We start from the raw sequence: 50196 nt of genomic DNA, 5'->3' as shown, positions 1-50196 counted from the left end.
ACGCCGTGACCACGTGGTGTGTGGAAGGGGCGGCGTACGTCGGCGCCGCGGCCCGTACGGGCTCGTGGCGCCTGGCGACGTCCCCAAGACAAACAAAATCCGAACCCGTCCGCAATGACCCCATTTACTAGTTGTGGTCGCATCCACGGGGAAAGTCCGTCATGTGACGTGGCTCTCGAACCCCTGGTCAGAGGGTGTGGCGACGCGACCATGCCCTGGGATTCGGTCTACGAAGCCGCTTCGTATGTGACCTGGGTCCTGTGGGCCGGTTCACCCCGCACCTGACGGACGGTGCGGGGGCGCCCACGCAGTGCCGCCGGACGGTGTGACGCGGGCCGCAGGTCACCTGGGGTCGAACGCGACCGGGCTCTCGAAAGCGGCCCGGCGCGTGGCCCGGCGCAGCGCCTTGAGGAGGGTCGTGCCGATCGTCAGGGTCAGCACGACGGTGACGACGGCCCGGCCCAGGTCCCAGCCGAGGGAGGTGGCCAGGCAGTACGCGAGGAAGCGGGCGAGGTTGGCGGGGACGGCGGCGTGCGGGTCGAACGCGATGTTCGAGGCGAGCGCGTCCATGAACGGCCAGCCGGCCAGATTCATGACGGTGCCGTACGCGAAGGCGGCGAGGAAGCCGTATCCGGCGAGCATGAGCAGTTCCGCGCGGCCGCGCAGCCGGTCCGGGCCCGGCAGCAGTCCGGCGCCCATCGTGAACCAGCCCATGGCCAGCATCTGGAAGGGCATCCAGGGCCCCACCCCGCCGGTCAGCAGCGCCGACGCGAACATGGTCACGGACCCGAGCACGTACCCGAAGCCGGGGCCGAGCACCCGTCCGCTCAGCACCATCAGGAAGAACATCGGCTCGATGCCCGCGGTCCCGGCCCCGATCGGGCGCAATGCGGCGCCGGTCGCCGCCAGGACGCCGAGCATGGCGACCGCCTTCGGGCCGAGCCCCGACTCGGAGATCGTCGCCGCGACGACCGCGACCAGCAGGACGAGGAGCCCCGCGAACAGCCACGGAGCGTCCTGGGCGTGTGCGCTGACCTGTGAGCCGGTCCCCGCGAAGAGCGGCCAGCCGAATCCGGCGGCCCCGGTGGCGCTGACCAGGGCCAGGGCGGCGACGGAACGCGGGCCGAGACGGACGGCCCTGGCCTGCGCCTGCGGCCGCGGTCGTGACGGCTGTGACGGGGAGCGGCGGACGGAGGTGTCGGCGGCGCTCATGCGAGGGCCTTCCTGACCTGGGCGACGGTGAGCCACGGCTCGGGGGCCAGGATCTTGGCGACCTGCGGGGCGAAGGACGGTGACGCGACGACCACCTCGGCGGTGGGGCCGTCGGCGACGACCTCACCGTCCGCGAGGATCACCACACGGTGGGCGAGCTCGGCGGCGAGTTCCACGTCGTGCGTGGCCAGCACGATGGCGTGGCCCTCGGCGGCCAGACCGCGCAACACGCCGACCAGCCGGGCCTTGGCCGCGTAGTCGAGGCCACGGGTCGGCTCGTCGAGGAGCAGCAGCGGGGGGCGGGCCGTAAGGACGACGGCCAGCGCCAGCGCCAGCCGCTGCCCCTCCGACAGGTCACGGGGGTGCGTGTCGTCCGCGATGTCCGGCAGCAGTTCGGACACCAGCGCCCGGCAGGTCCCGGCGGCGGCCCCGGCGTCCTCGTCGGCCGCCGCGCACTCGGCGGCCACCGTGTCCGCGTACAGCAGATCCCGGGGCTCCTGCGGTACGAGTCCCACCCGGCGTACGAGGTCACGCGGCGCCGTGCGGTGCGGTACCGCCCCGCCGACCCGTACGGACCCGGAGGTCGGCTCGACCAGCCCGACCAGCGCCCCGAGCAGCGTCGACTTCCCGGCGCCGTTGCGGCCCATCAGCGCGATGGTCTCGCCGGGCCGTGCGGTGAGGTCGACCCGGCGGAGCGCCTCGACGCGCCCGCGTCGGACGGCCAGCGACTCGACCACGGCCACTTCGGCCGGGGAAGGGGCGGTGGCCGAGGTGCGCCCGCCGGGGAGTCGGAAGAAGCGGGAAGGGAACGAAGAGAAGGAAGAGAAGGGGGAGGGCAGGGGGGAGGCGGGGCGCGCTGGTGCCGAAGGGAGGGGGAGGGCGGCGGTGGGCCGTGTGCCTCCGGTGCTTTCGGTGCCGCTGGCCCGTCCCAGGCCTTCACCGTGTTCGGCCGGTCCCGTGCTTTCACCGTGTTCGGCCGGTCCCGTGCCTTCAGGTTGTTCGGCCGGTCCGCTGCCGTCGCTGAGTCCGGTCGGCCCGGAGCCCTTGGCGGGTGCCGCGGGTCCGGGGTCTCCAACGGCCCCGGCGGACTTCGCCGACGTCGCGGAGAGCCGCTCGCGCAGTGTCCCCGCCCGGCGTCGCGCGTCGCGCACGGTCAGCGGGAGCGGGGACCAGCCGGCCAGGCGGCCCAGTTCCACCACCGGTGGGCAGACCGGGGAGACGGCCATGATCTCGGACGGGGTGCCGAGCGTCAGCGGCGCTCCCGGAGCGGGAAGCAGGGCGATCCGGTCGGCGTACTGGACGACACGTTCCAGGCGGTGCTCGGCCATCAGGACCGTGGTGCCCAGGTCGTGGACCAAGCGTTGCAGGACGGCGAGGACCTCCTCCGCCGCGGCGGGGTCCAGGGCCGAGGTGGGTTCGTCGAGGACCAGGACCCGGGGATGCGGGGTGAGCACCGAGCCGATCGCGACCCGCTGCTGCTGGCCGCCGGACAGCGTGGCGATCGGGCGGTCGCGGAGATCGGCCAGCGAGAGGAGGTCGAGGGTCTCCTCCACGCGGCGGCGCATCACCGCCGGTGCCAGTCCCAACGACTCCATGCCGTAGGCGAGTTCGTCCTCCACTGTGTCCGTCACGAAATGGGACAGCGGGTCCTGGCCGACCGTGCCGACCACGTCGGCGAGTTCGCGCGGCTTGTGCGTACGGGTGTCCCGTCCCGCGACGGTGACCCGGCCGCGCAGCGTTCCGCCCGTGAAGTGCGGGACCAGTCCGCTCACCGCGCCCAGCATCGTCGACTTGCCGACCCCGGACGGGCCGACCAGCAGCACCAGTTCGCCTTCCGGGACCTCGAAGTCGACGCCCCGGACGGTGGGTTCGGCCGCCCCGGCGTATGTCACGGAGACATCCTCGAAGCGGATCATGACGACTCCTCGGGGGCCGGGGTTCGTTGGGAGGCGGGGGCCACGAAGGCGGGGAGCAGTCCCAGCAGGATCGCCGCCGCCGGTACGAGGGGGAGGGCGGGGGCGACCAGGGGGACGACGCCGGGGCTCAGCGCGGCGGGATCGTAGGACGCGGCGACGATCATCAGGGCCGCGACCGCCACGCCCGACCCGGTGACCAGCCAGGCACGGACGCCCCAGGTGTCCGGCCGGTACCGGGTCCGCGGTGAGCGGCGGCCACCCAGCCACAGTCCGCCGAGCGCCGCGCCGAGCCCGGCCAGCAGGACCGGCAGGCCGTAGGTGTCGCCCGCCGCGGTCAGCAGCCCGTACGTGCCCGCGCAGACGCCGAGCAGACCGCCCAGGGTGAGAACTCCGGTGGTCCGGCGGACGGCGGCCGGGACCTCCGCCGTCCGCCCGTACCCGCGTGCGTCCATCGCCGCCGCCAGCGCGACCGAACGCTCCAACGCGCCCTCCAGGACCGGGAGTCCGACGTGCAGCAGGCCACGCAGCCCCCGGTCCGGGCGGCCACGGAGCCGGCGCGCGGCCCGCAGTCGCTGGACGTCGGCGATCAGATGCGGGGCGAAGGTGAGGGCGACGACCACGGCGACGCCCGCCTCGTACAGCGCTCCCGGCAGGGACTTGAGCAGCCGTGCCGGGTTCGCGAGGGCGTTCGCCGCGCCGACGCAGACGAGGAGCGCGGCCAGTTTCAGGCCGTCGTACAGCGCGAAGAGCAGGCCCTCGGCGGTGACCCGGCCGCCGATGCGGACCCCCTGTGCCCAGTGCGGGAGAGGGATCTCGGGGAGCGTGACGATCACGTGGGTGCCGGGGACGGGGGAGCCGAGGAAGACGGCGAAGGCCAGACGGATGGCGAGGACGGCCGCGGCCAGTTTCACGAAGGCGGTGTAGGAGCGGGCCCAGGGGGCGTCGGTGCGGTGGGTGGCCACCACGAAGCCCGCCACCGCGATGAGGAGCGCGAGCAGGAGGGGGTTCGTGGTGCGGGAGGCCGCGGTGCCGAGCCCCAGGGCCCACATCCACCAGGCGCCCGGGTGCAGGGCGTTCGCGCGGGTCGCACGCGGGGTGCCGGAGCGGGAACGGGCACGGGAGTTCCGCGGTCGCCCGGTCGGGCCGGCGTCCCGCGCGGGGCGCTGGGGTCCCACCGTCCCGGGCCTCCGGTCCCGCTCGGACAGGGGGGAGCCCCACCGCGCCTCGGGGCGGTGACCCATGGCGGTGGCGATGGGGCGTTCGGGGCCGCCCTTGTTCATGATCGGTGCCTCAGCCCTTGCGCCGGCGGGCCTGCCAGACGGCCGCCGCACCCAGCGCGGCCACCGCCGCCACTCCCGCCAGCAGGCCCACCGAGGGGCCGGAGCCGGCCGGTTCGGAGGCGTGCGGGCGGGCGGACGCGGTCGGCCCGTCGGCCGCGACCGGGTCGCCGCAGCCCGTTCGCGGATAGCCCGCGATGGCGCACAGCAGCGCGTTGGTGTCGTAGCGCAGCGGCTTGGCGACCATGGCCAGGGCCTCCGCCGTGCTCGCGTCGGGGGAGACCCGGGCACAGGCGGTACGCGGGGACGGCGGACGCTCGCCGGACGGCGCGTCGGCGGCCGTACCGGGGTCGATGACCAGGGCCACCCGCTTCTTGCCCCGCTGCGCGGGCGTCTTGGCGCATATCGCGGCGAACTCCCGCTCCCCGCGCGGCTGTACGGCGTGCTGGGAGTCCTCGCTCACCGCGAAGCGCAGGCCCTGGACTTCACCGTCGGACGGCCGCGCGGTGGACGGGCCCTGGGTGGCGTACGTCCACTTCCCGCCGGTCAGGTCCCAGAAGGACCAGTAGCGGTAGCCGACGGCCCGGGCCTGCCCCGCGCCGCCGAGGACGAGGAGCAGGAGGGCCAGCGCGAGCGCCAGGGCGGGCGCGGTCGTCCGACGGCCGGTCACAGCTGCTGCCTCTTGTTGCGGCCGCTGATCAGGAAGCCGATGCCGATGCCCGCGACCAGGCCGACGCCGACGATCCACCAGACGCCGAGCCCGTTGCCGTCGTCCTTCTTCTCGTCGTTCTTCTTCTCGCTCGGGGTGGCCGAGGCTCCGGCCGCACTCGGCGCCGGGCCCGTGGCGGCCAGCTGCGCGACCAGGTCCTTGCCGCCGAAGTCACGCGGGTCGGTGCCGGTGGCGTGCGCGGCGAAGATCAGCTGCGCGTACGCGGCGGGGCCCGACTTGGCCGCCCAGTCGCCGGAGTTCTTCTCCAGCCAGGCGAGCGGCTCCTTCGCGAGCTTCGTCGCGCCGTCGGCCGCCAGGGCCACGACCGCGTCCGCCGTGTTGCCGTAGTCGGGCTGGTCTTTGGCGCCCGGGAGCGCGGCCTTCAGGTACGGGGTCTTCGCCAGCGACCTGGCCAGATAGTCGGCGCCGTTCGACGCCGCGTCCTCCGGGCCGGGCTTGTCGGTGGTGGTGCAATCCGTGAGGTCGAACGACGGACCGGCCTTCGCCACGAAACCGTTGCCCAGGGCGGCGAGCACGCCCGCGGCGGTCGCGTCCGCGTTCGCCACCAGCTTGCCGGACTTGTCGGGCTGGTAGGCGAAGGCGCCGCCGCCCTCTCCCCCGCAGACCTTCGACAGTTCGACGAGGGCGTCGTACGGGGACTTGCCGTCCTTGGAGACGTTCTGGGGCTTCTTGCCGACCGCCCTCAGGGCGCCGATCACGACGGATGTCGAGTTGGTGTCGCTGGCCCCGCCGGCCATGTAGCCCCAGCCGCCGTCCTTGTTCTGCGCGGACTTCAGCCAGGTCACGGCCCTGCCGGTGGCGTCGTCGTGCCCGCCGAGCGCGCCGAGGGCCTGCACGGCGGCCGCGGTGCTGTTGGTGTCGACCTGCGTCTTGGCGTCGCACGCGGCACCAGCGTCGGCGCGGTAGGCGGCGAAGGCCCCGTTGGCGCACTGCTGACCGGTCAGCCAGTCCACGGCCTTGTCGGCGGGCCGTACGCCGACCGTGTGCTGGGCGAGCAGCGCGAGCGACTGCCGCCAGACGCCGTCGTAGGTCGGGTCGGTGGAGCCGAACAGGCCCGAGGGAAGCGCCACCGACGGCGACGGCGAGGGGGACGAGTCGGCGGCGAACGCGGCCGGTGCTACGACCGCCCCGATGACGGCGGTGGCGGCCAGTACCGCTGCGGTGCGGCGAACAGACATGACTCTCCCTGCGGGGAGCCGGGCAGCACCGGGCACGCCGAGGTATCCGGGCGGCTCCGGCTCCGTATCCCTCGACGGTGCCGGCCGTCGGCGGGCTGCCGAGGGCACGAGCCGGTCACGTCCCGTGCCAGGCGATCCGGCTCGCCACCGAAGTGGCTCACGGTTGCGGGTCAGCGCCGGATTCGCACCGGCTTCTCCTCGTACGGGCGTGATGACGACGCGCTCACTCTACCGGCCGCCCGGAATTCCCCGGGCGCCGCCTGTGGAGCGGGTGTGGGAACGGCATGCGGGTGTCGTTCGGATCACCGCGAACCCGGGGCGGGCCGAAGGACATCCGCTAGGTTCGGGCCATGCGAACGGGGAGACTGCTCGGCTCGGGGCGTTCGGCGGACGTCTACGAGATCGACGACGCGTGGGTGCTGCGGCGGGACCGCGCGGGCTGGGGCGACGCGACCGCCGAGGCGGCGGTGATGCAGCATGTGCGCTCGCACGGCTATCCGGTGCCGGGTGTGCGGGCGGCGACCCGCGGTGATCTGGTGATGGAGCGGCTGTCCGGGCCGACCATGCTCGAAGCCTTCGGCCAGGGACTGCTCTCCGCCCAGGAGGCGGGCCTGACCCTGGCCCGGCTGCTGCGCAAGCTGCACGCCGTGCCCGCCCGGCTCTCCGCCGACCCCGCCGTCCGTGTCCTGCACCTGGATCTGCATCCCGACAACGTGATGCTCACCCCGGACGGACCGAAGGTCATCGACTGGTCCAACGCCGAGGAGGGTCCGCCCGGCCTCGACTGGGCCATGTCCGCAGTGATCCTCGCCCAGGTCGCCGTCGGCGGCGAGGCGACCGGGGACGTGGCCGAGGAGACACTCGACGCGCTGCTCGACGGGAACGAGGACCAGGTGACCGAGGAGGGACTCGTGGAGGCGGGACGGCGCCGGGCCGCGAACCCGACGATGAACGCGAGCGAGGTCGAAGTTCTGGGCGAGGCCGACGAGTTGATCCGGGCGATGCTGGGCTGAGGGGCTGAGGGGCTGAGGGGCTGCTGGGCTGAGGGCTGAGGGCTGAAGAGCTGAGGGGCTGAGCGGTGGTCGGCCGGGGCGGGGCCGTGCCCCCGTACGGCGGTCAGGCCGGAGCCGTTCGGTACCGGCCGGTGACGGCTCGACGGTCACAGGGCACGTGCGGGGACCGCGGCCTCCACCGGCTGGCACAGCACCAGCGCGAGATCGTCGGACAGCGGCGCGCCGGTGTGCCGGAGCAGGCTGGCGTGCAAGGTGTCCAGGGCGTCCTCGGGGAGGGGTTCGCGCAGTGCGAGAGTGGCCTCGCCGAGCAGCGGGAACGGGACGCCGTCCTGGTCGCGGGCCTCGGTCAGGCCGTCCGTGTAGAGGAGCAGGCGGTCACCGGGCTGGAGCCGCACACGGTACTGGCGGGGCTCGGGGCGCAGCCCCAACGGCGGTGTGGGGACCTCGGGTTCGAGGAACTCGACGCTCCGGCCGGAGCGCAGCGGCGCCGGGTGACCGCAGTTGACCAGCCGCACCTCACCGGGCGCGAACTCGGCGAGCAGGGCGGTCACGAAGTCCTCCGGTCCAAGTTCCGGTGCGAGACGGGTGTCGAGACCGTCGGCCAGGGCGGCGAGATCGGGCGCGGTATAGGCGAGTTCACGGAAACCGGTGATCGTCTCGGCGGTCAGCCGGAGGGCGTCGAGGCCGTGACCGCGTACGTCACCCACCAGCACCCGCAGTCCGTACGGGGTCACCGCGACGTCGTACAGATCGCCGCCGACCGTCGACTCGGCACCGGAGCAGTGGTAGCGGGTGTGTACCTGGGTGTCGCCCAGCGTGCGGGAGATGGGCCGCAGGACGGCCTCCTGGGTGATCCGGGCGACCTCGCGGGCCCGTGCGAGCGCGTCGCTCAGGCGCTCGCGCCGGCCGGCCGCGTACACGGTGATCGCGCAGCCGAGCAGCAGCCCGCCGAAATGGACGCCGAAGTCGAAGCCGGTCGCATCACCGTCGGCGAGGCCCGTCGCGATCCCCAGTGCCGCCGACCAGCAGGAGACCAGCAGGGTCCAGCGCGCCCCGAAGCGCGCGCACGCCAGTAACGGCCCGATCAGCAGCAGCGTGACCAGGGCCGGTACCCGGTCGTCCAGCAGATGCGGCAGGGTCACCGCCGGACCGGCGGTCGGCGGCACGAGCATCGGCCACGAGAACCCGGCTCCGACCTGCCCGTCGCCTCCGTCGTCGGCGGGCATCCGTTCGCTCCGTTGCTCCCTTTCGCGCATCACCCGACGATCGCCGAAAACCGCCGTCGTCGCCCACGCCGACGGAGAGTTGATCACATCTCGTCGGAAGGTGCCCGGAAGTGGCGTCGCGATGTTGATCTTTTGTCCGAGTCGGGGGACCGGGGCATCGCACGTGTGCGATCCGGTCAGACTGGTGCACGTGTCCGACAACACGACCCGTGGACGGTCCGGCAGCGCGTCCGGTGGACGGTCCGGCAATCTGCCCTCATCGACGCGGAGTTTCATCGGCCGGCTGGAGGAACTCGGCCGGCTGGAGCGAGAGCTGGATCCGGGGACCGGGACCGACCGGCTGGTGAGCCTGGTCGGCGTCGGCGGAGTCGGCAAGACCCGGCTCGCGCTCCAGGCGGCGGGCCGGATCGACGGCGCGTACCCGGACGGTGTCTGGCTGGTGGAGCTCTCCGCGCTGCACACCGCCGGACTGGTGGGCCTCGCCGTCGTGGAGACGCTGCGCCTCTCCGACCGGTCGACACGGCCCGTCACCGAAGTGATCGCCGAATGGGCCGAGGGCAAAAGGCTGTTGCTGGTCCTCGACTCCTGCGAGCACCTCCTCGCGGACTGCGTGGCCGTCGTCGAGACCCTGCTGCCGCTGCTGCCGGGCCTGCGGATCCTCGTCACCAGCCGTGAGCCGCTCGGTCTGCCGGGTGAGCACGTCCTGCGCCTCGATCCGCTGCCGGTCGCGGGCGACGCGGTGGCCCTGTTCGCCGACCGCGCGGCCGACAACGGATTCCCCCTCGGCGACACCGACCGCCCCGCGGTGGAGGCCGTCTGCCGCCGCCTCGACGGCATCCCGCTCGCCATCGAGCTCGCCGCCGTCCGGCTCGGTGAACTCACCCTGGACCAGTTGAGCGCCCTGCTCGGCCGGCGGCTGCCGTCCCGGCTCGACCTGCTCGCGGCGCGCGAGGGCGAAGGGCCGCCCCGACACCAGACCCTGCGCACGGCCATCGGCTGGAGCCACGAGCTGTGCGCACCGCTGGAGCGGCTGCTGTGGGCCCGTCTGTCGGTGTTCGCGGGCGGCTTCTGCGCGAGCGCCGCCGAAGAGGTCTGCGCGGGCGGTCCGCTGCCCGCCGGCCGGATCCCCGGACTCCTCGACCGGCTCGTCGAGCAGTCCGTCGTGCGCCGCCACCACGCCGACCCCATCCGCTACCGACTCCTCGACACCGTGCGGGAGTTCGGCGCCGACTGGCTGCGCGCGCTCGGCGAGGAACACGCCCTGCGGCTGCGTCACCGCGACCACTACGGGCGCCTCGCCCGCCAGGGCTGCGCCGAGTGGAACACCGGACGCCAGGCAGCCTGGTGCGAGCGCACCCTCACCGAGCACGCCAACCTCCGCGCGGCCATGGACTGCGCGCTCACCGGGCCCGACGGACGGGGCGCGCTCGCGATGGCGGCCGACATCGGCTTCCTGTGGCGGCACTGCGGCCGTCTGCGCGAAGCCCGGCACTGTCTCGACCAGGCGCTGGCGAACGGCGCGCCGTCCGGCCCCGAGCGCATCCGCGCGGTGTGGACACGGGGTGCGGTCGCGCTGCTCCAGGGGGATCTGGAGGGCGCGGCCAACTGGGCGGTGCGCTGTGCCGACGCGGCGAGGGAACAGGGCGACCCGGTGGCGGTGGTGGCCGCCAAGTACATCCGGGGCGGCCAACTCGCGCTGAGCGGACGACTGTCCGAGGCGGTCCAGGTGCTGGCCGGCGCACCTCGGCTGCCCGTCCGGCGGGACTGGTTCGGGGCCGCTCAGCTCCAGGTCCGGGTGGCGCTGGCCTACTCGTATCTGCTGAGCGGGGACCACGAGCGGGCGCGTGCGGTGGCGGAGGAGGTGCGCGCGGCGAGCGTGGCGTGCGGCGAGTCGTGGGCGGGAGCATTCGCCGACAGCGTCGTGGCCCAGACCGACCTGGTGCGCGGGGACATCGCGGCGGCCGTCGGCAACGCCCGCACCGCGCTGGCCGGGCACGGGCTGCTGCACAACACCGTGGGTGCCGCGATGGCCCTCGACGTGCTCGCCGCGGGAGTCGTCGCCGCGGGCGACGGCCGTAGCGCGGCCCGCCTCCTCGGCATCGGCGAGCGGGTGTGGGAACTCACCGGGCGGGCCCAGATGGACTCGCCCGACCTGATGGCCACCCGCCGCTCGCACGAACTCCGCGTCCGCGGCGAGATCGGCGACCCGGCCTACGAGAAGGCGTACGAGGAGGGGCGCGCGATGCCGTACGAAGAGGGGATGGACTACGCGGTCCATGGCTGGTGAGATCCGCGCTCCGGGATCCGCGCTCCGGGATCCGGGTCACGATCAGGTGCCCGGCGCTCGCGGTCGGCGGCTGGGGACCGGCGACCCGTGGCCCGCGATCGGCGACCGGTGGCGAGCGAGCCGGCGACCGGTGATGAGCGAGCCGGCGACCGGTGATGAGCGGACAGGCCGTCGGTGACGGGCGGACAGGTCGTCGGTTGCTGACGACCGGTGACCGCGACCCGAGCGCACCGGCGATTCGCGACACGCGACTCACAACTCGCGACTCGCTGGACGAGAGGGCGTCACACCGCCACGTACGTCACCGGATCGCTGCCCGGCACCGCCTCGGCCCGTCCCAGCTTCACCAGCCGCCGCACATGGGCCTCGGCCTCGGAGACCGCGATGTTCCGTGATCCGTAGGGGATGTCGGCCCAGGGGCGGTTCCACTCCATGCGCTCGGCGAGCTGCCAGGGCGTGAGCGGGACGGAGAGCAGGGTGAGCAGGCCGGTGAGCCGCTCCTCGTGGTGCGCGAGCAGCTCCGCGACACGGGACGGGGCGTCGGTGAACACGTGCTGGTGGGCCGGGAGAACCTCGGCGGGGCCGAGACGGCCGACGCGCTCCAGGGAGTCGAGGTAGTCGCCGAGCGGATCGGCGATCTCCCCGAGGCTCTCGATCCCGTTCGGGTAGGGAGGGCGCCCGAGGGTGCCCGGGTCCTCGTAGAGGCCGATGTGCGGGGTGATCCTCGGCAGCAGGTGGTCGCCGGAGAACAGACGTCCGTTGCCGGGCAGTTGAGCCGGGTGGGCCTCCTCCAGGTGGAGGCAGACGTGCCCGGGTGTGTGGCCGGGGGTCCAGACGGCGCGCAGCCGGCGGCCGGGCAGGGCGACGAACTCGCCGGGGACGATCTCGCGGTCGGGCAGCGCGGGGGAGAAGCCGGGCAGGGTGCTGGGGCGGCGTACGGACGTCTGCGCCTCGCGGAGCGGGGCGACGTGCTCCTCCGGAGCGCCGGAGGCGGCCAGCTTGGCGGCCATGTAGGCGAACCAGCGCTCGGGCCGGTTCTCCCGGGTGCGCCGGACGATCGCCGTGTCGGCGGCGTGCATCGCGATCCAGGCGCCGGACGCCTCGCGGACCCGGCCCGACAGACCGTGGTGGTCGGGGTGGTGGTGGGTGATGACCACGCCGTGGATCTCCGTGACGGAGGTTCCGCAGCCGGTGATCCCCTCGACGAGGGTGTCCCAGGAAGCGGGGTCGTCCCAGCCCGTGTCGATGAGCACGGGCCCGGCGTCGGTGTCGACCAGATACACCAGCGTATGGCCGAGCGGGTTGTCCGGGATGGGGACTCGGATCGACCGTACGCCCCCGCCGTGATCGGTCACCTGCGTCATGCGCTTCCACCCATCGCCGAGTTCTCGCCACTATAACTAGAACGAGTTCCAATGGGAGCCCAAGTCGACTGTCGGGAGCCCGAGTCGGCCGTTCCGTCCGCCCGGACGGCCGCGTCCGCGCCGTGGACTCATCTCGCGGGAACTGGTATCAGTTCTCGTATCTGATGAAGCGTCAGAAATGGTGGCGGAGAGCGTCCTTGGAGGCAGTCGGCCATGACCGAGCTCGTGGAACACGGACAGCTGTACATCGGCGGGGAGTTGACCGACCCCCTCGGCAAGGACGTCATCGAGGTGATCTCGCCGCACACCGAGGAGGTCATCGGCCGGGTGCCGCACGCCTCGGCGGCGGATGTCGACCGGGCCGTCGCCGCCGCGCGCCGGGCGTTCGACGAGGGCCCCTGGCCGCGGATGAGCCTCGACGAGCGGATCGCGGTCGTGACGCGGATCAAGGACGCCATCGCCGTACGCCACGAGGAGATCGCCCGCGTCATCTCCTCCGAGAACGGCTCCCCCTACTCCTGGAGCGTCCTCGCGCAGGCCCTCGGCGCGATGATGGTCTGGGACGCGGCGATCACCGTCGCGCGCGGCTACACGTACGAGGAGACGCGCGACGGAGTCCTCGGCAAGCTCCTCGTCCGCCGTGAGCCGGTGGGCGTGGTGGCGGCCGTGGTGCCGTGGAACGTCCCGCAGTTCGTGGCGGCGGCCAAGCTCGCGCCCGCGCTGCTGACCGGCTGCACCGTCGTACTGAAGCCGTCTCCCGAATCGCCCCTGGACGCCTACCTGTTGGGCGAGATCGCGAAGGAGGCCGGGCTGCCCGAAGGGGTCCTGTCGATCCTCCCGGCGGACCGCGAGGTCAGCGAGTACCTCGTCGGACACCCCGGCATCGACAAGGTCTCCTTCACCGGGTCGGTCGCGGCGGGCAAACGGGTGATGGAGGTCGCCGCGCGCCATCTCACCCGCGTGACACTGGAGTTGGGCGGCAAGTCGGCTGCCGTGGTGCTGCCGGACGCGGACCTCGACACCTCGGTCCCCGGGATCGTCTCGGCCGCCTGGATGAACAACGGCCAGGCCTGCGTCGCCCAGACCCGCATCCTCGTACCGCGCTCGCGCTACGACGAGTTCGCGGACGCCTTCGCCGCGGCGGCGAACGCGCTGGTCGTCGGTGATCCCCTCGACCCGGCCACCCAGGTCGGGCCGCTGGTCGCCGAGCGGCAGCGCCGGCGCAACCTCGACTACATCCGCATCGGCCAGGAGGAGGGCGCCAAGATCCTGGCCGGCGGCGGGCGTCCGCAGGGGCTCGACCGCGGCTGGTACGTCGAGCCGACCCTCTTCGGCGACGTCGACAACTCGATGCGCGTCGCCCGGGAGGAGATCTTCGGCCCGGTGATCTGCCTGCTCCCCTACGGCGACGAGGCCGAGGCCGTGAAGATCGCCAACGACTCCGACTACGGGCTGAGCGGCAGCGTCTGGACGGCGGACGTCGCCCATGGCATCGACGTAGCCCGACAGGTCCGTACCGGCACCTACTCGGTCAACACCTTCAGCCTCGACATGCTGGGCCCCTTCGGCGGCTACAAGAACTCGGGCCTGGGGCGGGAGTTCGGGCCCGAGGGATACGGCGAGTTCCTGGAGCACAAGATGATCCACCTCCCGGCCGGCTGGGAGGCCTGAGGATGGGCGACCGCTGGCAGGTCGAGGTCGACCGTTCCGTCTGCATCGGCTCGGCCCAGTGCGTCCACCACGCCCCGGAAGCCTTCCGCCTCGACGTGGCCATGCAGTCCCATCCGGTCGAGCCGGAGACCGACGCGAACGAGAAGATCCTCGAAGCGGCCGAGGGCTGCCCGGTCGAGGCCGTCATGATCTCCCTGCTGGGCAGCGGCGAGCCGGTGTTCCCGCCGGAGGAGTAGGGCCGCCGGGGCGGGGCAGGGGCAGGGCCGGATGCGGGGATGACCCGGTCGTCCAGGGGCTCCCGGTCGTCCGGGACCTACCGGCCCCTCGGGTCGGTCAGGTCGATCAGGTGGCAGACCGTCTCGATGTCTATCTTGACCTGGGCGATGGACGCCCGGCCGGAGAGCCAGGTGATCAGGGCGGAGTGCCAGGTGTGCTCGATGACCCGTACGGCGGAGAGCTGGGCCGGCGTCGGGTCGTCCAGGCCCATCGCGTCCAGGATGATCACCGTGGTCTGCCGCGAGACCTGGTCGACCTCGGGGCTGACACTGCGGTCCGCGAAGGTGAGCGCGCGGACCATCGCGTCGGCCAGGTGCGGCTCGCGCTGGAGCGCGCGGAACGCGCGCATCAGGGTCTCCGCCACCCGCTCCGCGGCGGTGTCCCCGGCAGGCGGCTTCTTGCGCAGTGTGCCGTGCATGTGTTCCAGCTGGTCCTGCATCGTGGCGACCAGCAGATGCACCTTCGAGGGGAAGTAGCGGTACAGGGTGCCGAGAGCAACCTGCGACGACTCCGCGACCTCGCGCATCTGTACGGCGTCGAAGCCGCCCCGGCTGGCCAGCTGGGCGCTCGCGTGCAGGATCCGGCGACGGCGCGCCTCCTGCCGCTCGGTGAGCGGGGGAGAGGCGGGATGCGACATGGGGTGCGGCCTGGAGCGCGCGGGGTCGGCGGGTGCGGCGGGCGTGCCGGCCCCCGGTGCCGGTCGAGCGTTCTTCGAGTCCGCCTTGGCTTCCGCAGGCATGGGTCCGTTCCGTGACATCAGCGAGAGGGAGCGACGAGTCGGCATGGCAGGGTGTGACAGCACCGCGCGGACCAGCCGACCCCGCCGCGCCGTCGTGGCGTGAATCACCTGATCCACCGCTCACACTGGCGCTACCTGCCGGTAGATTCAATGCTCCTTGAACGATCAAGTCTGAAACTTGTTCTAGATTAGCGTCCCGGCGTAATCTCGCGGGAAAGTGCAGGGAGAAGGGGACCGGAAGTGACCGCTGAGGCCATGGAGGCGGGCCCCGGTAAGGGTGCGGCTGCCGACGGGGACCGACCCCTGCGCATCGCGCTCCTCACCTACAAGGGCAACCCGTTCTGTGGCGGCCAGGGTGTGTACGTACGACACCTCTCGCGCGAACTCGCCCGCCTCGGCCACCGCGTCGAGGTCATCGGTTCCCAGCCCTACCCCGTCCTCGACGAGGGCCTTCCCGGGCTGAGCCTCACCGAGCTGCCCAGCCTCGACCTGTACCGCCAGCCCGACCCCTTCCGCACTCCCGCGCGGGGCGAGTACCGGGACTGGATCGACGCCCTCGAGGTCGGCACCATGTGGACCGGCGGCTTCCCCGAGCCGCTGACCTTCTCGCTGCGCGCCCGCCGGCATCTGCGGGCCCGGCGCGGTGAGTTCGACGTCATCCACGACAACCAGACGCTCGGCTACGGCCTGCTGGGGGATGTCGGCGCCCCGCTGGTGACCACGATCCACCACCCCATCACCGTCGACCGGCAGCTGGAACTGGACGCGGCCGAGGGCTGGCAGCGCCGCGCCTCCGTCCGCCGCTGGTACGCCTTCACCCGGATGCAGAAGCGCGTCGCGCGCCGGCTGCCGTCCGTGCTCACCGTCTCCGGCACCTCCCGCCAGGAGATCGTCGACCACCTGCGCGTCGAGCGGGACCGCGTCCACGTCGTCCACATCGGCGCGGACACCGACCTCTTCTCGCCGGATCCGTCCGTGCGCCAGGTTCCCGGCCGCATCGTCACCACGTCCAGCGCGGACGTGCCGCTCAAGGGCCTGGTTTTCCTCGTCGAGGCCCTCGCGAAGGTGCGCACCGAGCACCCGGGCGCCCACCTCGTCGTCGTCGGCAGGCGCGCCGAGGACGGTCCGGTCGCCCAGGCCATCGAGCGGTACGGCCTCGACGGCGCCGTCGAGTTCGTCAAGGGCATCTCCGACGCCGAACTCGTCGACCTGGTGCGCTCGGCCGAAGTCGCCTGTGTGCCCTCCCTGTACGAGGGCTTCTCGCTGCCCGCCGCCGAGGCGATGGCCACGGGGACGCCGCTGGTGGCCACCACCGGCGGAGCGATCCCGGAGGTCGCCGGCCCCGACGGCGAGACCTGCCTCGCGGTCCCGCCGGGCGACTCGGGCGCGCTCGCGGCGGCTCTCGGCCGGCTCCTCGGCGACCCGGGACTGCGGGCGCGGCTCGGCTCCGCCGGGCGCGAACGCGTCCTCGCCCGCTTCACCTGGGCCAAGGCGGCCGAGGGCACGGTGGCCCACTACCGTGAGGCGATGGCCCTCCCCGCGTCCCGGCCCCGCTCGCGCGAGGCCGCCCTGGCCACGGATACGGAAGGGGGCGGCAGCGCGCCGGGCGCCGACTCCTCGGCGACCCAGGGCCCCGACCGCTCCGAGGCCGCGGACAGGACTCCCGCCGCCGAAGAACTAGTTGCAGCCAACCGCGAAAGCAGGGCCACGTGCTGACCGTCGACTTCTCCCGGTTCCCGCTCGCCCCGGGCGATCGCGTTCTGGACCTCGGATGCGGTGCCGGCCGGCACGCGTTCGAGTGCTACCGGCGCGGCGCGCAGGTCGTGGCGCTGGACCAGAACGGCGAGGAGATCCGCGAGGTCGCGAAGTGGTTCGCGGCGATGAAGGAGGCCGGGGAGGCGCCCGCCGGGGCCACCGCGACGGCCATGGAGGGCGACGCGCTCGCGCTGCCCTTCCCCGACGAGTCCTTCGACGTCGTGATCATCTCCGAGGTCATGGAGCACATCCCGGACGACAAGGGCGTCCTCGCCGAGATGGTCCGCGTGCTCAGGCCGGGCGGCCGTATCGCCATCACCGTGCCGCGCTACGGGCCGGAGAAGGTCTGCTGGTCGCTGTCCGACGCCTACCACGAGGTCGAGGGCGGCCACATCCGCATCTACAAGGCGGACGAACTGCTCGGGAAGATCCGCGAGGCCGGCCTGCGGCCCTACGGCTCCCACCACGCGCACGCGCTGCACTCGCCGTACTGGTGGCTGAAGTGCGCGTTCGGCGTCGACAACGACAAGGCGCTGCCCGTGCGGGCGTACCACAAGCTGCTGGTCTGGGACATCATGAAGAAACCACTGGCCACCCGGGTCGTCGAGCAGGCGTTGAACCCGCTGATCGGCAAGAGCTTCGTGGCCTACGCGACCAAGCCGCACCTGCCCGAGCTCGCCGCTGCTACGGACTCCGCCACGAGGGATTCCGCGAAGACCGCTTCCGCGACAGCCGCCTCCGAGGCGGACGCCACGTGACCACTCCCCGGACAGAACACCTCGTCCTGCCCGGGGTCCTCACCGTCGAGGAGGCCGACGCCACGGTGCGCGGGATCCTCGGGGTGCAGCGCCCCGACGGAGCGATTCCGTGGTTCCGCGGCCACCACCTCGACCCGTGGGACCACACCGAGGCCGCCATGGCGCTCGACGCGGCCGGGGAGCACGAGGCCGCCGAGCGCGCCTACGCGTGGCTGGCGCGGCATCAGAACGAGGACGGATCCTGGTACGCGGCGTACGCCGACGGGGACTTCGAGGACGTCACCGACCGCGGCCGGGAGACCAACTTCTGCGCGTACATCGCGGTGGGCGTCTGGCACCACTACCTGGCGACCGGCGACGACGTGTTCCTGGACCGCATGTGGCCCGCCGTCTTCGCGGCCGTGGAGTTCGTCCTGCGGCTCCAGCAGCCCGGCGGGCAGATCGGCTGGAAGCGTGAGGACGACGGGACCCCGGTCGACGACGCGCTGCTGACCGGGAGTTCGTCGGTCCACCACGCGCTGCGCTGCGCGCTCGCCATCGCCGAGCAGCGCGAAGAGCCGCAGCCCGACTGGGAGTTGGCGGTGGGCGCGCTGCGGCACGCGATCCGGCTCCACCCGGAGCGGTTCCTCGACAAGAACCGCTACTCCATGGACTGGTACTACCCGGTACTCGGCGGCGCGTTGACGGGCGCCGAGGCCAAGTCCCGTATCGAGGAGGGCTGGGACCGCTTCGTGGTGCCCGGTCTCGGGGTGCGCTGCGTCGTTCCCAACCCGTGGGTCACCGGTGGTGAATCGGCCGAACTCGCCCTCGCCCTGTGGGCGGTGGGCGAGTCCGACCGCGCGCTGGAGATCCTTCAGTCCATCCAGCACCTGCGCGATCCGAAGACCGGTCTGTACTGGACGGGCTATGTCTTCGAGGACCAGGCCATCTGGCCCGAGGAGCTCACCACCTGGACGGCGGGCTCCCTGCTGCTGGCGGTCGCCGCACTGGGCGGCGACGAACCGACCTGCGCGGTCTTCGGCGGCGAGCGCCTTCCGACCGGCCTGGACCCCGACTGCTGCACCGAGACCCGCTGAACCGTCCGGACGGGCCGGGCCGTTCCGGCCCTCGGCACCGTCCGGACGCTCCGGACTTTCCGGGTGCTCCGGGCCGTCAGTGCCGGTGCATGCGGTTGGCCACCGCGTGGCCCACGAACAGGTAGACGACGGCGGCGAGACCGTAGCCGGCGACCACGCGCGCCCACTGCTCGTCGAAGGTGAACAGGTCACGCGACCAGCCGGCCAGCCAGCTCGCCATGTGGTGGATGAACTGCACGAGGTCGTTGCCAGGGTTGGCGTCGAGCAGATACATCAGTATCCAGAGACCGAGGATGACGGCCATAACATCCGCGACGATCGCGATGACCGTCCCCGCCTGATTCGAGCCGTTGCGATATCGAGGGGACATGTCCAGCGGGTTGCCCGTCAATCCTGGATGAAACCCGAACGGGTTCTCTCGGGTGGCACGGTGGACGGGGACGGGTGAGGCTGCCGGGGAGAGCCGTGTTCCCCCGCGAACGGGAAGGACCGGCGGACCGGGGAGAACCGTCCCCCCTCATCCGGAGGATCCCGTGCCCGTACCCGTACGGCGCCTGATCGTGGCGCTGGCCCTCTCCTGCGTCCTGATCGGCGGTACGACGGCCTGCGGGGGCGGCAGTTCCGGGCAGGACACCGCCGCCGTGGTGCAGACGGCGGCCACCCCCACCCCGACCACTTCGGCTCAGAAGCAGAAGTTCGCCAAGACCCGCTTCGTGGCCAACGCGGGGCTGGCGGCGGGCGCCACCTACCAGTGGATCGTCAGACCCTGGAAGGCGGGCACGTTCAAGAAGGGTGCGAAGGGCCGCCGGGTCGCCCTGGTCAAGGCCGGGCTCGCCGGCACCTTCGCGTACAACCGGCTCAAGGCCGCCACGAAGAACGCCCAGGGCGATCCCGCGCTCTCCAAGGCCCTCGCCCCGCTCGCCGCGGGCATCGCCGCGCTCAAGAACCTGCCCGCCGAACTGCGCAGCGGCGATTCGACCGACGCGGTCGCGAACTCCTTCGAGGACGTCGTCAACAAGGTGAAGGCGGCCGGGAGGAGCGCTGGTGCCGAGGTCGTGGACAAGGTGCCGTCGGCGTCCCAACTGAGCGGCGGCTAGGCGGCTGGGCGGCTGGGCCTGACCGGCTGGGCCGGCGTACCCTCGCGATCCGGCGGACCCTCGCCGATCCAGCCCACTCGGAGGTGCCCGACAGCGCGGCGAGGTGCGATGCCAGGCGCCGCGGGTCGGGCGGGAACGGACAGCCCTTAGGAGTTCAGCTCGGCCAGCACGCGCAGCGTGCGGAGGTCCGGGGACAGGACCAGCAGGTCGGTCACCGGGCCCTTGCGCCACAACTCCAGCCGCTCGGCGATGCGTTCACGCGGTCCGACGAGCGAGATCTCGTCCGCGAAGGCGTCCGGCACGGCCAGTACGGCCTCTTCCCGGCGCCCTTCCAGGAACAGCCGCTGGATCCTGCGGGCCTCCTCCTCGAAGCCCATCCGGGCCATCAGATCGGCGTGGAAGTTGCGGGCCGCGTGCCCCATCCCGCCGATGTAGAAACCGAGCATCGCCTTGACCGGCAGCAGCCCCTCGGCGACGTCGTCACAGACGTGCGCGCGGGCCATCGGCGCCACGAGGAAGCCCTCGGGCAGGTCGGCGAGCGAGGCCTCGTACGCCTGAGGGCGCGTCGGCGACCAGTAGAGCGGCAGCCAGCCGTCCGCGATGCGTGTCGTCTGCGCGATGTTCTTCGGACCCTCGGCACCGAGCAGGACCGGCAGTTCGGCCCGCAACGGGTGAGTGATCGGCTTCAGCGCCTTGCCGAGTCCCGTGCCGTCGGCACCCCGGTACGGATGGGAGTGGAAACGTCCGTCCAGCTCGACCGGCCCCTCACGCCTGAGCACCTGGCGTACGACATCGACGTACTCCCGGGTCGCGGTGAGCGGTGACCTCGGGAACGGCCGCCCGTACCAGCCCTCGACGACCTGAGGTCCCGACAGGCCGAGCCCCAGCATCATGCGCCCGCCGGAGAGATGGTCCAGGGTGAGCGCGTGCATCGCGGTCGTGGTGGGGGAACGGGCGGCCATCTGCGCGATCGCCGTGCCGAGACGGATGCGCGTGGTCCGCGCGGCGATCCAGGTGAGCGGGGTGAACGCGTCCGAGCCCCACGACTCGGCGGTCCACACCGAGTGGTAGCCGAGCCGCTCCGCCTCCTGGGCGAGCGGTACATGGTCCGCCGAAGGGCCGCGCCCCCAGTAGCCGAGGGCCAGACCGAGCCGCATGTCGCCTCCAGGAGCCGTGTTCTGACGTGCCGTCAGTTCTCGCCGGTGCTGGGACTGTACGACAACGGCCCCCCGCCGGAAAGGGCGAGGGGCCGTCGCTGCGACGATGGGCGGGTCAGCCGCGCTGGATCCCCGAGGTGTCCTGGAGCACGCCACGACGGCCGTCCTGCGTCTGCGCCACCAGGGTCGCACCGCGCTGCTCGACGGCCAGGTACCAGGTGCCCGGCGCCAGTTCGGCGATCGGCGCCTGCGCGCCGTCCTCCGAGAACAGCGGACGCGCGACCGGTACGGCGAACCAGAACGGCGAGAAGTCCTGAGCGGGCTGCTGCGTCTGCGGGGCCGACGGCTGACTCGGCTGCGCGCCGAACGGGTGCCCCGGCTGCGACGGCTGAGCACCGTAGGGCTGCTGACCGGGCTGACCGGGCTGACCGGGCTGGCCGGGCTGCGAGGCTCCCGGGTACCCGTAACCGCCTGCGGGCTGGGCGCCGTAGGGGGCGGCGGGGCTGATGGGCTGGGGGGCCTGGACGAGTGCGGCCTGCAGGGCGGGAACGAGCGGAGTCGCGACGGCCGCGGCGGCCAGAGCGAGGGCCGCGATGAAGCCGAGGATGAGACCGGCTCCGGCGCTGTAGCCGTCCGGGATGTCCACCAGCGTCCAGAACTGGGTCCAGACGACAAGCACCGTGAAGGCGGCGCCGACCGTGCCCAGGTCGAGCCCGAGGACCTTGCGCGGCTGCGGCAGACAGCGGTTGACGACGATCAGGGCGCCGCCGATGACCCCGCCCATGTAGATGCCGAAGCCTTCGCTGAGGTCGGTCCAAGCGGTCACGTCCAGGCCGTACCCGGAGTAGAGCCTGAGGAACGACGCGATGAACAGCAACACCGCTGCTCCGATCACCACGCCGTCGCCTCGAGTGAGGGAGCGGATATTCACTTCAGGTCCTTCGTCAGTCGTCTCGTCGTCGGTGAGGCATCGCTGTTCACCGTGTCGCCGTCATGGTGTCGTCGTCGGGACGCGGTGTGAAGCGCGGGGGTGGCCCTTTTATCGTACGGACGACACTATCGCCCGGACGATCAGGGTGTCCGCCGGGTTGGGTCCGTAGATCACTACCCGTGCAGGAAACCAACGATTCCTTCAGAGATCCCCCGTGCCGCCTTCTCTCGCCACGCGCCACTGGTGAGCAGCGCAGCGTCCTTGCTATCGCGCATGTTGCCGCACTCGATGAACACCTTGGGAACCGTTGACAGATTGAGACCACCGAGATCCTTACGGACCACCAGTCCGGTTCCGTCGCCGACGTAGTTGGAGGGCGCGCTGCCCGTCTCGCGGACGAACAGACCCGCGATGCGCTCGCCCAAGTCGCGGGAGGAGGCGACGATCGGACGGGTGTCGGCGGCGCCCGCGTGCACCGAGGCCGGGAGGATCACGTGGAAGCCCCGGTTGCCGGCCGCCGATCCGTCGGCGTGGATGGAGACGACCGCGTCCGCGTGCGCCGTGTTGCCGATGCGGGCCCGCTCGTCGACGCAGGGGCCGAACGAGCGGTCGCCGTCCTGGGTCAGCTTCACCGTGGCGCCCTGCTTTTCGAGGATCGCCCGCATCCGGTGCGCGACGTCGAGGGTGAACCGGGCTTCCGTGTAACCCGCGTTGGTGGACGTGCCGGTCGTGTCGCACTCCTTCCAGTTCGTTCCGATGTTCACCTTGCGGTTGATCTCGGACGTGTGCTGGAAGTTGCTCTGGTTGTGCCCCGGGTCGATGACGATGACCTTGCCCTTGAGGGAGCCGGAGCCGGAGCCGGAGCCAGGGGCGGCGGGCGCGGAGGAGGAGGGCGCCGGAGCCGACGACGTACTCGGTCTGCCGTCGTCCGTCGTCGAGGCGGACGCCCGCGAGGAGGGGGAGCCGGAGCCCGGCGCGGAGGACGACGACCCGGGAGCGGCCCGGTCGGACCCGCCCCCCGAATCGTCTCCCACGGCCTGGTACACCAGCCAGCCGGCCAGCGCGCCCGGTACGAGCGCGGCGAGCGCGACGGTGAGCGGTCCACGCCGGAAACGGCGCGGCTGGGGCGGATCGAAGTCAGGGCCTACGTACGACACGTCAGCGACTCTAACCGGGCGCTCAGATCCCTGCTCCGGTTCGCCGCAGGACGCGCAGCGAGTCGGTCACCGCGACCTCGGTGAACGCGCCCGATTCCAGGGCCCGGAGGTAGACGCGGTAGGGGGCCTGGCCGGTGAACTCGTCGGCGGGGTCCGGGAACACGTCGTGGATGACGAGGAGGCCGCCCTCGGCGACATGCGGGGCCCAGCCCTCGTAGTCGCCGCTCGCGTGTTCGTCGGTGTGGCCGCCGTCGATGAAGACGAGACCGAGGGGCGTGCCCCAGAACGCGGCGATCTGCGGCGAACGGCCGACGAGCGCGACGACGTGGTCCTCCAGGCCCGCCCGGTGGAGGGTGCGGCGGAAGGCGGGGAGCGTGTCCATCAGGCCGATCTCCGGGTCGACCGTGGACGGGTCGTGGTACTCCCAGCCCGGCTGCTGCTCCTCGCTGCCCCGGTGGTGGTCGACCGTGATCGCGGTCACCCCGGCCTCGCGCGCCGCGTCGGCGAGCAGGATCGTGGAACGGCCGCAGTAGGTGCCGACCTCCAGGAGCGGCAGTCCGAGCCGTCCGGCCTCGACGGCGGCCTCGTACAGCGCGAGTCCCTCGCCCCGCGGCATGAACCCCTTCGCGGCCTCGAAGGCGGCGAGGATCTCGGGCTTGGGTGCCGCGGGCATGGGGTCTCCTCCATCGGTGCGAACAGCGGGGTGCGTGGAGCGCCGCCCGGGTGTACGGATCCCGGGCCGCCCCATCGTGCACCACACCCCCGCCGCGTGGGCGGCGGGGGTGTCGATGATCACTCGGTGGAGGGTCCGGGTGTCAGGCGGTGACCTCGGCGTTCTCGCCCGGGAGGGAGAGGTCGAGGGAGACCGGCCGGTCGTCGCCCGCGTGCGTCGCCGACGAGGCGAGCGGACCGTGGCCGGCGGCCCGTGCGGCGAGCACGTACGCGCCCTGGGCCGGCACGGCGAGCGCGTAGCTGCCGTCCTCGGCGGAGAGGGTGGCGCCCGCCTGGCGGCCGCGCCGGTCGATGAGTGTGACCTTGGCGCGGTGGACCGGACCACCCTCGGCGTTCAGGACCCGGCCGCGGAAGCCGCCGAGGACCTCGTTCGCCCGCTCCATCGCCGCGTCCTCCTCGCTGCTCGCGCGCAGCTGGGTCTTGGTGGCAGGGGGGCGGCCCGGCAGGAACAGCGCCATGAGCAGGCCGACCGCGACCGCGCCCGTGGCGATCAGGAAGGACACGCGGAAGCCGTGCATGGTGGGGACCGCGACCCCGCCGACGTGGTTCGCCGTGTTGGCGAGCACCATGCCGATGACGGCGCTCGACACGGACGTACCGATGGAGCGCATCAGGGTGTTCAGGCCGTTGGCCGCGCCCGTCTCCGAGGCCGGGACGGAGCCGACGATCAGGGCGGGCAGCGAGGAGTAGGCGAGGCCGATGCCCGCGCCCAGGACCACCGCGATGACCAGGGACTGCCAGGCGGCGTTCATCAGGCCGAGGCCCGCGCCGTAGCCGATTCCGATGATCACCATGCCGATGATCAGGGTGACCTTCGGGCCGTACTTCGCCGACAGCCGGGCGTACACCGGCGCGGTGAACATCATCGTCAGGCCGAGCGGCGCGACGATCAGGCCCGCCTTCACCATCGACTGGCCGAGGCCGTAGCCGGTCGACGTCGGGAGCTGGAGCAGCTGCGGCAGGACGAGGGAGACGACGTAGAAGGAGACACCGACCATGATCGAGGCGAGGTTGGTGAAGAGGACCGCGGGGCGGGCCGTGGTGCGCAGGTCGACCAGCGGGGCCTTCAGGCGCAGCTCCATCACGCCCCACAGGAGGAGCACGGCGAGCGACGCGCCGAACAGGCCGAGCGTGGTGGGCGCGGTCCAGCCCCAGTCGCTGCCCTTGGTGATCGGCAGCAGGAAGAGCACGAGCCCGACGGACAGCCCTATCGCGCCCAGCACGTCGAAGGTGCCCTCGGCGCGCATCGGGGACTCCGGCACGACGAGGAGAGTGAGGGCGATGGAGAGGACGCCGAGGCCGGCGGCGCCGTAGAAGAGGGCGTGCCAGTCGGCGTGCTGTGCCACGAGGGCCGCGGCGGGCAGCGCGAGTCCGCCGCCGACACCGATCGAGGAGCTCATCAGGGCCATCGCGGAGCCGAGCTTCTCGCGGGGCAGCATGTCACGCATCAGACCGATGCCCAGCGGGATCGCGCCCATCGCGAAGCCCTGGAGCGAACGGCCCACGATCATCGGCACCAGGGCGCTGGTCAGGGCGCTGATCAGGGCGCCGACGACCATGACGGCCAGGCTGGTGAGCAGCATGCGCCGCTTGCCGAAGAGGTCGCCGAGACGGCCCATGATCGGCGTGGCGACGGCGCCCGAGAGCAGTGTCGAGGTCAGGACCCAGGTGGCGTTGCTGGGCGCGGTGCCCAGCAGCGTCGGCAGGTCCTTGATGACCGGGACGAGCAGGGTCTGCATCACCGCGACCACGATGCCCGCGAAGGCGAGCACGGGCACGGTCGCGCCGCTCGGCCTCCGCGCGGGCTGGCCGGTCGTCGTGTGCGTCATTACGGGGGGCCTCCAGGCCGTAAGAAAGGAGCTCTCGAGAGAGAAGTGAGGGGGGTGATCCGTGTGGATGCGGGGACGGTCGGTCTGGTGATCCATGGGGACACGGGACGTCGGTCGGGTGATCCGCGCGGGATACGTGCAGTGAGAACCCGGTGCGCCCGGGCAACTATTCCGATGCTTCGGCGTACTAACGAATTCTTGACCGATCCATGGGTATCTGACCTACCGTCAGAATGAAACGTGTTCTAGTCTGGCGCGGATCCACGCACCTCGGGCCTTTGGGGAGGCACACATGGGCATCGCGGTCACGCCGGAGCAGCGGGAGCTCGCCGAGGCCGTTCGCGGCTGGATCGCCCGCGCCGTGCCGCCCGAGGCGGTCCGCAAACTCCTGGACGCCCCGGGCAGCGGCAGACCGCCGTTCTGGGACGCGCTCGCGGCGCAGGGGTTCCTCGCCGCGCACCTTCCCGAGGCGTACGGCGGTGGCGGCGGTGACCTCGTCGACCTCGCCGTCGTCGTGGAGGAGGCCGCGCGGGCCGCGCTGCCGGGACCGTTCGCCGCGCACGTCCTGACGTCGGCGGTCCTGCGGTCGGCCGACGCGGACCCCGTTCGGGCCGGGTGGCTCCCCGATCTCGTACGTGCGCTGGGGTGCGGGGACCGCATCGGCGCCGTCGCGTTCGGCACCGGCTCTCTGACGGCCCTGGCGGTGGACGGCGGATACGTGCTCGACGGGACGGCGCCACCCGTGCTGTCCGGTGCGGACGTGGACGTGCTGGTGCTGGCGGCGGTCCAGTGTGACGGGCGCGACGGGCACGCCGGGCGCGACGGGCGCGACGGGGGTGCGGAGCCCGGCGCGGGCGCGCAGCACGGCGGGACGGCGGCGTTCGACCCTGGCATCGGGGCCGGCGTGGAGGCCGGGCGAGGGGCGGTGTCCGGCGGCACTCTCTGGCTGGTCGTCGACGCCGTCGATCTCGTCGTCCGGCCGCACGAGAGCGCCGATCCGACGCGGGCGACCGCCGAGGTCCGGGCGGAAGGCGTACGGGTCCCGGCCGGCCGCGTCCTCGCGGTCGACCCATCGCTGGTCCGGGACCTCGCCGCCGTCGTCCTCGCCGCGGACGCCTGCGGCACCGCGTCCTGGGCGCTGGAGACCGCCGCCGGGCACGCGAAGGTCCGCGAGCAGTTCGGCCGGCCCATCGGGCACTTCCAGGGCGTGAAGCACCTGTGCGCCGACATGCTGGTACGGCTGGAGCAGGCGCGCGCGCTCACCTGGGACGCGGCGCGCGCCGGGCAGGAACCGTCCGGAGTACGGGAGTTGGCGGCCTCCCTCGCGGCCGGTACCGCCCTCGACGCCGCCTGCTCCTGCGCCGAGGACTGTGTCCAGATCCTCGGCGGCATCGGATTCACCTGGGAGCACGACGCCCACCTCTATCTGCGCCGGGCCCTGGTGGCGCGGCAGTTGCTCGGAGCCGGGAGCGGACACCTGCGGCGGGCCGCGCGGCTCGCGCGCGACGGCGTACGGCGGGAACTGCGCCTGGAGCTTCCGCCGGAGGCGGCCGGGTACCGGGCCGAGGCCCGTCAGGTGATCGACCCGGTTCGCGGGCTCGGTCCGGCGGCCGCCCGCCGGTCGCTGGCACCCACCGGATACGCCGCCCCGCATCTGCCTCCGCCGTACGGGCTCGGTGCGGGACCCGTACGACAACTCGCCATACAGCAGGAGTTGGCGGCGGAAGGGGTACGGATCAGCGATCTGGGGATCGCGACCTGGGTCGTACCGTCCCTCATCGCGTACGGGACCGGCCCGCAACAGGAGCGCTATCTGCTGCCCACCCTGCGCGGCAACCTCCTGTGGTGCCAGCTCTTCTCGGAACCGGGCGCCGGATCCGACCTCGCCTCGCTGCGGACCCGCGCCGAGCGCACGGCCGACGGGCGGTGGCGCATCAACGGGCAGAAGGTGTGGACGAGCGCGGCACAGTGGGCCGACCACGGGATCCTCCTCGCCCGGACGGACCCCGCGGCGCCCAAGCACAAGGGGCTCACCTACTTCGTCGTCGACATGAAGAACACGGACGGCATCGACATCCGCCCCCTGAAGGAGATCACCGGGGACTCCCTCTTCAACGAGGTCTGGTTCGACGACGCGCTGCTGCCCGCGGACGCGGTCGTCGGCGAGGTCGACGACGGCTGGCGGGTCGCCCGCAACACGCTCGGCAACGAACGCGTCCACATGGCCGACCAGCTGACCTTCGACACCGGCCTGGAGGCGTTGATACCGGCCGACGTCGACGGCTCCCGGCTCGGAGCGCTGATCGCCGAGGCGCACGCCCTGGCATGCATCACGCTGCGCACCACCCTCCGCCGGGTGTCTGGGGTGGAACCGGGCGCGGGTGCCTCCGTCCGGAAGCTGGTGCAGACCGCACACCAGCAGAAGGTCGCCGAACTCGGACTCGAACTCCTCGGCCCCGAAGGCGCGTTGCGCGAGGGCCCGGGCGAGCGGGCCGTGCACGGATACCTGCTCTCCCGTTGTCTGACCATCGCGGGCGGCACCACTCAGGTCCAGCTCAACGTCGTCGCCGAGCGCATCCTCGGCCTGCCACGGGACTAGGAGAGCGCCACCATGAAGACCTACGTCGTCGGTGTCGGTATGACCAGGTTCGAGAAGCCCGAGACCCGGGAGTGGCAGTACTGGGACATGGTCCGGGAGGCCGGTTCCAACGCTCTCGCCGACGCGGGGATCTCGTACGCCGACGTGGAACAGGTGCCCGTCGGCTACTGCTTCCAGGCTTCCACCGCCGGCCAGCGCGCCGCCTACGAACTCGGCCTGACCGGCGTCCCCGTCTACAACGTGAACAACAACTGCGCCACCGGGGCCAGCGCGTTGATGCTGGCCCGGCAGTTCGTGACGGGCGGGATCTCCGACTGCGTGCTCGCGCTCGGCTTCGAGAAGATGAAGCGCGGGGCGCTCGGATCGGGCGCCGACGGCGGGGACTTCTCGACGTCACCCGTCGCCCGCCACTACGGAATCATGGCCGCCCGGCACGGCTTCGAGATGTCCCCGCCCACCGCGCAGATCTTCGGGGACGCGGCCCGCGAGCACATGGAGCGGTACGGCACGACGGAGGCCCAGCTCGCCGCCGTCGGCGCCAAGAACCACCGCCACTCGGCGCACAACCCGTACGCCCAGTTCCAGGACGTGTACTCCGTCGACGAGATCCTCGCGGCCAAGACCGTGCACCGGCCGCTGACCAGGCTCCAGTGCTCGCCCACCTCGGACGGAGCGGCCGCGGCCGTCGTCGTGTCCGAACGGTTCGCCGAGCGCCACGCGTTGGAGGACAGGGCCGTCGAGATCGTCGCCCAGTCGATGACCACCGACACCGAGGAGTCCTTCGCCTCCGGCTCCTGCATCGACGTCGTCGGGGCGCCGATGTCGCGGGAGGCCGCGCGCCAGGTGTACGAACGCTCCGGACTCGGCATCGAGGACGTGGACGTCGTGGAACTCCACGACTGCTTCTCCGTCAACGAACTGCTGACCTACGAGGCGCTCGGCATGTGCGGGGAAGGGGAGTCGGGCGGACTCGTCGAGTCGGGGGCCACGACGTACGGCGGACGCTGGGTGGTGAACCCCTCGGGCGGCCTGATCTCCAAGGGGCATCCCCTGGGTGCGACCGGAATTGCCCAAGTGGCCGAACTCGTATGGCAGTTGAGGGGAGAGGCCGAAGCGCGTCAGGTGCCGGGGGCGCGGGTCGGGCTCGCCCACAACATCGGGCTGGGCGGCGCGGCGGTGGTCACGCTGTTGCGCGCGGGGACCTGAACGGACACCGGGACTCGGCCTGCCCACCTGCCCGCCTGCTCGCCTGCCCGGCGCCGAGCCGCGCGGGCCGCCGACGGCGGCGGACGGTCCAGGTTCCAGCTCGCCGGCGTGTGGTCCCAGGTCTCGTGACGCACGCTCGGCTGCGCCGAAATCCTGATGCAAGGAGCGTAAGCCGGTTGAGAGCATGACACCCATGCTCCGAGCCGCCGAAGACACCCGGTTATCCGTCCGTATCGCGCCGCCCACCTGGGTGGTGATCGCCCTCGCGTGTGCCGGACAGTTCCTGGTCGTCCTGGACGTGTCCGTCGTCAACGTGGCCCTGCCCTCCATGCGGACCGACCTCGGGCTGAGCGCCCCCGGACTCCAGTGGGTGGTGAACGCCTACTCCATCGCCTTCGCCGGATTCATGCTCCTCGGCGGGCGGGCCGGTGACCTCTACGGGCGCAAGCGGATGTTCCTGGTGGGCCTCGCGCTCTTCACGCTCGCCTCCGCCGCCGGCGGCCTCGCCCAGGAGGGCACCCAACTGCTGCTCGCCCGCGCCGCGCAGGGCCTGGGGGCCGCAGTGCTCGCACCCTCGACCCTGACCATCCTGACGTCGGCCGTCCCCGAGGGCCCCGCACGCGCGCGGGCCATCGCGACCTGGACGGCCGTCGGCGCCGGTGGCGGCGCGGCGGGCGGACTCGTCGGCGGACTGCTGGTCGACGGGCTGTCGTGGAGATGGGTGCTCCTCATCAACGTGCCCGTCGGCGCGATCGTGCTGGCCGGCGCGGCGCACCGGCTGATGGAGAGCCGGGCCGGGGACGGGCGACGGCTCGACCTGCCGGGCGCGCTCCTGGTGACCGCGGGACTGGCGACCCTGGCGTACGGGATCGTGCGGACGGAGGCCGAGGGCTGGACCGCGGCGGCGGCACTCGTACCGCTGTGCGCGGGAGCGGCTCTCATCGGGGTCTTCCTGGCCGTCGAGGCCCGGACCGAGGCGCCGTTGATGCCGCTGAAACTGCTGCGGCTGCGGTCGGTGTCCTCGGCGAACGCGGCAATGTTCGTCTCCGGCTCCGCGATGTTCTGCATGTGGTTCTTCATGACGCTGTACGCGCAGAACGTGCTCGGCTACTCGCCGCTGCGCGCGGGCCTCGCGCTGGTGCCGAGCTCGCTCGCGGTGGTGATCGGCTCGAAGTCGGCGCCGCGCCTCATGCCGGTCGTCGGGGCGCGCAACGTGGCGGTCCTCGGCACGCTCCTGGCCGCGGCCGGCTTCGGCTGGCAGTCGACCATGACGGCGGACGGCCCGTACCTCACGGCCATCATGCTCCCCGGCATCCTGATGATGGCGGGGGCCGGTCTGGCCGCGACACCGCTGGCCGCGATCGCGACCTCGGGTGCGGTGCCGGAGGACGCGGGGGTGGTCTCGGGCCTGGTCAACACCTCACGGGTGATGGGCGGTTCGCTGGGACTCGCGATCATGTTCACGATCGCGTCGGCCCGTACCGGGGGAAGTGCCGCCGGGGACGCGCTGACCGCCGGGTACGCGCTGGCGTTCCGTGTCAGCGGGGTGCTGCTGCTGGCCGGGGCCGTGCTGATGCTCGTCTGGCTGCCGCGGAGAATCTCGCGGCGGTGAGGCAACGAAATCCGATGCTCGCGGACTCCTTCAGACATCTAGGAGGTGCTCATGGGGGATCGGAAGCAGGCTCGGGACGAGGAGTTCCAGAGATTCGTGGTGGGTCGCTGGCCGCGGCTGATGCGTACGGCGTTTCTCCTGACGGGGGAGCAGCACGCCGCCGAGGACCTGGTCCAGACGACGCTGGAGCAGGTGTACGTGGCTTGGCACAGGGTCGGCTCGGCCGACGAACCGGACGCGTACGTACGGCGCGTGATGATCAACGCACACGCTCGCAGACACCGCAGAAGACTCAAGGAGTTCCTCGCGCCGAAGGACGACTCGGGGCTGACGCGCGAGGTCCTCGACAGCGGTGACCCGATCGCCCGCGCCGACGACCGAGGCGCCCTGGTCACCGCGCTCGCCCAACTGCCCCCGCGCCAGCGGCAGGCGGTGGTCCTTCGCTACTGGGAGGACCTGAGCGAGAGCCAGGCGGCCGAGGCGATGGGCTGCTCGGTGGGCGCGGTGAAGAGCAACACGGCCAAGGGGATCGCGAAACTCCGCCTCGTACCGGGCCTGGCGGAGACGGCGACGCAGGGAGGACGGAAGTGATGAGCGCGAACCGGGAGACGAATCACGACATGGCGACGGACACGGACATCGCCTTCCTGCTGGCCGAGGCGGCCGACGAGGTCGAGATCGGTACAGCCCCCTACCAGGCGGTGCTGCGCGGCGGCCGACGCCGCAAGGCGCGCCGCTGGGCGATGGCGGCAACGGCGGCCCTCGTCATCGCGGGTTCCACGGGGACGCTGGCGCTGGCGGGGGGGACGGGCGACGACGGCCAGCGGGTCGCGCCGTCCGTCACCGGGCCGTCGACGCCGGAGCGGCGGCATGTGTACGAGCCGCAGGTGACCACGTTGGCCAGGGCTCGGGACAACGGCAGGGAGTGGAGCGTCGAGATCGCCGTCTGGGGAGCGCCGAGGAACGTGGCGGAGGCGCAGCACCAGCGGCGGGCCAGGATGAACGAGTTCGACCTCACGCCGACGGGCACCGAGGCAGACTCGGACCTCATCGGCGAACGCTGGGTCTTCATCCGCCTGCTCGTCGAGGGCAGGAGTCCGACGACGGTGATGAACGGGCCGGTCGAGAAGAGCGACGGGGACGGGAGCACGGACATCAAGGCCGTTTCGAGGCCGCTGGAGACCGGTCGCTCCGGTGCGGCGGGGGCAGCCGAGCGGCTGGTGATCGGCAAGGTCGATCCGACCACCCGGGAGATCACCTGCACCTGGGACGACGGCACGTCGACGAGGGTGCCGATGGCTCCCGAGGAGACCGATCCCTCCTTTGACGTCAAGCCGATGATCCGCCGGGTCGCGGGTTCCCCGGACGGCTGGTTCGTGTGCCTCGCCCCGGAGGGCAGGAGCTACAGGTCGGTGGTGGTGAGCGCACTGACCTGAGGGGCGAGGTGACCGGAGGCGCGCAGGTTCCGCCAGGCACGAACGGGGCGGGAGGGACGTGCGCCGGCGGCGGCCGCCGACCGGGGGATCACCGGTCGGGGCCCGCTACAGCCACCCCTGCTGGCGGGCCTCCCGCATCGCCTCCATGCGGTTGCGGGTGGCCGTCTTGCCGATGGCGGAGGAGAGGTAGTTGCGGACGGTCGATTCGGAGAGGTGCAGTTTGCCGGCGATGTCGGCGACGGTGGCGCCGTCCACCGAGGCCTTCAGCACGTCGCACTCGCGGGCGGTGAGCGGATTGGGCCCGGCGCTCAGCGCGGCGGCGGCGAGCGCCGGATCGATGACCGTCTCCCCGGTCAGCACCCGCCGGATCGCCTCGGCCAGTTCCTCCACGGGCCCGTCCTTGACCAGGAACCCGGCGGCCCCCGCCTCCATGGCCCGCCGCAGATATCCGGGGCGGCCGAAGGTGGTGAGGATCAGCACGCGGCAGTCGGGCGCCTGCTCGCGCAGTTCGGCGGCGGCGTCCAGCCCGCTCATCCCCGGCAACTCGATGTCCAGCAGGGCCACATCGGGCCGGCTGATCAACGCCGTGTCCACGATCTCGTCGCCCGCGGCCACCTGCGCGACCACCTCGATGTCCGGCTCCATCCCGAGCAGCAGGGCGAGCGCCCCGCGCATCATTCCCTGGTCCTCGGCGAGCAGGACGCGGATGGACTTGGCGGGCCGGTGGTCCTGGGGCATCTCGTTCACGGGGCAAGCGTAAGGCGGACGGGTTCCCCGCCGGTCGTGATGTGCGCGTCGGGAGCCCGCCGGGGCCGCGTCGGGGGCCATTGAAAAAATCGTCCTCGTTCGAGTCCGCGAGTCTTGACGGCCTCGGGCTGCGGGCAAATAATCGCCTCGGAATTCAGGGGTCCCCTTTGTAATTCCTGAGCCGGGTCGATTTTCACAAACGTTCGGCATTTCGACCGGGAATTGGTTCGGTATTTCGATCGAACGTTGTCCGGTATCTCGACCAGGCACCCGCACTGTCCTACCAGGAACGGAAGAGGTGCACCGTGTTGACATCCTCAGCGCCCTCGCGGCGTCTCAGAAGCGCGGCCCTGGCCGTGCTGTCGGTGATGGTCGCCGTCGTCGCGCTCGCGGTGGGCTCGCCGCAGGCCACCGCCGCGGGTTCGCTCCCCTGCGACGTCTACGCCACCGCGGGCACCCCGTGCGTCGCCGCGCACAGTCTCGTCCGAGCGCTGTACACGTCGTACAGCGGCTCGCTCTACCAGGTGCAGCGCGCCTCCGACGGCGCCACCGCGAACATCGGTCTCCTGACCGCGGGCGGGTACGCGAACGCGGCGGCGCAGGACTCCTTCTGTACCGGCACCACCTGCATCATCACGAAGATCTACGACCAGTCCGCGCGCCACAACGACCTCACCGTCGAGGGTGCGGGCGGGGCGGGCGCCGCCGATGTCGGGGCGCCCGCGGACGCGCTGCCGGTGACGGCGGGCGGCCATCAGGTCTACGGCCTGGAGATCTCGGCGGGCATGGGCTACCGGGACAACTCCACCTCGGGCGTGGCCACCAACGGGGCGGCCGAGGGGATGTACATGGTGACCTCCGGAACCCACGTCAACGGCAGCTGCTGCTTCGACTACGGCAACGCCGAGACCAACAACCTGGACACCGGCAACGGCCACATGGACGCGATCAACTTCGGCACCGAGTGCTGGTTCTCGCCCTGCTACGGCCAGGGCCCCTGGGTGCAGGCCGACCTGGAGAACGGCCTGTTCCAATCGGACTCCGGATACAGCAAGAATACGTCGAACACCGGCACGGGTGCGATGCCGTTCGTGACCGCTCTGCTGAAAAACAACGGTCAGGACCATTTCGCGCTGAAATACGGCAACGCCCAATCGGGCAGTCTCACGACCACCTATTCCGGGGGTGAGCCGACCACCAGTGGCTACTCGCCCATGCACCAGGAGGGCGCGATCGTCCTGGGTACCGGCGGAGACAACAGCAACGGCTCCATAGGGTCCTTCTTCGAGGGCGTCATGACCGCCGGCATCCCGACGGACGCCGCCGACAACCTGGTGCAGTCGAACATCGTCTCCGTCGGCTACGGCGGCTCGACCGGGACCACCGGCTCACTGACGGCCGGGTCGGAGATCTCGCTGCGCGCGACCACCTCGTGCTGCACGACCGACTACATCCGCCACCAGGCCAACGCGGCGGTCGTCTCGGCGATCACGTCGAGCAGTTCGGCGCTCGACAAGAGCGACGCGACCTGGATCGTCCGCAGGGGGCTCGCCGACAGTTCCTGCTACTCCTTCGAGTCACGGAACTATCCGGGTGACTTCCTGCGGCACTACAACTACCAGCTCCTCCGGCAACCCATGGTCGGCACGGCGCAGTTCAGGAAGGACGCCACGTTCTGCGCCGGGACCGGGAAGAGCGGAACGGGGACCTCGTTCGCGTCGTACAACTACCCGACGAGATACATCCGGCACTACGACTACAACGTCTACATAGCGAGTAACGGCGGCTCGAACGCCTTCGACAGCGCCACCTCGTGGACGGACGACGTGAGCTGGGCGGTAACGGCTCCCTGGGCGCCGTAGCCCCGACCGGGCGACCACCGAACGCCTCACCGACTCCCTGCTCGGATACGACGGAACCCAAGGGCTGTTTCGCCCTTAGGTTCCGCGGTGGCCGCCGTTCAGATCGACGCCTCCGTCAAGTCGGCTGCCTCCACCGGCAGTTCGGCCCGAACCTCGAAGCCGCCGCGTGGGGTCCGCCCCGCGCTCAGGGAGCCGCCGGCCGTGGCGAGGCGTTCGGTGAGCCCCTTGAGGCCGGTGCCGCCGATCACCGGCTCGGGGTCGGCCGGGGAGGCGGCGGCGCCGTTGTCCGAGACGGTCAGACGGACCAGGTCCGGGGTGCCGTCGACGGTGATCTCGCAGCGGGTCGCGTCACTGTGGCGTACGACGTTGGTGACAGCCTCGCGGAGCACCCAGCCGAGCAGGGCCTCGGTCTGCGGGCCCAGCGGCGGCCCCGACTGCCGGACGACCGGCTCCACCCGCGCCGCGGACAGCGCCGAGCGGGCGCGGTCCAGCTCCGTGGCGAGGCTGCCCTCGCGATACCCGGTGACCGCCTCGCGGATCTCCGTCAGGGCCTGCCTGCCGACCGACTCGATGTCCGTGACCTGGACGAGCGCCGCGTCCATGTCGCGCGGGGCCAGCCTGCGGGCCGCCTCCGACTTCACCACGATGACCGAGAGCGTGTGCCCGAGCAGGTCGTGCAGGTCACGGGAGAAGCGCATCCGCTCCTTCTCGACCGCCCGGCGCGCCAACTCCTCGCGGGCCTCGCGCAGTTCACGTACCGCCTCGGAGAGGGAGAGGATCGCGGCCGTCACCATCGTGGACAGGAAGGTGCCGTAGGCGATGTTCAACGCGTCCCAGCCCGCCCGGACGGCGGAGACCGCCGCGGCGAGTGCCGTCAGGCCGAGGCCGATCTGCCCGAGCCAGGGGCCGCGCGTCACCGCCCCGGTGGCCAGCCCGAGCAGCGGGAAGAAGTACAGCCAGCTTCCGCCGTACCCGACGGCCAGCGCGCAGGTGATCACGCCCATCAGGACGAGTGCCACCCGGGTCGAGCGTGCCTCCCGCTTCGTCCTCACGAACGCGCGGAACGTGACGTAGATGTACAGGGAGTTGAAGACGAACAGGCCGAGGCCACCGATCCAGGGCTGCGGTGTCCTGCCCTGGAGGAGGTTGGAGAAGGAGCCCATCCCCAGCAGCAGCCACGGCAGCAGCGCGAAGCCCGTCGGCGGCGGTCCCGGGTTCTCCGGCATCTCGCCGCCGTTCTTGCGCGCGGCCCGCTGCTCGGCCTTGAACCGCTGCATGTCGGCCTTCCAGCGGATCCGCTCGGCCCGCCACCCGCGGACCTGGCAGCCGATGCTTCTCATCAAGGGCATGTCCAGCTCCCCGTTCAGACGGTTCGGGCGGATCGACGGTACGAGACCACAGCGTACGAACCGAACACCACTAGCCAGGCGGTCAGCACCGCCACCGCTCCCATGTCCGGCGCCCTGCCCTCGGTGACCGACACACCGAGCTGCGCGAAGCGGTTCGTGGGCGTGTACGCGGATACCGAGCGCAGCCAGCCGGGGAAGAGGGCGAGCGGGAACCACAGGCCGCCGACCACGGCGAGCCCCAGATTGCACACCATGTTCGCGACGCCCGTGGTCTGCGCGGTCATCCGGTAGCCGTTGCCGAGACCCAGCAGGGTGAAGGGGACCGAGCCCAGCCACAGCAGCACGGCCGTCGCGGCCCACTGCCAGGCCTCCAGCCGTACGCCGTTGACCAGGCCGCCGGCCGCCAGCACCGTGACGATCGCGGGCAGCACGGTCACCGAACCGGTCAGCGCCCGCCCGAGCACCACCTCGCGCGGAGTCATCGGTGTCACCCGCAGTTGCCGCAGCCAGCCGGTCACCTTGTCCTCGGCGACCCCGCCGCCGGTGTTCAGCGCCGACCCCACCGCGCCGTACGCGGCCATGCCGACCATCGACGCCGTCCTCCACTGCCCGTCGTCGCCACCGCCGAGGTTGGTGAACAGCAGATACATCATCACCGGCATCGCGACACCGCCGATCACGAAGCCGGTGTCGCGCAGCGTCCGGCGCACTTCGAGCCGCAGATAGTCGAACATCACACCTTCTCCTGAGCGCGCGAGCTGCGTGCGGTGAGCGCCATGAACGCGTCTTCCAAGGACGCGGGGACGACCTCCAGGCCGCGTATCGCATCCCGTTCGGCCAGCGCGACCACCGTCGCGTCCGAGTCGTCCGTACGCAGCCGGGCGCGCTCCCCGCGCACCTCCACCGCCACCACACCGGGCAGCAGCGCCAGGCCCTCCGCCCCGCGCCCCGCCAGGTCGAAGGAGACCAGATTGCCGCCCGCCGACCGCTTGAGCTCCTCGCCCGTCCCGTTCGCGACGATCCGCCCCCGGTCGATGACGACGATCCGGTCGGCGTGCGCGTCGGCCTCCTCCAGATAGTGCGTGGAGAAGAGCACGGTGTGGCCGCGCCGGGCGTAGGCCCGCATCGACTCCCAGAACGCGTGCCGTGCCTCCACGTCGAGCGCGGCGGTCGGCTCGTCGAGGACGATCAGCGCGGGGTTCCCGGCGAGGGCCACGGCGAACCGCACCCGCTGCGCCTGTCCGCCGGACAGCCGGTCCACGCGCCGCCCGGCCAGCTCCGGGATGCCCGCGAGCCGCAGCGCCTCGGCCACCGGCAGCGGGGCGGGATAGCGTCCCGCCACGAAGGAGACCAGTTCCTGGACGGTGACCCGCGGCACCGGCCGGGTGTCCTGGAGCATCGCGCCGACCCGTCCGGCGCGCACCGATTCCTCCGGACGGCCGCCGAAGAGCGCGACCGAGCCCTCGTCCGGCTCGTCCAGACCGAGCAGCAGCGAGATCGCCGTCGACTTGCCGGCGCCGTTGCGGCCCAGCAGCGCCACCGTCTCGCCGCAGGCGACGTCGAGGTCGAGACCGGCCGCGGCGCGCACGTCGTCGCCGAAGGTCTTGACCACGCCTCTGAAGGACACGGCCGGGGGCGTCCCCGTAGTCCGTGTCCCCGCCGACGTTTCCGCCGTCGTCCCCGCGGTGTCCCCCGTGGCCGTCCCCGTCGTCCCCGTCGTCCGTGTCATGGAATCGACGCTAGACGTCCGGGGCCGTGCCCCGGCAGAGGCACTTGTCGGCGATCCGCCGGGACAAATGTCACGGCCGCCCACCGCCGCACGTTCGCGGCACGTTCCCGCGAAGGAGCGCCGTGACGGCTTGATCTGACATGGCGTCAGTAGTCTTCACAAGTAATGGGCGCTGGGCTATACAAGGGGTCGCCGGACTGGAACGCGTTCTAGAACGAGCGGGTTCCACGGCCCAGTGTCGACCTCGGTGCGGCCGACGGTGCGGACGGCCGCACCGAGGTCTTTCGCGCAGTCGAGTCAGGAGCCACATGCCCATTGACGCCGCCAAGGCCGTCGCAGCGGAACCGCGGACCGGAGAGATCTCCTGGACCTCCAAGGACGTCCAGCTCTACCACCTGGGCCTGGGCGCGGGCGTGCCAGCGACCGACCCCGACGAGCTGCGCTACACCCTCGAATCCAGGCTGCACGTCCTGCCGAGCTTCGCCACCGTCGCGGGCGCCGGTTCGCCGGGCGTGATCAGCGGCCTCTCCATGCCCGGCGTCGACGTGGACCTCGCCCGCGTCCTGCACGGCGGCCAGACCGTCCGGCTGCACCGCCCGATCCCCACCGAGGGCACCGCGACCGCCACCGGGCGCATCGCCGCGGTCTACGACAAGGGCAAGGCCGCCGTCCTCGTCATGCGCACCGAAGTGGCGGACGCCGAGGGCCCGTTGTGGACGAACGACGCCCAGATCTTCGTACGGGGCGAAGGCGGCTGGGGCGGCGACCGCGGCCCCGGCACCCGCCTCGAAGCGCCGACGGGACCACCGGACAGAACCGTGGAACGCCCGATCCGCGAGGACCAGGCCCTGCTCTACCGCCTGTCCGGGGACCGGAACCCGCTGCACGCCGACCCCGAGTTCGCCAAGCTCGCCGGATTCGACCGGCCCATCCTGCACGGACTGTGCACGTACGGCATGACGCTCAAGGCCGTCGTCGACACCCTGCTCGGCGGCGATGTGACCCGCGTCCGCTCGTACACCACCCGCTTCGCCGGAGTCGTCTACCCCGGCGAGACCCTGCGCATCCGGATGTGGCTGCGGGACGGCGGGGTCCAGGTGGCGGTGAGCGCGGTCGAACGGGACGACGCGCCGGTCCTCGCCGACACCGTCGTCGATCACGTCTGACACTCGCACGAACCGTCCTGAGGGGAGCCGCACCATGCGCGCAGCCGTACAGCACGAGATAGGCCAGGACAAACTCGAAGTCCTCGACGACGTCGAGGCGGTGGGCTTCGGACCAGGCAAGGTGCGCATCCGGGTGCGGGCCACCGGGCTGTGCCATTCGGACCTGTCCGCGATGAACGGCGTCCTGCCGCAGCCCGCGCCGTTCGTACCCGGACACGAGGGCGCCGGCGAGATCACCGAGGTCGGCGAGGGCGTCACCCATGTGAAGCCCGGTGACCGGGTCGTCATCTGCTGGCTCCCGGCCTGCGGCGCCTGTCCCGCCTGCAAGCGTGGCCAGACCGAACTGTGCCTGGCCGGATTCATGAACGCGGGCACCCCCAACTTCAGGCGTCCCGGCGGTGACGTCTTCGGCTTCGCCGGCACCGGCACCTTCGCCGAGGAGGTGGTCGTGGCCGCGGGCTGCGCGGTCCCCATTCCCGACGACGTGCCCTTCGACATCGCCGCGCTGATCGGATGCGGCGTCACCACCGGACTCGGCGCCGCCCTCAACACCGCCGACGTGGAAGCCGGTTCATCGGTCGCGGTCATCGGCTGCGGAGGCGTCGGCATCTCCGCGATCCAGGGTGCCCGGCTCAAGGGGGCCGCCGAGATCGTCGCCGTCGACCCGGTCGCCTCGCGCCGGGAGGCGGCGCTCGGCTTCGGCGCCACCAGGGCCGTCTCGCCCGACGGACTCGCCGACGCCAAGCAGTCGGTGACCGGGGGAGAGGGCTTCGACTACGTCTTCGAGGTCGTCGGCAGGTCCGCGACCGCACGCACCGCCTACGACCACACCCGACGCGGCGGCACCCTCGTCGTCGTCGGAGCCGGTGCCATGGACGACTTCCTCCAGCTCAACATGTTCGAGCTGTTCTTCGACGAGAAGCGCATCCTGCCCTCCATGTACGGCGGCGGGGACGTCCTTCGCTCCTACGAGCGCACGATCGCCCTGTGGCGCGCCGGCCGCATCGACCTCGCGGGCCTGATCACCCACCGGGTGCCGCTCGCCGAGATCAACGAGGCGCTGGACCAGATGCGTTCGGGCACCGCGCTGCGGACGTGCATCGAGATCTGACCCGCGCGACCGCCCAGGATTCCCGCTGCCGCCGGGGGTTCCTGTCCCCGCCGACCGCCACGACCAGGGCTGAGGACCTCCACGACAACCGTTAAGGACCCTGATGTCACTGCCACTTGAAGGGCTCACCGCGATCGTCACCGGCGCGGGGCGCGGGCTCGGCCGGGCCGAGGCGCTGGAACTCGGCCGGCTGGGCGCGGCCGTCGTCGTCAACGACTACGGGCAGCCCGGACGGGACGGCTCGGGCGTGGCCTCGGCCACCCCCGCCGAGGAGGTCGCCGCCGAGATCCGTACGGCGGGCGGTCGGGCGGTCGCCCACACCGGGGACGTCGCCGACCACGAACAGGCCCGCGAACTCGTCGGGTCGGCGGTCGCCGAGTTCGGGAAACTGGACGTCCTCGTCAACAACGCGGGCATCCTCCGTGACCGGATGGTCTTCTCGATGACCGAGGACGAGTGGGACTCGGTCATCCGGGTGCACCTCAAGGGCCACTTCAACACCACCCACTTCGCGTCCGCGCACTGGCGGGCCCGCTCCAAGGCCGCCGACGGGCCCGTCTACGGACGCATCGTGAACACCTCCTCGGAGGCGTTCCTCGCCGGATCCGCCGGCCAGCCCAACTACGCGGCCGCGAAAGGCGGGATCGTCGGTCTGACCACCTCGACGGCGCTGGCGCTCGCCAAGTACGGCGTCACGGCGAACGTCATCTGCCCGCGCGCCCGGACCCGTATGACGGAGGACGTCTTCGCCGGATTCGGACTGCCCGACGACGGCCTCGACCCGCTGGCACCCGAGCATGTCGCCCCGCTCGTCGGCTACTTGGCCTCACCCGCCGCCGCACACGTCAACGGCCAGCTCCTCGTCGTGCACGGTGGCATGGTCGCGGTCGTCGAACGGCCGCGGGTGGCCGCCAAGTTCGACAGCAAGCAGGACACGTTCAGCCACGACGAACTCGACGCCCTGCTCACCCCGTACTACGCGGACCGGCCGAGCGGCGAGACGTTCGCCGCGGCGGAGGTACTGGGGCTCAAGCGGGACCGGGCGGGCTCTCCCCGCTGAGCGGTCGGCCGTCGGTGGACAGGGGAGGGGCGCCGGAGCTGCGGCAGACAGTGCCGGAGGAAGAGCTCGGCGAGTGCCCGACACGGATACGGCCCCGCTCGCCAAGTGGTGCGAGCGGGGCCGTATGCCGGTTCGGCGTGCCTTGGGGTCCGTCCGGCCGTCGTGTGTGTCGGCCGTGCCGTCCTTGGGCGTCGTGCCTGTTGTTCGTATCGTTTCGTTCCTTGTCGGGCGATGTCCTGCCCGACGTGTCGTCCCGCGCCCCTCAGGCCTTCATGGCCGACTGGCCGGACGGCTTGCGGTGGCGGCCCTGGGGGGTCGCCTCGTCGTCGTGGCCGGAGATCGGACCGCGGTGTCTGCCGTGGCCTTCGGGCCGGGTCGCCGACGTCTCGTGGACGTCCGTGCCCGGTGCTTCCATGGTGCTGAAGTCGTTCATTGAAGTGTTCACCCCGTATGCAAGATCCTTCTTTACAGCCGGGGGATTCTAACGTGCGGTCATCGAGCGGGAGTCGGAGGGTGACGTTTCTTCACTCACTCCGCCCCTTTCCTCCCTGTCCGTGCGGGATGCCGCACCCGCACCCGCACTCCCGGCGGGCGGGGCGGCCTCGTCCCGTGACACCGGACCGGCCTGCCGCAGCGGACCGGTGCCGGCGCCGGCCGGACCGGCGTTGGTCGGACCCACGTTGGCCGGACCAACGCCGGCCGGACCCGCGTGGAGAGCCCGGCGGGCGGGCTGCGGGGTCCGGGGACCGGTGTCCTCCTGGAACGCCGCGGGCGCCTGCGATACGGCGGCGAGCGCCGAGGCCGGTTCGGCCTCGAACCCCGGACGGCTCACCGCGGTCCGCAGGGCCACCTGGCCCCTGAACTCCCCGAAGGCCGAAGGCGCGTTCCCGTTCCCGATCCCGTTGCCGCCCCCGAGACCCGTGTCGGCCGGGAGTGTTCGGTCCGCCCTGACGCCGAGGCTCATGCCGGGTGGGGGTGTTTCGGCGACCTTGGTCCAGAGGTTGGGCTCGGTCGTGGGTGTTCCGGCGACCTTGGCCCAGGGGTTCGGCTCGGTCGTGGGTGCTTCGACGGCTCTGGTCCAGAAGTGCTCCGCGGGAGGCAGCGGTTCGGCGGGCGCGGAGCCGGGGCGTGCGGCGGCCGGGAGCCGCCGGCCGGTCCCGTGACCGGGGCCGGCGACGGCGGGGAGGGGTTCGGTGGCCCTGTGGCCGGGGCCGGCGACGGCGGGGAGGGGTTCGGCGGTCCGGGAGCCGTGGCCCGTGACGGGCGTGAGCGGCCCGGCGGGCGCGATCCTGTCGGAGTCGGAGTCGGCACTGGCAGCAGCACCGGCGCCTGAACCGGCAACGGCTGCGGCTGCGGTTTCGGCGTCGGCAGCCGCACCGCCACCGATTCTCATGACCGGCGGAAGCGGTTCGGTCGTTTCGACGCGGACGGTCATGCCGCCCGGGAGCGTTCCGTCGGCCCTGGATCTGAGGCTCATGCCGGGTGGGGGTGTTTCGGCGACCTTGGTCCAGAGGCCGGGCTCGGTCGCGGATGTCTCGGTGCCCCTGGTCCGGAGCCTCGGCTCGGTCATGGGTGTTTCGGACACCCTGGTCCAGCGGTTCAGCTGGGGCGGGACCGGTGCGGACGTCTCGGCTGCGGCGCTCTCGGGGGCGGGTCGGGTGTCGGGGCGGAGCGGTTCGGTCTTCCCGGTGGTGAGCCGTACGGCGGGCGGGAGCGCCCCGGCCGGCCCGCCGCCGGGGTTCGCATCGGCCCGCCACGCCTCGGCGGGTACGGTCCTGGCGGTGAGGCTCGTCACCGTCGACAGCGTCTCCGGGCCCTCGGGAGCGTGGCCCGCACCGGCGTACGACGCCCCGGCGCCGTCGGCGGCGCGGATCGCTTCGCCCCTCGGGGCGCGAACGGCGTGCGTGCTCAGGGTCGGATGGACCGGAGCCGTCCGGGACGGGCCGGCTCCTGTGGCCGGGTGGGGCGAACCGGTCGGCCGGTCGGTCTTCAGGGGCGCCTGCTGGAGTGGGACCGGGCGCGGCGCGGGGCGTGCCGGGGGAGCCGGATCCCCCGTGTCCGGCTCCCCCGCCCCCTCGGGTGCCCCCAGCCGTGCGACACCGCACGGGACGACCCCCGTGGCGTACGGCAGCCGGAGCACCCCCTCCGGGGTCCACAGACCGGTGCCGGGCAACCAGCCCTCGGGCGCCGGGCGATGGTGGATCCGGCGCTCGGACGGGCGCCACAGGCCCACCCAGGTGCCGCCCGGTCCGTCGACGCGCAGGGCGACGCCGCAGGACTCCGGCATCAGCACCTGGCCGGGCTGGATCGCGAACGGGGTGATCGAACAGCCCGTCGCGGTCAGACAGTCCGGGAAGCGGACGGGCAGGGCACTGCCGAGGACGCCCCAGCCGAGCCGGTCCCGTCCGGGGGACGGCGCGTCGGAACGGATGAGCAGAAGTCCGCTGTCCGCGTCCGCGAGGAGGAGCCGGTCGTTGCTGTGCTCCGCGATCTGGAGAAGCGGCGACACCTCTCCGCCGCGCTCCAGGTCGACGACCACGGTCTTGGTGCGGCCGTTCTGGAAGCGGTCCAGCGCGAGCAGGCGTCCGGTGTGGTCCAGCCACACCCCTCCCGAGCAGTGGCCCGGCACCTCGGCCAGATGCTCGGGGCCGAACGCGCCGCCCGCCACCAGCCACACGGCCGTCGAACCCCGGCCCACCGCCAGGGCGTACGCGCGTTCCCCGTCCGGCGCGGGCGGCAGCAGCCGCAGCACGGTGCCGACGTCGGGACACTCCACCGCACCGAGCGGGAGCTCGCCGGTGCCCGGCCCGGTCGGGTAGAGGAGGGAGAAGGCGTGGCGTCCGTCGTCCGCGCGATGGATCAGCACCCTGCCGTCGGTCAGCGGCAGCACTTCGGTGCCGGGCTCCTCCGGCTGCGGGCCGGGCAACGGAACGGCGTACGGCTCGGGGCCGTCCAGCGTCCAGCGCTCCGGGTACCAGGACTCACCGTCGCGGGCGAGCCGTGCCCCGTAGGTGCCGTCGGCCGTGATCACGCAGACGGGACGGGCGGCCCACCGACTCGCGTCGTCACCGCACTCCGCGCCGTTCTCGCGCTCGCTCTGCATCACGGGTCTTGTCGCACCGGCCGTCATCGTTCGGTCACCTCCGGCGACGAAGGTAGTTTTCGCACGCACAGACGGGGAAGCGACGGGCTGCTGCTTCACACATAAGGGTGGCCATGTCGGGATTCGCCTGAGGGAACGGGGCGGATGTGCTGAACGATGGTGGGGAGAGGGGGCCGGGGCGACGGGAACCGCGTTCCGCCCGCCGCCCGAGGACCGGCCCCGTGGCCCGCGACCGGTCGGACAGGGACGTAAGGCAGGTAGCCTTTCCCCGTGCCCCGTCTGTCTGAAGTCATCGCCGCGCTCGACGCCCTCTGGCCTCCGGAGCGGGCCGAGGGGTGGGACGCGGTCGGCACCGTCTGCGGCGACCCCGACCAGGACGTCACGCGCGTTCTGTTCGCCGTCGACCCCGTCCAGGACATCGTCGACGAGGCGGTGAAGCTGGACGCCGACCTGCTCGTCACCCACCATCCGCTCTATCTGCGCGGTACGACGACCGTCGCGGCCGGCACGTTCAAGGGCCGTGTCGTGCACACGCTCATCAAGAACGACATCGCGCTGCACGTCGCCCACACCAACGCCGACCGCGCCGATCCGGGAGTCAGCGACGCCCTGGCCGGTGCGCTGGACCTGCGGGTCGTAGGACCGCTCGTGCCGGACCCCACCGACCCCGAGGGCCGCCGTGGCCTCGGGCGCGTCTGTGAACTGGACCACCCGCTGACCTTGCGCGAGCTCGCCGCGCGGGTCGCCGAGCGGCTGCCCGCCACCGCGCAGGGCATCCGCGTCGCGGGCGACCCCGAGACGCTGGTGCGGACCGTCGCGGTCAGCGGCGGCTCCGGGGACAGCCTCTTCGACGACGTGCGCGCCGCCGGCGTGGACGCCTTCCTCACCGCGGACCTGCGGCACCACCCGGTGTCGGAGGTCATGGCGGATCACACCCACAGTCCTCTCGCGCTGCTCGACGCGGCGCACTGGGCCACCGAGTGGCCCTGGTGCGAGCTGGCCGCCGCCCAGCTCGACGAGATCTCCGACCGGAAGGGATGGGGACTGCGCGTCCACGTCTCCCGGACGGTCACCGACCCCTGGACCGCCCACGCGGCCTCACACACCGACACATCAGGAGCCCCCAACTGAACGCCGCGCCCGCCGACCAGATCCGACTTCTCGACGTCCAGACCCTCGACGCCCGCCTGCAGCAGCTCGCGCACAAGCGGAGGTCGCTGCCCGAGCACGCCGAGATCGAGTCGCTGAACAAGGACCTCACCCAGCTGCGCGACCTGCTCGTCGCCGCGCAGACCGAGGAGAGCGACTGCGCCCGCGAGCAGACCAAGGCCGAGCAGGACGTCGACCAGGTGCGTCAGCGCGCCGTCCGCGACCAGCAGCGCCTCGACTCGGGTGCCGTCACCTCCCCCAAGGACCTGGAGAACCTCCAGCGAGAGATCGTCTCCCTCGCCAAGCGGCAGGGCGACCTGGAGGACGTCGTCCTCGAGGTCATGGAGCGCCGAGAGTCCGCGCAGGAGCGGGTCGCCGAGCTGACCGAGCGTGACGCCTCCGTCCAGGCGAAGATCGACGACGCGACCGGGCGCCGTGACGCCGCCTTCGAGGACTTCGACGGCGAGGCGGCCACGGTCACCAAGGAGCGCGAGGTCATCGCCGCCTCGGTGCCCGCCGATCTCCTCAAGCTGTACACCAAGCTGCGTGACCAGCAGGGTGGCGTCGGCGCCGCCCGGCTCTACCAGCGCCGCTGCGAGGGCTGCCGCCTGGAGCTCAACATCACCGAGGTGAACGACGTGAAGGCGGCCTCCCCCGACACCGTGCTGCGCTGCGAGAACTGCCACCGCATCCTCGTGCGTACGTCCGAGTCCGGCCTGTAGGGAGTCCGGCGCGTGCGGGAGTTCATCGTCGAGGCGGACGGGGGTTCCCGGGGAAACCCGGGGCCCGCGGGCTACGGCTCCGTGGTCATCGACGCGGCCACCGGGGAGACGCTGGCGGAGCGCGCCGAGTACATCGGCGTCGCCACCAACAACGTCGCCGAGTACCGGGGCCTGGTCGCCGGCCTTGAGGCGGCCCGCGACCTCGACGCGACCGCACGGGTCAGGGTCCGGATGGACTCCAAGCTCGTCGTCGAGCAGATGTCCGGGCGCTGGAAGATCAAGCACCCGGACATGAAGCCCCTGGCGGCGCGGGCGGCCCGGATTCTCCCGCCGTCCCAGGTCACCTACGAGTGGATGCCGCGCGAGCGCAACAAGCACGCGGACCGGCTGGCCAACGAGGCGATGGACGCCGGCAAGCGAGGCGAGGCGTGGTCGCCGTCGGCGTCGACGGCGGAACTGGACGCGCGGGCGGCGCGGTTCGCGACCCCCGAGCCGACGGGCCCGCCCGGCGACGCTGCAGAGGGCGCGGCAAAGGCCCGAGCGGCCCTGAAAGAAACCCGCGGCGAAACGCCCGGTGAGGGGCGCGGGGAACTGCGCGACCAGCCCGCGACGGGCGGCAGTCGGCCGGCGGCCACGGGTGGCACCCCGTCTCCCGGGGGCGAAGCCGGCAAGGCGGTTGCAGGCCCAGGACACGTCGGCCGAGCCGGAAAGGCGGGCGACGATCAGCGGGCTGCGAGAAACGTGGCCGCCACCCCGACCACCACGCCGGCCGCAGGCTGGAGCGCCGCACCCGACATGGGCGCCCCCGCCACCTTCGTCCTGCTGCGGCACGGTGAGACCCCGCTGACCCCGCAGAAGCGGTTCTCGGGCAGCGGCGGCAGCGATCCGTCCCTGTCCGACGTCGGCCGAGAGCAGGCGGAGCGGGTCGCCGCCGCGCTGGCGGCGCGCGGCACCATCCAGGCCGTCGTGGCCTCTCCGCTGGCCCGGACCCGGCAGACCGCGGGAGCCGTCGCCGCCCGGCTCGGCCTCGACGTCGTCATCGAGGACGGCCTGCGCGAGACGGACTTCGGCGCCTGGGAGGGGCTGACCTTCGGCGAGGTGCGCGAACGCCACCCCGACGACCTGAACGCCTGGCTCGCCTCACCGGACGCCGAACCGACCGGCGGCGGCGAGAGCTTCGCCGCGACGGCGCACCGCATGGCGGCCACCCGCGACAAGCTGATCGCCTCCTACGCGGGCCGCACGGTCCTGCTCGTCACGCACGTCACCCCGATCAAGACCCTCGTACGACTGGCCCTCGGCGCCCCGCCGGAGTCCCTGTTCCGGATGGAACTGTCGGCGGCGTCCCTCTCGGCGGTGGCGTACTACGCGGACGGCAACGCGAGCGTCCGGCTGTTCAACGACACCTCACATCTGCGCTGAGCGGGACGCGGGCCGGCCGCGCCGCGCGGCGCGGCCGCGAAGGATCCCGGCGGTCTCCCGGTCCGCCGGGAGGAACGCCTCCAGATGGAGCTCGGCGAGCGTGACGTCCACCGCGGTCGCGAACGACGTGAGCGTGGTGAGCAGTCTCAACTCGCCCTCCGGGCACCGCAGTCGCAGCGGCACGGCGAAGCCGAGATAGTCCGCGCCGGGCTCACTCGCCGGTACGTACTCCGTCAACTCAGCCACCAGCCGGTCGAGTTGCGGATCGGGGCTGCGCAGGGACCGGGCCCGCAGGTTCTCCACGATGTGCTGCCCCCAGGCGTCCAGGTTCACCACCCGCGACGCCATCCCGCGCGGATGCAGCGCCAGCCGCAGGACGTTCACCGGCGGTTCCAGCAGCTCGGGAGCGGCCCCCTCGGTCAGGACGTCGAACGCCGCGTTGGCCGCGACGAGTTCACCACGGGGTCCCGCCACCACCGCCGGATACGGCAGATGCCCTTCGAGGATGCTGTCCAGCGCCTCCCGTACGGGCTTCAGCGCGGCCGCGTCGAGCGCCGACTCGGTGAACGCGGGCGCGTAACCGGCCGCCAGGAGCAGCGCGTTGCGCTCCCGCAGGGTCAGTCCCAGCGACTCGGCGAGCCTGATCACGATCTCTCTGCCGGGCACCGAACGCCCGCGCTCGATGAAACTGACGTACCGCTGTGTCGTGCCCGCGCGGGAGGCGAGCTCCAACTGGCTCACCCGGCGCGCGTGCCGCCAGCGGAGCAGCTCCCGGGCGAAGGGCGGGGGTTCGGTGGAGATGCCGGTCGTCATGCGATCAGTTGTACGTCACGGGTACGGCACCGGCACGGGAGTACTCGTCATACCTTGCCGGGAATTGAGCGGGGAACCCGTTCCGAAAGGTGGTCGTCCGGGTGAACTGAGCGAAGGTGAACTGAGCGAGCCTGGGTTGAACGAGGGTGGGCTGAGCGGCGGTGGGCGGTGGGCTGAGCGGCGGTAGGCCGTGGCTAACGGCGCAGCGCCGACGCCTCGCGCGCCAGGGCCTCCACCCGGCGCCAGTCCCGCGCGGCGATCGCGTCGGCCGGAAGCATCCAACTGCCCCCCACGCAGCCCACGTTGGAGAGCGCGAGATAGTCCGGCGCGCAATCGGGGCCGATGCCTCCCGTCGGGCAGAACCGCGCCTCGGGGAGCGGCCCCGCCAGTGACTTCAAGTATGCCGTGCCGCCGGCCGCCTGCGCGGGGAAGAACTTCATCTCGCGCACCCCCCGCTCCAGCAGCGCCACCACCTCCGAGGTGGTGGACACCCCCGGCAGGAACGGCACCCCGGACGCCTTCATCGCGTCGAGGAGTACGTCCGTCCAGCCGGGGCTGACCAGGAAGCGGGCGCCCGCCGCCACCGACTCGGCCACGTGTTCCGGCGTCAGGACCGTGCCCGCGCCCACCACCGCGTCCGGCACCGCGTCCGCGATGGCCCGGATCGCGCCGAGCGCCGCCGGGGTCCGCAGGGTCACCTCGATCACCGGCAGTCCACCGGCGACCAGCGCCCGCGCCAGCGGCACGGCGTCAGCGGCGTCCTCGACCACGACGACGGGGACGACGGGCGCGAGATCCAGGACGGAGGCATGCGGAGACGGGGGCGATGACGAAGCCATGCCCACATCCTGCCCGTGGTGTTCAGCATGCGCAAAGGTCGTTGCGCATGTTGCAACGGCAATGCCGGGGAAGCGGATTGCCGCTCAGTGGATCTCCCGCACCACCACGTCGAGCGCCCACGGCCTGCCGGCCTTGCCGGGCGCTTCGGCCTCCACCGTGTATCCGAGGTCCCGCAGCGCCTCCACCAGCTCCGCCGGGTTCTTCGGCGCCGCACTCGCGGTGAGCAGGCTGCGGACGATCTTGCCCTTCGTCGCCTTGTTGAAGTGGCTGACGACGGAACGCTTCTCGACCCCGTTCACCGTCTGCGCGTGCAGCACCCGTACGGTCGCCGTCCGTTCCGCGACCTCGCCCTTGGGCTTCCACGCCGCCGTGTACGCCGAGGAGCGCAGGTCCAGCACGAGCCCGTCGCCCGCGGCCTCGGGGAGCGCGTCGGCCATCGGCGTACGCCAGTGCGCGCCCAGCGCCCCGAGGCCCGGCAGCTTCACGCCCATGGAGCAGCGGTACGAGGGGATCCGGTCGGTCACCCGTACCGCGCCCCACAGCCCGGAGAAGACAAGCAGCGAACGGCCCGCGCGTCGCTTGGCGGGGGTGTCCAGCGAGGCCAGGTCCAGGGCGTCGTACAGGACCCCCGTGTAGATCTCCCCGGCCGGGCGGGCACCGGCGGTCCGCAGTTCCGTGTTCTTCGTGATCTCGCCGCGCAGGCCCTCGCTCAGTCCGAGGACCTCACGCGCCTTCTCCTCGTCGGCCACGCACAGCTCGACCAGCTCGTCGAGGACCGCCCGGCGCGCCTCCGTGAGACCCGGCAGGGACAGCGACTCCGGCTTGAGCGCGGTTCCCCGGCCGGAGGGTGCCTTGCCTTCGGAGGGCGGCAGCAGCACGAGCACGGTTG

Annotated in this window: 42 protein-coding genes, 1 pseudogene and 1 riboswitch; of the genes and pseudogenes, 20 read left to right on the top strand and 23 right to left on the bottom strand. The window is 72.3% G+C overall.

The window, feature by feature from the left end; all coding sequences use genetic code 11:
• Positions 1-342: 342 nt before the first annotated feature.
• Genes ACFYW8_RS31945 through ACFYW8_RS31925 form a run of 5 tightly spaced genes read right to left on the bottom strand, consistent with a single transcriptional unit; the run spans position 343 to position 6313 of the window.
• Positions 343-1212: an ECF transporter S component gene (locus ACFYW8_RS31945; RefSeq protein ID WP_389085070.1), complete on the bottom strand. Its 870-nt coding sequence runs from the start codon at positions 1210-1212 to the stop codon at positions 343-345.
• Positions 1209-3128: an ABC transporter ATP-binding protein gene (locus ACFYW8_RS31940; RefSeq protein ID WP_389085065.1), complete on the bottom strand. Its 1920-nt coding sequence runs from the start codon at positions 3126-3128 to the stop codon at positions 1209-1211. Before ACFYW8_RS31940 ends, ACFYW8_RS31945 begins: the two co-directional genes overlap by 4 nt.
• Positions 3125-4369: an energy-coupling factor transporter transmembrane component T gene (locus ACFYW8_RS31935; RefSeq protein WP_389085129.1), complete on the bottom strand. Its 1245-nt coding sequence runs from the start codon at positions 4367-4369 to the stop codon at positions 3125-3127. Before ACFYW8_RS31935 ends, ACFYW8_RS31940 begins: the two co-directional genes overlap by 4 nt.
• A 49-nt stretch (positions 4370-4418) precedes the next feature.
• A complete protein-coding gene (locus ACFYW8_RS31930; protein WP_365873125.1) occupies positions 4419-5075 on the bottom strand; it encodes an SCO2322 family protein in 657 nt (218 codons plus the stop codon).
• Positions 5072-6313, bottom strand: a complete 1242-nt coding sequence (locus ACFYW8_RS31925; protein WP_389085058.1) for a prenyltransferase/squalene oxidase repeat-containing protein — start codon at positions 6311-6313, stop codon at positions 5072-5074. The genes ACFYW8_RS31930 and ACFYW8_RS31925 overlap by 4 nt, the downstream gene beginning before the upstream one ends.
• A gap of 133 nt (positions 6314-6446) precedes the next feature.
• Positions 6447-6510, bottom strand: a riboswitch (cobalamin riboswitch).
• 153 nt (positions 6511-6663) lie between these two features.
• Here ACFYW8_RS31925 and ACFYW8_RS31920 point away from each other — a divergent pair.
• Entirely contained in the window at positions 6664-7326 is a 663-nt protein-coding gene (locus tag ACFYW8_RS31920) for a phosphotransferase (RefSeq protein ID WP_365873121.1), read from the top strand.
• A gap of 146 nt (positions 7327-7472) precedes the next feature.
• Here the strand turns inward: ACFYW8_RS31920 and ACFYW8_RS31915 are convergent, their stop codons facing one another.
• Entirely contained in the window at positions 7473-8552 is a 1080-nt protein-coding gene (locus ACFYW8_RS31915) for a PP2C family protein-serine/threonine phosphatase (RefSeq protein WP_389085051.1), read from the bottom strand.
• Between the two features lie 190 nt (positions 8553-8742).
• Here ACFYW8_RS31915 and ACFYW8_RS31910 point away from each other — a divergent pair, with 190 nt between their 5' ends.
• Positions 8743-10839 (top strand): ATP-binding protein, encoded by a 2097-nt coding sequence (locus ACFYW8_RS31910; RefSeq protein ID WP_389085046.1) that lies wholly within the window; start codon positions 8743-8745, stop codon positions 10837-10839.
• Positions 10840-11123: 284 nt separating this feature from the next.
• On the opposite strand, the gene ACFYW8_RS31905 is transcribed toward ACFYW8_RS31910, so the two are convergent.
• Positions 11124-12203 (bottom strand): MBL fold metallo-hydrolase, encoded by a 1080-nt coding sequence (locus ACFYW8_RS31905; RefSeq protein ID WP_389085041.1) that lies wholly within the window; start codon positions 12201-12203, stop codon positions 11124-11126.
• A gap of 213 nt (positions 12204-12416) precedes the next feature.
• On the opposite strand from ACFYW8_RS31905, the gene ACFYW8_RS31900 reads away from it, so the two are divergent.
• Both ACFYW8_RS31900 and ACFYW8_RS31895 read left to right on the top strand, forming a co-directional pair.
• Positions 12417-13874 (top strand): aldehyde dehydrogenase, encoded by a 1458-nt coding sequence (locus tag ACFYW8_RS31900; protein WP_389085036.1) that lies wholly within the window; start codon positions 12417-12419, stop codon positions 13872-13874.
• A gap of 2 nt (positions 13875-13876) precedes the next feature.
• Positions 13877-14110: a ferredoxin gene (locus ACFYW8_RS31895; protein WP_389085031.1), complete on the top strand. Its 234-nt coding sequence runs from the start codon at positions 13877-13879 to the stop codon at positions 14108-14110.
• A gap of 77 nt (positions 14111-14187) precedes the next feature.
• Here ACFYW8_RS31895 and ACFYW8_RS31890 read toward each other — a convergent pair whose 3' ends face one another.
• Positions 14188-14889 (bottom strand): TetR family transcriptional regulator, encoded by a 702-nt coding sequence (locus tag ACFYW8_RS31890; RefSeq protein WP_365873109.1) that lies wholly within the window; start codon positions 14887-14889, stop codon positions 14188-14190.
• 240 nt (positions 14890-15129) lie between these two features.
• Between ACFYW8_RS31890 and ACFYW8_RS31885 the strand changes: the two genes are divergently transcribed.
• From ACFYW8_RS31885 to ACFYW8_RS31875, 3 genes are read left to right on the top strand one after another with little or no spacing between them, the layout of a single operon-like run.
• Complete coding sequence (locus ACFYW8_RS31885) at positions 15130-16605, top strand: glycosyltransferase family 4 protein (protein WP_389085022.1); 1476 nt, start codon at positions 15130-15132, stop codon at positions 16603-16605.
• Positions 16599-17402 carry a class I SAM-dependent methyltransferase gene (locus ACFYW8_RS31880; RefSeq protein WP_389085017.1) on the top strand — a complete coding sequence of 268 codons (804 nt, stop codon included), beginning with the start codon at positions 16599-16601 and terminating at the stop codon, positions 17400-17402. Before ACFYW8_RS31885 ends, ACFYW8_RS31880 begins: the two co-directional genes overlap by 7 nt.
• A complete protein-coding gene (locus tag ACFYW8_RS31875) occupies positions 17399-18478 on the top strand; it encodes a prenyltransferase/squalene oxidase repeat-containing protein (RefSeq protein ID WP_389085013.1) in 1080 nt (359 codons plus the stop codon). The genes ACFYW8_RS31880 and ACFYW8_RS31875 overlap by 4 nt, the downstream gene beginning before the upstream one ends.
• A gap of 76 nt (positions 18479-18554) precedes the next feature.
• Here ACFYW8_RS31875 and ACFYW8_RS31870 read toward each other — a convergent pair whose 3' ends face one another.
• Complete coding sequence (locus tag ACFYW8_RS31870) at positions 18555-18848, bottom strand: hypothetical protein (protein ID WP_365873101.1); 294 nt, start codon at positions 18846-18848, stop codon at positions 18555-18557.
• A gap of 163 nt (positions 18849-19011) precedes the next feature.
• Between ACFYW8_RS31870 and ACFYW8_RS31865 the strand changes: the two genes are divergently transcribed.
• Complete coding sequence (locus ACFYW8_RS31865; RefSeq protein WP_389085005.1) at positions 19012-19575, top strand: hypothetical protein; 564 nt, start codon at positions 19012-19014, stop codon at positions 19573-19575.
• Positions 19576-19721: 146 nt separating this feature from the next.
• Here ACFYW8_RS31865 and ACFYW8_RS31860 read toward each other — a convergent pair whose 3' ends face one another.
• From ACFYW8_RS31860 to ACFYW8_RS31840, 5 genes are all read right to left on the bottom strand, one after another.
• Positions 19722-20732 carry an LLM class F420-dependent oxidoreductase gene (locus tag ACFYW8_RS31860; RefSeq protein ID WP_365873097.1) on the bottom strand — a complete coding sequence of 337 codons (1011 nt, stop codon included), beginning with the start codon at positions 20730-20732 and terminating at the stop codon, positions 19722-19724.
• A gap of 115 nt (positions 20733-20847) precedes the next feature.
• The gene (locus tag ACFYW8_RS31855) at positions 20848-21663 is read right to left on the bottom strand and encodes a hypothetical protein (RefSeq protein WP_389084998.1); all 816 of its coding nucleotides are present in this window, start codon (positions 21661-21663) and stop codon (positions 20848-20850) included.
• A gap of 173 nt (positions 21664-21836) precedes the next feature.
• Entirely contained in the window at positions 21837-22820 is a 984-nt protein-coding gene (locus tag ACFYW8_RS31850; RefSeq protein ID WP_389084993.1) for an N-acetylmuramoyl-L-alanine amidase, read from the bottom strand.
• A 22-nt stretch (positions 22821-22842) separates the two neighbouring features.
• On the bottom strand, positions 22843-23493 hold the full coding sequence (locus ACFYW8_RS31845; protein ID WP_389084988.1) for a class I SAM-dependent methyltransferase: 651 nt from the start codon (positions 23491-23493) through the stop codon (positions 22843-22845).
• Between the two features lie 142 nt (positions 23494-23635).
• Positions 23636-25381 carry an MFS transporter gene (locus ACFYW8_RS31840; protein WP_389084983.1) on the bottom strand — a complete coding sequence of 582 codons (1746 nt, stop codon included), beginning with the start codon at positions 25379-25381 and terminating at the stop codon, positions 23636-23638.
• A 292-nt stretch (positions 25382-25673) separates the two neighbouring features.
• On the opposite strand from ACFYW8_RS31840, the gene ACFYW8_RS31835 reads away from it, so the two are divergent.
• From ACFYW8_RS31835 to ACFYW8_RS31815, 5 genes are all read left to right on the top strand, one after another.
• On the top strand, positions 25674-27980 hold the full coding sequence (locus tag ACFYW8_RS31835; RefSeq protein WP_389084979.1) for an acyl-CoA dehydrogenase: 2307 nt from the start codon (positions 25674-25676) through the stop codon (positions 27978-27980).
• A gap of 12 nt (positions 27981-27992) precedes the next feature.
• Positions 27993-29186 (top strand): lipid-transfer protein, encoded by a 1194-nt coding sequence (locus ACFYW8_RS31830; RefSeq protein WP_389084974.1) that lies wholly within the window; start codon positions 27993-27995, stop codon positions 29184-29186.
• A 193-nt stretch (positions 29187-29379) separates the two neighbouring features.
• Positions 29380-30798: an MFS transporter gene (locus tag ACFYW8_RS31825; protein ID WP_389084969.1), complete on the top strand. Its 1419-nt coding sequence runs from the start codon at positions 29380-29382 to the stop codon at positions 30796-30798.
• Positions 30799-30849: 51 nt separating this feature from the next.
• A complete protein-coding gene (locus ACFYW8_RS31820) occupies positions 30850-31389 on the top strand; it encodes a SigE family RNA polymerase sigma factor (protein ID WP_389084964.1) in 540 nt (179 codons plus the stop codon).
• Positions 31389-32234: a hypothetical protein gene (locus ACFYW8_RS31815; RefSeq protein WP_389084959.1), complete on the top strand. Its 846-nt coding sequence runs from the start codon at positions 31389-31391 to the stop codon at positions 32232-32234. The genes ACFYW8_RS31820 and ACFYW8_RS31815 overlap by 1 nt, the downstream gene beginning before the upstream one ends.
• 105 nt (positions 32235-32339) lie before the next feature.
• Here ACFYW8_RS31815 and ACFYW8_RS31810 read toward each other — a convergent pair whose 3' ends face one another.
• The gene (locus ACFYW8_RS31810; protein ID WP_389085124.1) at positions 32340-32972 is read right to left on the bottom strand and encodes a response regulator; all 633 of its coding nucleotides are present in this window, start codon (positions 32970-32972) and stop codon (positions 32340-32342) included.
• 377 nt (positions 32973-33349) lie between these two features.
• On the opposite strand from ACFYW8_RS31810, the gene ACFYW8_RS31805 reads away from it, so the two are divergent.
• On the top strand, positions 33350-34843 hold the full coding sequence (locus ACFYW8_RS31805; RefSeq protein ID WP_389085118.1) for an alpha-L-arabinofuranosidase B: 1494 nt from the start codon (positions 33350-33352) through the stop codon (positions 34841-34843).
• Between the two features lie 98 nt (positions 34844-34941).
• On the opposite strand, the gene ACFYW8_RS31800 is transcribed toward ACFYW8_RS31805, so the two are convergent.
• From ACFYW8_RS31800 to ACFYW8_RS31790, 3 genes are read right to left on the bottom strand one after another with little or no spacing between them, the layout of a single operon-like run.
• The gene (locus ACFYW8_RS31800) at positions 34942-36192 is read right to left on the bottom strand and encodes a sensor histidine kinase (RefSeq protein ID WP_389084955.1); all 1251 of its coding nucleotides are present in this window, start codon (positions 36190-36192) and stop codon (positions 34942-34944) included.
• 14 nt (positions 36193-36206) lie between these two features.
• Positions 36207-36926 (bottom strand): ABC transporter permease, encoded by a 720-nt coding sequence (locus ACFYW8_RS31795; RefSeq protein ID WP_365873075.1) that lies wholly within the window; start codon positions 36924-36926, stop codon positions 36207-36209.
• Positions 36926-37819, bottom strand: coding sequence for an ATP-binding cassette domain-containing protein (locus ACFYW8_RS31790; protein ID WP_389084949.1), 894 nt, complete (start codon positions 37817-37819; stop codon positions 36926-36928). Before ACFYW8_RS31790 ends, ACFYW8_RS31795 begins: the two co-directional genes overlap by 1 nt.
• Positions 37820-38229: 410 nt before the next feature.
• Between ACFYW8_RS31790 and ACFYW8_RS31785 the strand changes: the two genes are divergently transcribed.
• The 3 genes from ACFYW8_RS31785 (at position 38230) to ACFYW8_RS31775 (ending at position 41258) form a co-directional block, all read left to right on the top strand.
• Positions 38230-39087: a MaoC/PaaZ C-terminal domain-containing protein gene (locus ACFYW8_RS31785; RefSeq protein ID WP_389084944.1), complete on the top strand. Its 858-nt coding sequence runs from the start codon at positions 38230-38232 to the stop codon at positions 39085-39087.
• Positions 39088-39121: 34 nt separating this feature from the next.
• The gene (locus ACFYW8_RS31780) at positions 39122-40198 is read left to right on the top strand and encodes a Zn-dependent alcohol dehydrogenase (protein ID WP_389084937.1); all 1077 of its coding nucleotides are present in this window, start codon (positions 39122-39124) and stop codon (positions 40196-40198) included.
• Positions 40199-40301: 103 nt separating this feature from the next.
• The gene (locus ACFYW8_RS31775; RefSeq protein WP_389084932.1) at positions 40302-41258 is read left to right on the top strand and encodes a 3-oxoacyl-ACP reductase; all 957 of its coding nucleotides are present in this window, start codon (positions 40302-40304) and stop codon (positions 41256-41258) included.
• A gap of 262 nt (positions 41259-41520) precedes the next feature.
• Here ACFYW8_RS31775 and ACFYW8_RS31770 read toward each other — a convergent pair whose 3' ends face one another.
• Both ACFYW8_RS31770 and ACFYW8_RS31765 read right to left on the bottom strand, forming a co-directional pair.
• On the bottom strand, positions 41521-41691 hold the full coding sequence (locus ACFYW8_RS31770; RefSeq protein WP_389084928.1) for a hypothetical protein: 171 nt from the start codon (positions 41689-41691) through the stop codon (positions 41521-41523).
• A gap of 1557 nt (positions 41692-43248) precedes the next feature.
• A pseudogene (locus ACFYW8_RS31765) lies at positions 43249-44361 on the bottom strand (hypothetical protein); the annotation flags it as partial.
• Between the two features lie 270 nt (positions 44362-44631).
• Here ACFYW8_RS31765 and ACFYW8_RS31760 point away from each other — a divergent pair.
• From ACFYW8_RS31760 to ACFYW8_RS31750, 3 genes are read left to right on the top strand one after another with little or no spacing between them, the layout of a single operon-like run.
• Positions 44632-45492: a Nif3-like dinuclear metal center hexameric protein gene (locus tag ACFYW8_RS31760; RefSeq protein WP_389084923.1), complete on the top strand. Its 861-nt coding sequence runs from the start codon at positions 44632-44634 to the stop codon at positions 45490-45492.
• Positions 45489-46232, top strand: a complete 744-nt coding sequence (locus ACFYW8_RS31755; RefSeq protein WP_389085113.1) for a zinc ribbon domain-containing protein — start codon at positions 45489-45491, stop codon at positions 46230-46232. Before ACFYW8_RS31760 ends, ACFYW8_RS31755 begins: the two co-directional genes overlap by 4 nt.
• 12 nt (positions 46233-46244) lie before the next feature.
• Positions 46245-47654, top strand: coding sequence for a bifunctional RNase H/acid phosphatase (locus ACFYW8_RS31750; protein ID WP_389084918.1), 1410 nt, complete (start codon positions 46245-46247; stop codon positions 47652-47654).
• Here ACFYW8_RS31750 and ACFYW8_RS31745 read toward each other — a convergent pair.
• The 3 genes from ACFYW8_RS31745 to yaaA form a co-directional block, all read right to left on the bottom strand.
• Positions 47640-48467, bottom strand: coding sequence for a helix-turn-helix domain-containing protein (locus tag ACFYW8_RS31745; protein WP_389084913.1), 828 nt, complete (start codon positions 48465-48467; stop codon positions 47640-47642). The two genes, ACFYW8_RS31750 and ACFYW8_RS31745, sit on opposite strands and share 15 nt — an antisense overlap.
• Before the next feature lie 194 nt (positions 48468-48661).
• Positions 48662-49306, bottom strand: coding sequence for a bifunctional 4-hydroxy-2-oxoglutarate aldolase/2-dehydro-3-deoxy-phosphogluconate aldolase (gene eda / locus ACFYW8_RS31740; protein WP_389084910.1), 645 nt, complete (start codon positions 49304-49306; stop codon positions 48662-48664).
• Positions 49307-49390: 84 nt separating this feature from the next.
• Positions 49391-50191 carry a peroxide stress protein YaaA gene (gene yaaA, locus ACFYW8_RS31735; protein ID WP_389084906.1) on the bottom strand — a complete coding sequence of 267 codons (801 nt, stop codon included), beginning with the start codon at positions 50189-50191 and terminating at the stop codon, positions 49391-49393.
• Positions 50192-50196: the final 5 nt, after the last annotated feature.

Source organism: Streptomyces sp. NPDC002742, from assembly GCF_042888885.1.
GTDB lineage: Bacteria > Actinomycetota > Actinomycetes > Streptomycetales > Streptomycetaceae > Streptomyces.
Note: the sequence above shows the minus strand (reverse complement) of the source record. Positions and strands in the feature narration are given on the sequence as shown.

Bases quoted from the DNA above. Each gene is read 5' to 3' on its own strand.
- ACFYW8_RS31830 (WP_389084974.1), top strand. From the start codon at position 27,993: ATGAAGACCTACGTCGTCGGTGTCGGTATGACCAGGTTCGAGAAGCCC.
- ACFYW8_RS31825 (WP_389084969.1), top strand. From the start codon at position 29,380: ATGCTCCGAGCCGCCGAAGACACCCGGTTATCCGTCCGTATCGCGCCG.
- ACFYW8_RS31920 (WP_365873121.1), top strand. From the start codon at position 6,664: ATGCGAACGGGGAGACTGCTCGGCTCGGGGCGTTCGGCGGACGTCTAC.
- ACFYW8_RS31940 (WP_389085065.1), bottom strand. From the start codon at position 3,128: ATGATCCGCTTCGAGGATGTCTCCGTGACATACGCCGGGGCGGCCGAA.
- ACFYW8_RS31945 (WP_389085070.1), bottom strand. From the start codon at position 1,212: ATGAGCGCCGCCGACACCTCCGTCCGCCGCTCCCCGTCACAGCCGTCA.
- ACFYW8_RS31745 (WP_389084913.1), bottom strand. From the start codon at position 48,467: ATGACGACCGGCATCTCCACCGAACCCCCGCCCTTCGCCCGGGAGCTG.
- ACFYW8_RS31770 (WP_389084928.1), bottom strand. From the start codon at position 41,691: ATGAACGACTTCAGCACCATGGAAGCACCGGGCACGGACGTCCACGAG.
- ACFYW8_RS31815 (WP_389084959.1), top strand. From the start codon at position 31,389: ATGAGCGCGAACCGGGAGACGAATCACGACATGGCGACGGACACGGAC.
- ACFYW8_RS31895 (WP_389085031.1), top strand. From the start codon at position 13,877: ATGGGCGACCGCTGGCAGGTCGAGGTCGACCGTTCCGTCTGCATCGGC.
- ACFYW8_RS31785 (WP_389084944.1), top strand. From the start codon at position 38,230: ATGCCCATTGACGCCGCCAAGGCCGTCGCAGCGGAACCGCGGACCGGA.
- ACFYW8_RS31780 (WP_389084937.1), top strand. From the start codon at position 39,122: ATGCGCGCAGCCGTACAGCACGAGATAGGCCAGGACAAACTCGAAGTC.
- ACFYW8_RS31805 (WP_389085118.1), top strand. From the start codon at position 33,350: ATGGTCGCCGTCGTCGCGCTCGCGGTGGGCTCGCCGCAGGCCACCGCC.
- ACFYW8_RS31820 (WP_389084964.1), top strand. From the start codon at position 30,850: ATGGGGGATCGGAAGCAGGCTCGGGACGAGGAGTTCCAGAGATTCGTG.
- ACFYW8_RS31905 (WP_389085041.1), bottom strand. From the start codon at position 12,203: ATGACGCAGGTGACCGATCACGGCGGGGGCGTACGGTCGATCCGAGTC.
- ACFYW8_RS31915 (WP_389085051.1), bottom strand. From the start codon at position 8,552: ATGCCCGCCGACGACGGAGGCGACGGGCAGGTCGGAGCCGGGTTCTCG.
- ACFYW8_RS31870 (WP_365873101.1), bottom strand. From the start codon at position 18,848: ATGTCCCCTCGATATCGCAACGGCTCGAATCAGGCGGGGACGGTCATC.
- ACFYW8_RS31925 (WP_389085058.1), bottom strand. From the start codon at position 6,313: ATGTCTGTTCGCCGCACCGCAGCGGTACTGGCCGCCACCGCCGTCATC.
- ACFYW8_RS31900 (WP_389085036.1), top strand. From the start codon at position 12,417: ATGACCGAGCTCGTGGAACACGGACAGCTGTACATCGGCGGGGAGTTG.
- ACFYW8_RS31845 (WP_389084988.1), bottom strand. From the start codon at position 23,493: ATGCCCGCGGCACCCAAGCCCGAGATCCTCGCCGCCTTCGAGGCCGCG.
- ACFYW8_RS31775 (WP_389084932.1), top strand. From the start codon at position 40,302: ATGTCACTGCCACTTGAAGGGCTCACCGCGATCGTCACCGGCGCGGGG.
- ACFYW8_RS31835 (WP_389084979.1), top strand. From the start codon at position 25,674: ATGGGCATCGCGGTCACGCCGGAGCAGCGGGAGCTCGCCGAGGCCGTT.
- ACFYW8_RS31840 (WP_389084983.1), bottom strand. From the start codon at position 25,381: ATGACGCACACGACGACCGGCCAGCCCGCGCGGAGGCCGAGCGGCGCG.
- eda (WP_389084910.1), bottom strand. From the start codon at position 49,306: ATGGCTTCGTCATCGCCCCCGTCTCCGCATGCCTCCGTCCTGGATCTC.
- ACFYW8_RS31860 (WP_365873097.1), bottom strand. From the start codon at position 20,732: ATGCGGCTCGGTCTGGCCCTCGGCTACTGGGGGCGCGGCCCTTCGGCG.
- ACFYW8_RS31890 (WP_365873109.1), bottom strand. From the start codon at position 14,889: ATGCCTGCGGAAGCCAAGGCGGACTCGAAGAACGCTCGACCGGCACCG.
- ACFYW8_RS31810 (WP_389085124.1), bottom strand. From the start codon at position 32,972: ATGCCCCAGGACCACCGGCCCGCCAAGTCCATCCGCGTCCTGCTCGCC.
- ACFYW8_RS31800 (WP_389084955.1), bottom strand. From the start codon at position 36,192: ATGCCCTTGATGAGAAGCATCGGCTGCCAGGTCCGCGGGTGGCGGGCC.
- ACFYW8_RS31935 (WP_389085129.1), bottom strand. From the start codon at position 4,369: ATGGGTCACCGCCCCGAGGCGCGGTGGGGCTCCCCCCTGTCCGAGCGG.
- ACFYW8_RS31795 (WP_365873075.1), bottom strand. From the start codon at position 36,926: ATGTTCGACTATCTGCGGCTCGAAGTGCGCCGGACGCTGCGCGACACC.